The organism is Klebsiella sp. TF21-TM (genome assembly GCF_019753495.1).
In the GTDB taxonomy this organism is placed as follows: domain Bacteria; phylum Pseudomonadota; class Gammaproteobacteria; order Enterobacterales; family Enterobacteriaceae; genus Klebsiella; species Klebsiella quasipneumoniae.
Genome location: NZ_JAIJYL010000029.1, coordinates 1 through 56,508, shown reverse-complemented (window position 1 = coordinate 56,508; position 56,508 = coordinate 1). Strand labels below are relative to the sequence as shown.

Genomic DNA, 56,508 nt, shown 5'->3' with positions numbered 1-56,508 from the left:
TCACCCGGTGATCGCGGTTGCGGATGGCAATCGTCACCGACTTCATCAGGACGCCGCTTTTGGCGCGGGTAAAGTAGCATTTGGAAACGCTGCTATCGGCGCCCGTCATATCGTGCAGCATGCGCAGCGCAAGATCGGTAATCGGTGAACCGATTTGGCGGCCGGTATGTTCACCATTGGCGATACGGATGGCAGAGCATTTCAGATCCTGCAAAGAATGCAGCACGATTTCACAGTGCGAACCGATGAGCATCGCCAACCCGTCCACCACCGCTTCATAAGATTTAAGAATATCGAAATCGGTCTGGTCAAAGGGACGTTGATCCAGCAGGTCAAGCTCGCTGGTTTCGTTGGTTAAAAGCGACCTGGACATGAAAAAAAGCACTCCTTTTCAGGAGCCTGTCGTTATTGTCAGGGCAGGCTCATCATCATTATTAAGCTATCTAAAGTAATACAGCGCCTGAGGATCTTTCCAGTTTTAATTATATCTGCGCTCAATAAAAAAGCCGCCGCCTCTGACGAGACGGCGGCCTGAACCCGATTACTTCTTAGCGTCAGCTTTCGCGTCCGCGGCTTTCGCATCGCCAGCGGCTTCCGGCTGAGCATCTGCCTTCGGCGCCGGTTTGATATCCAGCAGCTCTACATCAAAGACCAGCGTAGAGTTGGCCGGGATGCCCGGGACGCCGGTTTTGCCGTAGGCCAGATCTGGCGGAATGACCAGCTTGATTTTGCCGCCTTTCTTGATGTTCTTCAGGCCTTCAGTCCAGCCCGGGATCACCCCGTCGAGACGGAAAGAGAGCGGCTCGCCGCGGGTATAAGAGTTATCAAACTCTTTGCCGTCGATCAGCGTACCTTTGTAGTTAACCACCACGGTGTCGCTGTCTTTCGGCGCATCGCCAGTGCCTTCTTTCTCGACTTTATACAGCAGGCCAGTTTTCGACGTTTTCACGCCCTTCTCTTTGGCAAAGCTGTCACGGAAAGCTTTACCTTTGGTTTCGTTCTCAGTGGCGTCTTTTTCCATTTTCTGCTGAGCCGCGGTCTTCACGCGCGTTTCAAAGGCCTGCAGAGTCTGTTCGATCTCCTGGTCGGACAGTTTGCTCTTATCGGCAAACGCGTCCTGTACGCCGGCGATCAGCTGGGCTTTATCCAGCTTAATGCCGAGTTTTTCTTGTTCTTTCAGGGAGTTTTCCATGTAACGCCCCAGGGACGCGCCCAGCGCATAGGCCGATTTCTGATCGTCATTTTTAAATGCCGATTTACTCTCAGCCGCCGGGGCTGCTTTCGCCGCGGTATCTGCAGCAAAGGTCAGCGGTGCATTCAGGGCGACGGCCATTGTGGTCGCCAGCAGCGTTACTTTAAACAGTGATTTCATCCATTTCTCCAGGGCCGGGGCCTCTCACCCCAGGGTTATCGTAAAAAGCAAAAAACGTACTATAGAACGTCGCCGTTAAAATCTACATACGGACGTTCCTGAATATCGCCTCTTTTAGGACTATTTTTGTATGAATAAGTTTCCTGTAGGACGCAGCGATGCTGCGCGCCGGGGGAAACTTAAGTAGAATCCGCCCGCAGGATCAGACTAAAGAGGTTACCCATGCACGATAGCACATTAGAAACGCGCCTTGCGGAGCTGGAAAGCCGGCTGGCGTTTCAGGAAATCACCATCGAAGACCTCAATAAAACCGTGACCGCCCACGAGATTGAGATGGCGAAGATGCGCGAGCATATGCGTCTGATGATCGAGAAGCTGAAGGCGACCCAACCCTCCCATATCGCCTCCCAGGCCGAAGAGACGCCACCGCCGCATTATTGAGGCGTAAAAAAAGCGGGTCTCCCCGCTTTTTTGTTGTCTTCGTGCCGAAGCGCGAAGATTAGTGGCAACCGCAGCCACCGTGGCCGCCGCAACCGCCTTTACCATGGTCGTGGCCATGATCGTGGTCGTGACCGTGACCGCCGCAGCAGCCATCGTGACCATGATCGTGGTCGTGATCATGACCATGCGCGCCGTGCACGTGACCGTGCTCCAGCTCTTCAGCGGTCGCTTCGCGGATGGCGACAACTTCCACATTGAACTTCAGGTTCTGACCTGCCAGCATGTGGTTGCCATCAACCACAACGTGGTCGTCTTCAACTTCAGTAATCTCTACTGGTACCGGACCCTGATCGGTTTCCGCCAGGAAGCGCATGCCAACCTGCAGTTCATCAACGCCCATGAAGACGTCTTTCGGTACACGCTGCACCAGGTTTTCGTCATACTGACCGTAAGCGTCGTTAGCGCCAACGGCTACGTCAAATTTGTCGCCCACTTCGTGGCCATCCAGCGCGTTTTCCAGGCCGGAAATCAGGGAGCCGTGACCGTGCAGGTAATCCAGCGGCGCGCTTACCGGAGACTCATCAACCAACACACCGTCTTCTGTACGTACCTGATAGGCCAGGCTGACCACCAGGTCTTTTGCTACTTTCATGATATCTCCTGAGATGGGAAGAATAGTGGCGCAGATTGTAGCGGAATTCTGCTGCCGTGTACCCTTTAGCTTAAAAAAAGCCGACGGATAACGCTAGTCGGGATGAAAAATGCCAATTACCTGCTCCTCTTTGCGTACATGCTCACGGGCCTCTTTATCCGCCTCACGCATCTGATGACCGCACTTAACGCATTCAACAACATCGACATTATTCTCACGCCACATCGCCAGTGAATCCTGCGCCTGGCACGCCGGACATTTCGCCCCGGCAATAAAACGTTTACGTACTGCCATATGATTTACCTTTATTCAAACTCGTCCCAGCCGTCCAGCTGCCGGCTCTCTTTCTGCATTTCGCGCTGAAAAATCTCTTCCAGTTCGCGCCGGGCTTCCCGCACGCGTGATATCTGTACCGTATCAGTATGCACCGGCATTAACTCACGCAGCATTCGCATATCGAGGCGTCGGAAGTGCAGCTGCGCGCGCTGGGCCTGGTGAGGATGCATCCCGAGGGTGATGAGCGCTTTACGCCCCAGCTCCAGCGCGCTGGAGAAAGTCTCACGGGAAAACTGCGTCACGCCGGCCTGCAGCAGCTCATGCGCCTCGACGCGCCCGCGAGCGCGCGCCAGGATGTGCAGATGTGGAAAGTGTTGTTGACACATCTCCACCAGCCGCATGGTGTCTTCCGGCTCATTACAGGTAATGACGATCGACTGCGCCTCCTCCGCCCCCGCCGAGCGCAGCAGTTCCAGCTGGGTGGCGTCGCCAAAATAGACTTTATAGCCATAGTTGCGCATCAGATTCACCGCGCTGATGTCTCGCTCCAGCACCGTAATACGCATCTTATTGGCCATCAGCAGGCGACCGATGACCTGGCCGAAACGGCCAAAGCCAACAATAATCACCTGCGGTTTATCGTCCTCTACCCACGGCGCCTCATCGGTATCCTCTGCTGGATTCAGGCGTCGCGACAGTATCTTATCGATCCCTTTCATCAGCAGCGGCGTGGTCATCATCGACAAGGTGACGGCCACCAGCAGCAGCGCCATCTGGTCGTGCTGGAACAACCGCTGAGAAGCGGGCAGCGAAAAGAGAACAAACGCGAACTCGCCGCCCTGGCTTAATACGCCCGCAAACTGCATACGCTCGGAACTCCGCAGGCCATAGAGACGGGCCAGCAGATAGAGCACCAGCATTTTTACCGCCACCAGCACCGCCACGCTCACCGCCACCCACAGCAGATGGGTGTACAGCACGCCAAGGTTCAGCGCCATACCGACGGAGATAAAGAACAACCCAAGCAGCAGCCCCTTGAACGGATCGATGGCGATTTCCAGTTCATGGCGATACTCACTTTCCGCCAGCAGCACGCCGGCGATAAAGGTACCTAGCGCCATCGACAGCCCCAGCGCCTCCATAAACAGGGCTGATCCAAGGACCAGCAGCAGCGTGGCGGCAGTGAACACTTCCCTGACCCCGGAGCTGGCGATAAAGCGGAACACCGGCCGCAGTAAATAGCGTCCGCCAATCAGCATCCCGGCAAACGCCAGGACCTTCATGCCGACCGTTAGCCAGTTCACATGCTCATCCGCGGAACCCGCCAGCAGAGGCACCAGCGCCAGCGCCGGGATCACCGCCAGATCCTGAAACAGCAGGACCGAAAAGCCTAACTGCCCTGATTCGCTGCGGCTCATTCCCTTCTCGCGCATCAGCTGCAGTGCCATCGCGGTAGAGGACATCGCCAGGCCGATCCCGCCGACCACCGCCGCCTGCCATGAAAATCCTGTCGTCATCAACAGACCGCCGAGGATCGCCGCGCTGAGCATCACCTGCGCCGCGCCAACGCCGAAGATGGAGCTTCGCAGCCGCCATAGCTTGGCGGGATTGAGCTCCAGGCCGATGATAAACATCAGAAACACCACGCCGAGTTCAGAGAAATGGAGAATTTCATCCACATCGCTGATAAACCCGAGCCCCCACGGACCAATGGCGATCCCGGCCAGCAGATAGCCCAGCACCGCGCCAATCCCCAGTCTTGAAGCCAGAGGGACGGCGATAACGGCCGCGAACAAAAACAGCACCCCCGCCAGCAGCAAATCAAATCCCGCCATGGACACCTCCGGCGGCAAGGGGGTTGGCCAGCCAGTCCCGATAGGCCAGGGCGCGGCTGCGCAGCTCCTCTGGCTGTTGCCGCCGGGCCCAGTAGACGATAATGGGGCTCATCCAGTGCATACGGCACATGCCGGCGGTCAGTTCAAAAGGACGTAAAATATCGTTCATCGGATAGCGATTCGCATCGCGACGGTAGGCGCTCTCAGGTTCGCCGGTGGTGATCACGCTGCGCCAGTACTTTCCCGCCAGTTCGTTCCCTCCGGCGCCGCTGGCGAAGCCGCGGCTTAAGACACGATCCAGCCACTCCTTGAGCAGCGCCGGACAGCTCCAGGTATATAAAGGATGCTGGAAAACGATCACCTCATGCTGGCGCAGCAGGTCCTGTTCGTGAGCAATATCGATAAAAAAATCCGGATAGTGCGCGTAGAGATCGTGCACGGTGACGTTTGGCAACTGTAAGGCCGGTTGTAATAAAACCCGGTTGGCCACGGAATCCTGAGATTCTGGGTGGGCATACAGCAGCAACACTTTCGCTGTCTGAGACATCATTCCCCTCCCGTAGGTCTTCTGGCGGCCTGCACAGCCCTGGCGTTTTGACACAGCCAGAATGACTTTGTGTATCGTCTTCGTTTTGGGCTACCATGGCGGCCCGGTGAAGCGATTCGCTTCCACACTACATTATTATCATAATGACAAATTAACATAGTCTGAACATACGGCGCCTTATGATTGTTTTCTCCTCGTTACAAATTCGTCGCGGCGTACGCGTCCTGCTGGACAACGCCACCGCTACCATCAACCCTGGCCAGAAGGTCGGTCTGGTGGGGAAAAACGGCTGCGGGAAATCGACGCTGCTATCGCTTTTGAAAAACGAGATAAGCGCTGACGGCGGCAGTATGACCTTTCCCGGCAACTGGCAGCTGGCCTGGGTGAATCAGGAAACCCCGGCTCTGCCGCAGCCGGCAATCGATTATGTCATTGACGGCGATCGCGAATATCGCCAGCTGGAAGCCGCGCTCCAGCAGGCTAACGAGCGCAACGACGGCCATGCCATCGCCACCGTCCACGGCAAGCTGGACGCCATCGACGCCTGGACCATCCGCTCCCGCGCCGCCAGCCTGCTGCACGGCCTGGGTTTCAGCAATGAACAGCTCGAGCGGCCGGTCAGCGATTTTTCCGGCGGCTGGCGTATGCGTCTTAACCTCGCGCAAGCGCTGATCTGCCGCTCCGATCTGCTGCTGCTCGATGAACCGACTAACCACCTCGACCTTGATGCGGTGATCTGGCTGGAGAAGTGGCTGAAGGGCTACACAGGGACGCTGATCCTGATCTCCCACGATCGCGATTTCCTCGATCCTATCGTCGACAAAATTATCCATATCGAACAGCAGACGATGTTTGAGTACACCGGCAACTACAGCTCGTTTGAAGTGCAGCGCGCCACCCGGCTCGCTCAGCAGCAGGCGATGTACGAAAGCCAGCAGCAGCGTGTCGCGCATCTGCAAAGCTATATCGATCGCTTCCGCGCCAAAGCCACCAAAGCCAAGCAGGCGCAGAGCCGTATTAAAATGCTGGAGCGGATGGAACTCATCGCCCCGGCGCACGTGGATAACCCGTTCCACTTCAGCTTCCGCCAGCCGGAGAGCCTGCCAAACCCGCTGCTGAAGATGGAGAAAGTCAGCGCCGGCTATGGCGAGCGTATTATCCTCGACTCCATTAAGCTCAATCTGGTGCCGGGGTCGCGTATCGGCCTGCTGGGCCGCAACGGCGCAGGGAAATCGACGCTGATTAAGCTGCTGGCTGGCGAACTCCAGCCCGTGAGCGGCGAGATCGGCCTCGCCAAAGGCATCAAGCTCGGCTACTTCGCCCAGCATCAGCTGGAGTTCCTGCGCGCCGATGAGTCGCCGCTGCAGCACCTGGCGCGCCTGGCGCCGCAGGAGCTGGAGCAGAAGCTGCGTGATTATCTTGGCGGCTTTGGTTTCCAGGGGGATAAGGTCAGCGAAGAGACCCGCCGCTTCTCCGGTGGAGAAAAGGCGCGTCTGGTGCTGGCCCTGATCGTCTGGCAGCGCCCTAACCTGCTGCTGCTCGACGAACCGACCAACCATCTCGACCTCGATATGCGTCAGGCCTTAACCGAAGCGCTGATCGACTTTGAAGGGGCGCTGGTGGTCGTATCGCACGATCGCCACCTGATCCGCTCCACCACCGACGATCTGTACCTTGTCCACGATGGCAAAGTCGAACCGTTCGACGGCGATCTGGAAGATTATCAGCAGTGGCTCAGCGACTCGCAAAAACAGGAGTCCCAGAGCGGCGACGCGCCAAAAGAGAGCGGCAACAGCGCGCAAGCGCGCAAAGACCAGAAGCGTCGGGAAGCGGAGCTGCGCAGCCAGACCCAACCGCTGCGCAAAGAGATCGCCCGTCTGGAAAAAGAGATGGACAAGCTCAACGCGCAGCTGGCCAGTGCGGAAGAGAAACTTGGCGACAGCGAACTCTACGACGCCTCGCGGAAAGCGGAACTGACTGAATGCCTGCAGCAGCAGGCCAGCGCGAAATCCGGGCTGGAAGAGTGCGAAATGGCCTGGCTGGAGGCCCAAGAGCAGCTGGAGCGCATGCTTCAGGAAGGCTAACGCCGCCTCATCATTCTGCCTGCGACGGCGCAGGCAGAATGGGTTTCTGCCATTCCCATGCTCAGGCCATCAATGACATCAATGGTTTGTTTTCGGTGTCACCGGGCGTCATTGGCCACAAGACCACATATTGGCTAACTCCCGCGCGCCCTGCGCGGTATAGTCATCATCACGTTTATTAATTATTCTGGTGCTATGGTTGAAATCATCCCCACAGACATGACGCCCCCCGAAAACGATTCGCGTGAGTTCCATCCCATGCGCGGCGTGGGCAATCGTCATCTGCAAACCATGCTGCCGCGGCTGATCCGCCGTAAATTGCGCTTTACCCCGCACTGGCAGCGCCTTGAGCTGCCGGACGGCGATTTTGTCGATCTCGCCTGGAGCGAAGACCCGCACCAGGCGCGCCACAAGCCGCGCCTCGTCGTCTTTCATGGTCTGGAAGGGAGTCTGCACAGCCCGTATGCCCATGGCCTGATCCACGCGGCGATGCAGCGCGGCTGGCTGGGCGTGGTCATGCACTTTCGCGGCTGCAGCGGCGAACCTAACCGCAATCACCGCATCTATCACTCCGGCGAAACGGAAGATGGCACCTGGTTTCTCCACTGGCTGCAGCGCGAGTTTGGCCCCGCGCCGACCGCCGCCGTCGGCTATTCGCTGGGCGGCAACATGCTGGGCTGCCTGCTGGCAGAAGAAGGCGACCGCTGCCCGCTGGATGCGGCGGTGATCGTTTCCGCGCCTTTCATGCTGGAAGCCTGCAGCTATCATATGGATAAGGGCTTCTCGCGAGTTTATCAGCGCTATCTGCTCAATCTGTTAAAAGCCAACGCCTCACGTAAGCTGAAAGCGTATCCTGGCTCGCTGCCCGTCGATTTACGCCAGCTCAAAGGGATGCGCCGCATCCGGGAATTTGACGATATGATCACCGCCAAAATCCATGGCTTCGCCGATGCGCTGGATTATTACCGGCAATGCAGCGCCATGCCGCGGCTCAGCGATATCACTAAGCCGACGCTCATCATCCATGCGAAAGACGACCCGTTTATGGACCACCACTCCATTCCCCCGCAGGAGCAACTGCCGGCGAACGTTGAGTATCAATTGACTGAACAAGGCGGCCACGTCGGCTTCGTCGGCGGCACCCTGCGTAAACCGGAGATGTGGCTGGAAAGACGCATTCCCGACTGGTTAAACCGCTGGCTGGAGGTTCCCGTATGATTATTCCCTGGCAGGATCTGGATCCCGAAACGCTGGATAACCTGATTGAAAGCTTTGTGTTACGCGAAGGCACCGATTATGGTGAACATGAACGTTCACTTGCCGATAAAGTCGCCGATGTAAAACAGCAGCTGAAACGCGGAGAGGCGGTCCTCGTGTGGTCGGAACTGCATGAGACGGTCAATATTATGCCGCGCGCCCTGTTTAACGGCTAAGGCGACGCCACTACATCGTTTAACCAGGGAGTTGTTATGTCTGCCAAACATCCGGTGATCGCCGTCACGGGCTCCAGCGGCGCGGGCACTACCACCACCAGCCTCGCCTTTCGCAAAATCTTCGCGCAGCTAAATCTGCACGCCGCGGAGGTGGAAGGCGACAGCTTTCATCGCTACACCCGCCCGGAAATGGACATGGCGATCCGCAAAGCGCGGGATCAGGGCAAACATATCAGCTACTTTGGCCCGGAGGCGAACGACTTCGGCCTGCTGGAGCAGACCTTTGTCGACTATGGCCGCCATGGCAAAGGCCAGTCGCGTAAATACCTGCACACCTATGACGAAGCCGTGCCGTGGAATCAGGTGCCGGGAACCTTCACCCCATGGCAGCCGCTGCCGGAGCCGACGGACGTGCTGTTCTATGAGGGGCTGCACGGCGGGGTTGTCACGCCGCAGCATGATGTCGCCAGCCATGTCGACCTGCTGGTCGGGGTCGTGCCTATCGTTAACCTGGAATGGATCCAGAAACTCATTCGAGACACCAGCGAACGCGGCCACTCCCGGGAGGCGGTGATGGACTCCGTCGTCCGATCGATGGAAGATTACATCAACTTCATCACCCCGCAGTTTTCCCGCACCCACATCAACTTCCAGCGCGTACCGACGGTGGACACCTCCAACCCGTTTGCCGCGAAAGCGATCCCCTCTCTGGACGAGAGCTTTGTGGTGATCCATTTCCGCAATCTGCAGAACATCGACTTCCCCTGGCTGCTGGCGATGCTACAGGGCTCGTTTATTTCGCACATGAACACCCTGGTGGTGCCGGGCGGTAAAATGGGGCTGGCGATGGAGCTTATTATGGCGCCGCTGGTCGAGCGTCTGATGGAAGGCCGAAAGATCGGCTAACAGAAAAAACCCCGGCCAGGCCGGGGTTGAGATCATTCACATCAGCAGGCGAAGACTACGCCTCGATCACTTCATAGGAGTGGGTGATCTTCACCGCTTTTTCCAGCATCAGCGCCACCGAGCAGTATTTCTCTGCCGACAGATCCACCGCGCGGGAGACTGCGGCATCTTTCAGCGCCTTACCGGTGACGATAAAGTGCAGATTAATATGCGTGAACAGGCGCGGCGCCTCTTCCCGACGCTCAGAGGTCAGCTTCACTTCGCAGTTGGTCACGTCGTGACGCCCTTTTTGCAAAATAGAGACCACATCGATCGCACTGCAACCGCCCGCCGCCATCAGCACCATCTCCATCGGGCTGGGCGCCTTATCTCCGGAGTTGCCATCCATCAGAATCTGGTGTCCTGACGCGGACTCCCCGATAAAGGTTAACCCTTCAACCCATTTCACACGCGCTTGCATAAAATTTAACTCCAGTATCGCAATATTCCTGTCAGATTACGCGCACATAACAATTCTCGCAACGGAAGGCGACCTGCGTCATGCTGAAGCGAGACACCAGGAGACATGCGGCGAAAGCTATGCTAAAACAGTCTGGATGCTACAGTAATACATTGATGTACTGCATGTATGCAGAGGAGTTCACATTACAGGCTGTCGAAAAATCATCAGCCAGCTTCCCAGGTATAGGGAAACAATACGATTGCATGCCCGGACGCCGTGTAGTGTCGGCGCCCGGAGATAGCTTATAACAGAGGATAACCGCGCATGGTGCTTGGCAAACCGCAAACAGACCCTACCCTTGAATGGTTCTTGTCTCATTGCCACATTCATAAGTACCCATCAAAGAGCACGCTGATCCACCAGGGTGAGAAAGCAGAAACGCTGTACTACATCGTTAAAGGCTCCGTGGCTGTACTCATCAAGGATGAAGAAGGTAAAGAGATGATCCTCTCCTACCTCAACCAGGGCGATTTCATCGGTGAATTAGGCCTGTTTGAAGAGGGTCAGGAGCGTAGCGCCTGGGTACGGGCGAAAACCGCATGTGAAGTGGCCGAGATCTCTTATAAGAAATTCCGTCAGCTGATCCAGGTGAACCCGGACATTCTGATGCGTCTCTCTTCGCAAATGGCTCGCCGTCTGCAGGTGACGTCTGAGAAAGTGGGCAACCTCGCCTTCCTCGACGTGACGGGCCGTATCGCCCAGACGCTGCTGAACCTGGCGAAGCAACCCGATGCCATGACCCACCCGGACGGTATGCAAATTAAAATTACCCGTCAGGAAATTGGTCAGATCGTCGGCTGCTCTCGTGAAACCGTTGGCCGTATTTTGAAAATGCTGGAAGATCAGAACCTGATTTCCGCCCACGGTAAAACTATCGTCGTCTACGGCACCCGTTAAGTTGCTAAGCGGCGTATTGCTCCTGCAGTACGCCGTTTTTGTTTTTCCCTCATGTGGCGCAGGCTGATTTACCACCCGGAAGTCAACTATGCACTGCGGCAAACGCTGGTGCTGTGTCTGCCTGTGGCCATCGGTCTTCTGCTCGGCCATCTCCAGCAGGGACTCCTGTTTTCCTTAGTTCCCGCCTGCTGCAACATCGCCGGTCTCGACACTCCGCATAAGCGCTTTTTTAAGCGTCTGATTATCGGCGGCTGTCTGTTTGCCGGATGCAGCCTGGTGGTGCAGCTGCTGCTCGCCCAGACCATACCTTTGCCGCTTATTCTCAGCGGCCTGGCGCTATTGCTCGGCGTCACCGCGGAAATCAGTTCGCTGCACGCGCGCCTGCTGCCCGCGTCGCTGATCGCCGCCATCTTTACCCTGAGCCTGGCGGGCAATATGCCCGTCTGGGAGCCGCTGCTGATCTACGCCTTCGGCACGCTATGGTACGGCGTGTTTAACTGGTTCTGGTTCTGGCTGTGGCGCGAACAGCCGCTGCGGGAGTCGCTCAGTCTGCTCTACCGGGAACTGGCCAATTATTGCGAAGCCAAATATAGCCTGTTGACCCAGCATACCGATCCCTCGACCGCCCTGCCGCCGCTGCTCATCCGCCAGCAGAAGGTGGTCGATTTAATCACCCAGTGCTATCAGCAGATGCATATGCTGGCCGCCAACCAACGTAACGACCACAAACGTCTTCTGCGGGCGTTCCAGATGGGGCTGGATCTACAGGAGCATATTTCGGTCAGCCTGCATCAGCCGGAAGAGGTGCAAAAGCTGGTTGAGCGCAGCCATGCCGAAGCGGTGATCCGCTGGAATGCGCAGACCGTCGCCGCCCGTCTGCGGGTGCTGGCGGATGACATGCTCTATCATCGTTTTCCGCAGCGTTTCCAGATGGATAAACAGATCGGCGCCCTGGAAAAAATCGCCCGCCAGCATCCGGATAACCCGGTCGGCCACTTCTGCGCCTGGCACTTCAGCCGCATCGCCCGGGTGCTGCATACCCAGCGCCCACTGTATGCCCGGGATCTGATGGCTGACAAAGAGCGTCGTTTACCGCTGTTTCCCGCGCTAAAGAACTATCTGTCGCTGAAGTCCCCCGCGCTGCGCAACGCCGCCCGCATCAGCGTGATGCTGAGCATCGCCAGCCTGATGGGCAACGCCCTGCATTTGCCGAAGCCCTACTGGATCCTGATGACCGTCCTCTTCGTGACACAGAACGGCTATGGCGCCACGCGGGTTCGTATTGTCCACCGGGCGGCGGGGACGCTCGCCGGCCTGATCATCGCCGGGCTGACCTTGCACTTTCACGTTCCGGAGAGCTATACCCTGAGCGGGATGCTGCTGATCACCCTGCTCAGCTATCTGATCATCCGCAAACACTATGGCTGGGCGATGGTGGGGTTTACGGTGACGGCGGTATATACCCTGCAGCTTCTGACGCTCAACGGCGAACAGTTTATTATCGCCCGGCTGATCGACACGCTGATCGGCTGCCTGATCGCCTTCGGCGGGATGGTCTGGCTGTGGCCGCAGTGGCAGAGCGGCCTGCTGAAAAAAAACGCCCACGATGCGCTGGAGGCCGACCAGCAGGCGATTCGCCTGATCCTCAGCCCCGACCCCAAAGCGCCCGCGCTGGCCTACCAGCGCATGCGCGTCAATCAGGCGCACAACGCGCTCTACAACTCCCTGAATCAGGCGATGCAGGAGCCCGGGTTTAATACCCACTACCTGGAAGATATGAAGCTATGGGTGACGCACAGCCAGTTTATCGTCGAACACATCAACGCCATGACCACTTTGGCCCGGGAGCATACGATGCTCACCCCGGATCTTGCCCAGCGCTATCTCGAATCCTGTGAGATTGCCCTGCAGCGCTGTCAGCAGCGGCTGGACAGCGATGGCCCCGGCAGCGCAGGGGATGTCAATATTATGGAGTCACCGGAAAGCGAGGTGCCGATCGGTCCGTTAAGCACCCTGGAGCAGCATCTGCAACGCATTCTGGGCCATCTGAACACCATGCACACCATTTCGTCAGTGGCATGGCGTCAGCGGCCGCATCACGGCATCTGGCTGCGGAAGATCAGCCGTTAATCACCTTTGCCACTGCCTGGGCAAAGCGCGCCATCCCCTCGGCAATATCCTGCTCTTCGATGATCAGCGAGGGAACAAAACGCATCACGTCCGGCCCGGCGTTAAGCACCATGACGCCGGCTTCCGCAGCGGCATAGAGAAAATCACGCGCGCGGCCCTTGTGCTGCGGCTTGAGTTCGGCACCAATCAGCAGGCCCATCCCGCGAATATCACTGAACAGATCAAACTCGGCATCCAGCTGCTGCAGGTGTTTGACGAACAGTTCGCGTTTGGCGTTCACGCCATCCAGCACCGCCGGGGTATTGATCAGATCGAAAGCGGCGTTGGCGACCGCGCAGGCCAGCGGGTTGCCGCCGTAGGTTGAGCCATGGGAACCCGCATGGAAGGCGCTGGCGATCTCGTGGGTGGTCAACATGGCGCTGACCGGGAAACCGCCGCCCAGCGCTTTGGCGCTGGTGAGAATATCCGGGGTTACGCCATAGTGCATATAGGCAAACAGCGAGCCGGTACGCCCCATTCCGCACTGCACTTCATCAAAGACTAACAGCGCCTGGTGTTGATCGCACAGTTCGCGCAGCCCCTGCAGGAACGCCGGCGTCGCTGCCGTCACGCCGCCTTCGCCCTGAATCGGCTCCACCACCACCGCGCAGGTGTGGTCATCCATCACCGCTTTTACCGCCTGCAGGTCGTTGAAGGGAACATGGACAATATCCGCCGGTTTCGGGCCGAAACCATCGGAGTACTTCGGCTGCCCGCCGACGGAGACGGTAAACAGGGAGCGACCATGAAAGGCATTATGGAAAGCGATGATTTTGGTTTTGTACGGGCTATGGCGGGTCACCGCATAGTGACGCGCCAGCTTAAAGGCCGTTTCATTGGCTTCGGTACCGGAGTTCATAAACACCACTCGCTCGGCGAAGGTGGCATCGACAAGTTTACGTCCCAGGCGCAGCGCTGGCTCATTGGTAAAGACGTTGCTGGTATGCCACAGCGTTTCGCCCTGCTCGTGGAGCGCCGCCACCAGCGCCGGGTGGCAATGGCCGAGCGCCGTCACCGCGATACCGCCGGCGAAATCAACATACTCTTTGCCCTGCTGATCCCAGACGCGGCTGCCTTTTCCCTTTACCGGGATGAATTCTGCCGGTGCATAAATTGGCAAAATAACTTCATCGAATGTGGCGCGGGTGATTGCCGGTTGTTCAGTTGCCATGTCTTGCCCATCCCTCTTCGTTATGCAGATGCGATTATGATAATCTAATCACAAAATATGCATAAAAAATCAATCAATGGCAACCGAAATCACCGCTTAATAAAGTTCGCCAGCAATTGATGGCCCTGTTCGCTGAGGATGCTTTCCGGATGGAACTGCACGCCCTCGAGATCCCAGTCGCGATGACGGATCCCCATAATCTCACCGCTGGCGCTGCGGGCGGTGACGATAAACTCAGGCGGCAGCGTCGGCGGGTCAATCACCAGCGAATGATAGCGGGTCACTGTCAAAGGATTATTCAGCCCCAGAAACACCCCTTCGCCGTTATGCTCGATAAGCGAGGTTTTTCCATGCATCACCTGCGCCGCCCGCACAATGGTCGCGCCAAACGCCTGGGCTATCGCCTGATGCCCGAGGCAGACGCCCAGCAGCGGCGTTTTCCCTGCATAGTGACGGATTACCGCGAGGGAAATCCCCGCTTCATCCGGCGTACAGGGACCAGGCGAAATCACTATCTTCTCCGGCGCCAGCGACGCTATCTCCTCCAGCGTCAACGCATCGTTGCGCCTGACCAGCACTTCCGCCCCCAGTTCGCAAAAGTACTGATACAGATTCCAGGTGAAAGAGTCATAGTTATCGATAAGCAGGATCATAGCGGCTCCGGAACAATCAAACCGGGCTATTCTACTCAGATTCCCGCGCTTCGCTTACCACTTTGCGAAAGATCGCCGCCAGCGGGTCCGGATCGCCCATCGCGCCCTGCTGACAGGCGGTGCTCCAGGCGGCAGGATCGACGTCACGCCAGTCAAGAAGGTAGCCGGCATGTATCGCCAGCTGTTCAAAGAAAATGCGCTGGGTCAGGCCATTGCCGAGACGAAAAGGGTGCAGCACATTAATTTCACCATAGAACCAGCTCAGGCGTTCGATAAAGGTATCCCGCGGCAGACCGCAGAGATAATCCTCCTGCTCCAGAGCCTGCATCAGGGCATTCCCCTCCTCTTCGATGCGGGCAAAGTGGCAGAACGGCGTATCGCCCAGGTAGAGGTTCACTTCACGCAGCCTACCCGCCCAGTCAAACAGATCCTGATACAGCTGATGATGAATAGCGCACAGATAGGGTAAGCCGCGCACCCGCGGGCCCAGCGGCAGGGTGGCCGCCCGCAGGGACGTCATCTCCAGGGCAGCCTGCTGCAGCGTTTTAGCCTGGCGGATGCCGAGGCGGTTGCGCAGGACGTTCAGCGCCGGATAGAGGTAAGGATCGCGTTCATCGCCAAATTTATCGCTCATACTCCCTCCGCAGCGTCGCGAGGCGAGCCTGCGCCTCCTCGGCAGTCAGCGTAACCAGCGGCACCGATACGCCTTCGAGGCGACGGCTGGCCTGAAAATTGCTATTACGTGTCTGTTCCCAGAGCCGGGATTTTTGCTTATCGGTGAGTGGACGCATCGTCGCCCCCCTTATCGTCCCCTGTGTGCCACAAGTATAAGCAGCAATTACAGGTTATGCCGGGAGGCAACCGGGCGCGGCGATAAACCACCGCGCCGCGGGAGGATTAGGGCAGCACTTTCGCAGAGAGGATAACAACCGGTTTAGTCGGCACATTCTGGTATGGGCCGACGTTATGAGTCTGGACCTGGGAGATCTTATCCGCAACGTCCATGCCTTTGACTACCTTGCCAAACACCGCATAGCCAAAGTCGCGCTGGCCATGGTCGAGGAAGGCGTTATCCGCCACGTTGATGAAGAACTGGCTGGTGGCGCTATCCTGATCGGCGGTACGCGCCATCGCGATGGTGCCGCGGGTGTTGCGCAGGCCGTTGTCTGCTTCATTCTTGATCGGCGGGTTAGGCTGTTTCTGCTGCATCTGCTCGTTAAAGCCGCCGCCCTGCACCATGAATCCCGGGATCACGCGGTGGAAAGTGGTGTTGTTGTAGAAGCCGCTGTTAACGTACTTCAGGAAGTTATCCACGGAAATCGGGGCTTTCTGGCTGTTTAACTCAAGCTCAATGTTACCTGCCGAGGTGGTCAGCAGCACATGCGGATCGCCCTTTGCCGCCATGGCCGGGGAGAAAGCTGAAATGGCGAAAACGGCAGCCATCGCCGCCAGTGTTGATTTGAGCATGGAAATTCCTTAACGGAGCAGAATAAAAGCGAGTGCCTTGATTCTAAAGAGCCTTTGCATCCTGGGCCAGCCTTTTACCAAATTTTACTTAGCTGTAATAATTGTAACCGCGCAAACGTTCTCCCTGGCGTCGAAAAAAGCGTGATGCAAGTCACATTAAAACATGCAAAAGATAACGTATTTCACAATAAACATTTAATTACATCACCTGAACGACTAAAATCTATCCGCCCGGCGCAGCGTCAACGCGCTTTACCTTTCTATTCACAGGCCAGTCATGACTAACAGCAACCGTATTAAGCTCACATGGATCAGCTTCTTCTCCTACGCCCTGACCGGCGCGTTGGTGATCGTCACCGGGATGGTGATGGGTAACATTGCGGATTATTTCCATCTGCCCGTTTCCAGTATGAGCAACACCTTTACCTTTCTGAACGCCGGTATTCTGATCTCCATTTTCCTCAATGCCTGGCTGATGGAGATCGTGCCGCTGAAAACTCAGCTGCGTTTTGGCTTTATTTTAATGGTGCTGGCGGTGGCCGGCCTGATGCTCAGCCACAGCCTGGCGCTGTTCTCCGCGTCGATGTTCGTTCTCGGCCTGGTCAGCGGGATCACCATGTCGATCGGAACCTTCCTGATCACCCATATGTATGAAGGCCGTCAGCGCGGGGCGCGTCTGCTGTTTACCGACTCCTTCTTTAGCATGGCGGGAATGATTTTTCCGATGGTCGCCGCGGTCCTGCTGGCGCGCAGCATCGAGTGGTACTGGGTCTACGCCTGTATCGGTCTGGTGTATGTCGCTATTTTCGTCCTGACATTCGGCTGTGACTTCCCGGTGCTCGGCAAAAAAGCGCAGAGCGAAAACAGCCAGCCGGTGGTGAAAGAGAAGTGGGGCATCGGCGTGCTGTTCCTCTCCGTCGCGGCGCTGTGCTACATCCTCGGTCAGCTGGGCTTTATCTCCTGGGTACCGGAATATGCCAAGAGCCTGGGCATGAGCCTCGGCGATGCCGGTAAACTGGTGAGCGATTTCTGGATGTCCTACATGATCGGCATGTGGTCATTCAGCTTTATCCTGCGCTTCTTCGACCTGCAGCGCATCTTAACCGTCCTCGCCGGCCTCGCGACGGTGCTGATGTACCTGTTTATCAATGGTTCGCCGGAGCATATGCCGTGGTTTATTCTGACCCTGGGCTTCTTCTCCAGCGCCATCTACACCTCGATCATTACGCTCGGTTCGCAGCAAACTAAAGTCGCTTCACCAAAGCTGGTGAACTTTATCCTCACCTGCGGCACCATCGGCACCATGCTGACTTTCGTGGTTACCGGCCCGATTGTGGCTGCCAGCGGTCCGCTGGCAGCGCTGCACACCGCTAACGGCCTCTACGCCGTGGTGTTCGTGATGTGCTTTATCCTCGGCTTCGTCTCACGTCACCGCCAGAACAACGCGCAGGCGGCGTCTCACTAAGCCTTCGGCCCCTTTGCGTCCGCAAGGGGGCTGTTCCTCATAAAAGAGAGCGCCTCGCCACCGCGGTCGGTCTGGATCCAGGTTTGCGCCAGCTGGGTAATCGCGATCACCCTTCCCTGGCGAATTGACCAGCGCACCGGCACCTGGCAGCGTACCGCCTCAAAGCCATTCTCCGCCGGGAGGATGATCAGGTTAGCCGGGTTGCCGCTGACGATGCCGTAATCGGTCAGGCCAAACGTGCGGGCGCTGTTGTCAGTGATAAGCTGCAGGCCGTCGTTAATCTGCTGGTAGCCCATCAGCTGGCAAACGTGCAGCCCCATATGCAGGACCTGCAGCATATTACCGGTCCCCAGCGGGTACCACGGGTCAAAGACATCATCATGACCAAAGCAAACGTTGATCCCCGCCGCCATTAGCTCCTTCACCCGGGTAATGCCCCGTCGCTTCGGGTAGTCGTCAAACCGGCCCTGCAGATGAATATTGACCAGCGGATTGGCGACAAAGTTGATGCCGGAGAGCTTTAGCAGGCGGAACAGGCGCGAGGTATAGGCGCCATTATAGGAGTGCATGGCGGTGGTATGGCTGGCCGTCACCCGCGGCCCTATCCCCGCCTTCAGCGCCAGCGCGGCAACGGTTTCAACAAAGCGCGACTGTTCATCGTCAATTTCATCGCAGTGAATATCCAGCGGGCGGTCATATTTCTGCGCCAGTCGAAAGGCGATATGCAGCGATTCCACCCCATATTCACGGGTGAACTCAAAGTGCGGGATCGCCCCGACGACATCCGCCCCCAGCTTCAGGGCCTCTTCCAGCAGCGCCTCGCCGTTGGGGTAAGAGAGGATCCCCTCCTGCGGAAAAGCGACAATCTGCAGCTCGACCCATGGCGCCACCTCCTTTTTGACCTCCAGCATCGCCTTCAGCGCCGTCAACGTTGGATCGGAGACATCGACATGGGTACGGACAAACTGCACGCCGTTGGCGATCTGCCACTTGAGGGTTTTCCACGCCCGGGCTTTAACGTCCTCATGGCTGAGCAGCGCTTTCCGCTCCGCCCAGCGCTCAATCCCCTCGAACAGGGTGCCGGACTGGTTCCAGTTCGGCTCACCGGCCGTCTGGGTGGTATCCAGATGGATATGCGGCTCAATAAAAGGCGGGATCGCCAGACCGCCGCGAGCGTTCAACACCTCGTAGCTTTCGTCCCGCGCCTCCCCCATCGGTGTGATCTCGCCAAAGCGGCCCTTATCTATCGCTATCTGCCACAGGCCGTCGCGGTCTGCCAGGCGTACGTTCTGAATCAACCAAAGCGGCGCTGCTGTCATATCACCCTCTCTATTCAATACGGCTTGTTTTCTACTCAACCCCAATCGCGACCCACCCAATTCTTGTACACAAAATCGGCAAAAAGGAAAAGCCAGCGTTTTCCACAACTTAGAAAATTACAGACAAATCAATTATATACCCATTAAGTGGTAGGTGAAGTTGTCATTGATTTGCATCAATAAGCCTGATGGCTGAATCGTTAAGGTAGGCGGTAATAGAAAAGAAATCGAGGCAAAAATGAGCAAAGTCAGAATCGCTATTATCGGTAACGGCATGGTTGGCCATCGCTTTATCGAAGAGCTTCTCGATAAGGCGCCTGCCGGACAGTTCGACATTACCGTGTTCTGTGAAGAACCGCGTATCGCCTACGACCGTGTCCACCTGTCGTCTTATTTCTCCCACCATACCGCAGAAGAGCTGTCGCTGGTCCGCGAAGGTTTCTATGAGAAACACGGCGTCAAGGTGCTGGTCGGCGAACGGGCCATCACCATCAACCGCCAGGAGAAAGTGATCCACTCCAGCGCCGGGCGCACGGTGTTCTACGACAAGCTGATTATGGCAACCGGCTCATACCCCTGGATCCCGCCGATTAAAGGCGCGGAAACTCAGGATTGCTTCGTCTATCGCACCATTGAAGATCTTAACGCCATTGAATCCTGCGCCCGTCGCAGCAAACGCGGCGCGGTGGTCGGCGGCGGCCTGCTCGGCCTGGAAGCCGCAGGCGCCCTGAAAAACCTCGGTGTCGAAACCCATGTTATCGAATTCGCGCCGATGCTGATGGCCGAGCAGCTCGACCAGATGGGCGGCGAGCAGCTGCGGCGCAAAATTGAAAGCATGGGCGTGAAAGTTCACACCAGCAAAAACACCAAAGAGATCGTTCAGCAGGGCACCGAGGCGCGCAAAACCATGCACTTCGCCGACGGTAGCGAGCTGCAGGTCGATTTCATCGTCTTCTCTACCGGGATCCGCCCGCGCGATAAACTGGCCACCCAGTGCGGACTGGCGGTTGCCCAGCGCGGCGGCATCATGGTCAACGATAGCTGCCAGACCTCCGACCCGGATATCTATGCCATCGGCGAATGCGCCAGCTGGAACAACCGCGTGTATGGCCTCGTCGCGCCGGGTTATAAAATGGCCCAGGTGGCCGTCGACCACCTTCTCGGCAGTGAAAACAGCTTCACCGGCGCCGACCTCAGCGCCAAGCTGAAGCTGCTGGGTGTAGACGTGGGCGGTATCGGCGATGCCCACGGCCGCACGCCGGGCGCCCGTAGCTACGTCTATCTCGACGAAAGCAAAGAAGTTTATAAGCGTCTGATCGTCAGCGCCGACAACAAAACCCTGCTCGGCGCGGTGCTGGTCGGCGACACCAGCGACTACGGCAACCTGCTGCAGCTGGTGCTGAACGCCATCGAGTTGCCAGAGAATCCGGATTCGCTGATCCTCCCGGCCCACGCCGGCAGCGGCAAGCCGTCGATCGGCGTCGATAAACTGCCGGACAGCGCGCAAATCTGCTCCTGCTTCGACGTCAGTAAAGGCGACCTGATCGCCGCCATCAACAAAGGCTGCCATACCGTCGCGGCGCTGAAAGCGGAAACCAAGGCCGGTACCGGCTGCGGCGGCTGTATCCCGTTGGTCACCCAGGTGCTCAACGCCGAGCTGGCGAAACAGGGTATCGAGGTCAACAACAACCTGTGCGAACATTTCGCTTACTCCCGCCAGGAGCTGTTCCACCTGATCCGCGTGGAAGGCATCAAAACCTTCGACGAACTGCTGGCCAAACACGGCCAGGGCTACGGCTGTGAAGTGTGTAAACCGACCGTCGGCTCCCTGCTGGCCTCCTGCTGGAATGAGTACATCCTCAAGCCTCAGCACACGCCGCTGCAGGACACCAACGACAACTTCCTCGCCAACATCCAGAAAGATGGCACCTACTCGGTCATTCCGCGCTCCGCGGGCGGCGAAATCACGCCGGAAGGGCTGGTCGCCGTGGGCCGTATCGCTCGTGAATTCAATCTGTACACCAAAATCACCGGTTCCCAGCGCATCGGCCTGTTTGGCGCTCAGAAAGACGACCTGCCGGAGATCTGGCGGCAGCTGATTGAAGCGGGCTTCGAAACCGGCCACGCCTACGCCAAAGCGCTGCGGATGGCGAAAACCTGCGTCGGCAGCACCTGGTGCCGCTATGGGGTCGGCGACAGCGTCGGCTTCGGCGTCGAACTGGAAAACCGCTACAAAGGTATCCGTACGCCACACAAAATGAAGTTCGGCGTCTCCGGCTGTACCCGCGAATGTGCGGAAGCCCAGGGCAAAGACGTCGGGATCATCGCCACCGAGAAAGGCTGGAACCTGTACGTGTGCGGTAACGGCGGGATGAAGCCGCGCCACGCCGATCTGCTGGCCGCGGACCTCGATCGCGAGACGCTGATTAAGTATCTCGACCGCTTTATGATGTTCTACATCCGCACCGCCGATAAGCTGACCCGCACCGCGCCGTGGCTGGACAACATGGAAGGCGGGATCGACTATCTGCGCAGCGTCATCATCGATGACAAGCTCGGTCTGAACGACCATCTGGAAGAGGAGCTGGCTCGCCTGCGCGCCGCCTTCGCCTGCGAGTGGACCGAGACCGTCAATAACCCGGCGGCGCAGACCCGCTTCAAACACTTTATCAACAGCGACCAGCGCGACCCGAACGTTCAGGTGGTGCCGGAACGTGACCAGCATCGCCCGGCCACGCCGTATGAGCGCATCCCGGTTACTCTGGTGGAGGAAAAAGCATGAGCCAGTGGGTAAACATCTGCAACATTGACGACATCCTGCCCGCCACCGGCGTCTGCGCCCTGCTCGGTCAGCAGCAGGTGGCGATCTTCCGTCCCTATCATGACGACAGGGTGTTCGCTATCAGCAACATTGATCCGTTCTTTAACGCCAGCGTACTGTCTCGCGGCATTATCGCCGAGCATGACGGCGCCCTGTGGGTTGCCAGCCCGCTGAAAAAACAACGTTTCCGCCTGAGCGACGGCCTGTGTATGGAAGATGCCAGCCATTCTATCGCCCGTTTCGACGCCCGGGTAAAAGACGGCCACGTTCAGCTTAAGGCGTGAGTCCCGCATCCTCCCCCCGGCCACGGGGGGAGATATAAGTAACACTTCTGACCGACAGCGCATGAGTGCGGGATATGTCGCATGTTTTGTATTACCTTTGCTGCTATTCTACGACCACTCATTTTCTACCCCTTATTTTTATGAGGTTATTCTGTGGATCACTTACCCATATTCTGCCAGTTGCGCCAGCGTGATTGTTTACTGGTTGGCGGCGGGGATGTCGCCGAACGCAAGGCCCGTCTGCTGCTGGATGCTGGCGCAAACGTCACGGTCAATGCGCTCGACTTTACCCCGCAGTTTCATGTGTGGGCCGATTCACAGATGCTAACCCTGGTGCAGGGGGAGTTTATCCCCTCGCTGCTGGACAACTGCTGGCTGGCCATCGCCGCTACCGATAATGAGACGGTGAACCAGCAGGTCAGCGACGCGGCCGAAGCGCGGCGTATCTTCTGTAACGTGGTGGATGCCCCGCGCCAGGCCAGCTTTATCATGCCGTCCATTATCGACCGCTCGCCGCTGATGGTCGCCGTCTCCTCGGGCGGGACATCCCCGGTGCTGGCGCGCCTGTTGCGCGAGAAGCTGGAGTCAGTCTTACCCCTGCATCTTGGCCAGCTGGCCCGCTACGCCGGCCATCTGCGCGCGCGCGTGAAGCAGCAGTTTGCCACCGTAGGCGAACGCCGCCGCTTCTGGGAGAAGCTGTTCGTTAACGACCGGCTGGCGCAGTCGCTGGCCAATGACGATCGGCAGGCGGTGGCGGATACCACCGAGCAGCTGCTGACCGAGCCGTTAGAGCATCGCGGCGAGGTCGTCCTGGTTGGCGCCGGCCCTGGTGACGCCGGGCTGCTCACGCTTAAAGGCCTGCAGCAAATCCAGCAGGCCGACGTGGTGGTCTATGACCGGCTGGTCTCCGACGACATTATGAATCTGGTGCGCCGCGATGCCGACCGGGTATTCGTCGGCAAGCGCTCAGGCTATCACTGCGTGCCGCAGGAGGAGATCAACCAGATCCTGCTGCGCGAAGCGCAAAAAGGAAGACGCGTGGTCCGGCTGAAAGGCGGCGATCCCTTTATCTTTGGCCGCGGCGGAGAGGAGCTGGAGACCCTCTGCGAGGCGGGGATCCCCTTCTCGGTTGTGCCCGGCATCACCGCCGCCTCCGGCTGCTCCGCCTACTCGGGGATCCCGTTGACCCATCGCGATTTCGCCCAGGGCGTCCGCCTGGTCACCGGCCATCTGAAAACCGGCGGCGAGCTGGACTGGGCGAACCTGGCGGTGGAGAAGCAGACCCTGGTGTTCTATATGGGTCTGAACCAGGCGCCGGCGATCCGCGAGAAGCTTATCGCCCACGGCATGGCGGAAGATATGCCTGCCGCCATCGTCGAGAACGGCACCGCCGTGACGCAAAAAGTGGTCAGCGGCACCTTAGGACAGCTGGATATTCTGGCGCAGCAGATGGCCAGCCCGGCGCTGATCATTGTCGGCCGCGTGGTCGGTCTGCGGGATAAACTGAACTGGTTCTCGAACCATTAACCTTCGCCTGACGGCGTGAACGACAGGCATAAAAAAGGGCGGGATATCCCCGCCCTTTTTAGCTGTTGCGTCGCTTACGGCTTGGCGACAAAGCCAATCGCTTCGTATACCGCTTTCAGGGTTTGAGAAGCGCGCGCACTGGCCTTTTCTGCGCCGTCCTTCATCACCTGATTGAGAAACGCTTCGTCGTTACGGAAACGGTGATAGCGCTCCTGCAGGTCAATCAGCATGCCCGATACCGCTTCGGCGACTTCGCCTTTCAGGTGGCCATACATTTTGCCTTCGAAATGCTGCTCCAGCTCAGGAATGGTTTTCCCGGTGACCGCGGAGAGGATATCCAGCAGGTTGGAGACGCCCGCTTTCTCTTTCAGGTCGTAGCGCACCACCGGCGGCTCGTCGGAGTCGGTGACCGCACGTTTGATCTTCTTGACCACCGATTTCGGGTCTTCCAGCAGGCCGATGACGTTGTTGCGGTTGTCGTCGGACTTGGACATCTTTTTCGTCGGCTCCAGCAGCGACATCACGCGCGCGCCGGATTTAGGGATAAACGGCTCAGGCACTTTAAAAATATCGCCGTAGATGGCGTTAAAACGCTGGGCGATATCGCGGCTCAGTTCAAGGTGCTGTTTCTGATCTTCGCCCACCGGAACCTGGTTGGTCTGGTACAGCAGAATGTCAGCGGCCATCAGTACCGGATAATCAAACAGACCGGCGTTGATGTTCTCCGCGTAGCGCGCGGACTTGTCTTTAAACTGGGTCATGCGGCTCAGTTCGCCGAAATAGGTGTAGCAGTTCAGCGCCCAGCCTAACTGGGCATGTTCCGGCACGTGAGACTGAACGAAAATAGTGCTTTTCTGCGGGTCGATGCCGCAGGCCAGATACAGCGCCAGGGTGTCCAGCGTCGCCTTACGCAGCTGCTGCGGATCCTGGCGCACGGTGATGGCGTGCTGGTCCACGATGCAATAGATGCAGTGGTAATCGTCCTGCATGTTTACCCACTGACGCAGCGCACCCATGTAGTTGCCAATGGTCAGTTCACCTGAGGGCTGTGCGCCACTAAAAACGATGGGCTTAGTCATGTTTCAATTCCTGAGTTTCACTGTGCGGTAACCCGAGAGCGGGTAAGAGTTCATTAAACTGGTCGAAGAGATAGTCCGGCTCGCTCAGCGCAAGCGGTTCGCCATAGTTATAGCCGTAGGTCAGGCCAACAGAGCAGCAGCCTGCCGCTTTGGCCGCCTGAATATCATTACGTGAATCGCCGACGAACAGCAGCGCCTCCGGCGTCAGGCCGAGCTTTTGCGCCACCAGCAGCAGCGGTTCCGGATGCGGCTTTTTGTTCTGTACGTCATCGCCGCCGATCACCACGGTAAAGTATTTCGCAATATCGAGCGCGTCCAGCAGCGGGGCGACGAACGGCGTCGGCTTATTGGTCACCAGCGCCAGCGGCAGGCCTTTGGCCTGCAGCGCGCCGAGCGTATCGGCCACTGCCGGAAACAGGAAACTGCCCTCTTCCGCCGCTTCGGCGTAATAGCGGTCAAACAGTTTACGCAAAATGCGCAGCTGTTCGTCTTGCGGAATATCATGATCGTCGACGGAAGGCTTGCCCATCGCCGCACGTAACGTTGCACGCTCCTGACGAGCCCAGGTCAGCGCCCGCTCCATCAGAACATCGGCGCCGTTGCCGATCCAGGTCACGACGCGTTCTTCTCCCGCCACCGGCAGCTCCAGGGCGTAGAGGGCGTTATCAACGGCGGCGGTCAGACCCGGCGCGCTGTCCACCAGCGTGCCGTCGAGATCAAACGCGATGCCGCGGATCGCCTGTAATTTATCCATGACTCACCTTCGCTAATTCATTACGCATGTGATCAATGACTTTCTTGTAGTCCGGCTGGCCGAAGATCGCCGAACCGGCAACGAACATATCCGCGCCCGCCGCGGCGATTTCGCCGATATTGCTCGCTTTCACTCCGCCATCCACTTCCAGGCGAATGTCGTAGCCGGACGCATCGATGCGCTGGCGCACTTCACGCAGTTTATCCAGCGTCTGCGGAATAAAGGACTGGCCGCCAAAGCCCGGGTTGACCGACATCAGCAGGATCACGTCCAGCTTATCCATCACGTAATCGAGATAGCTCAGCGGCGTCGCGGGGTTAAACACCAGGCCCGCTTTACAGCCGTGCTCTTTGATAAGCTGCAGGCTGCGGTCGACGTGTTCGGAGGCTTCCGGGTGGAAGGTGATGATGCTGGCGCCAGCTTCGGCAAAATCAGGAATGATGCGGTCGACCGGCTTCACCATCAGGTGGACGTCGATCGGCGCGGTAATACCGTAGTTACGCAGCGACTTCAGCACCATCGGGCCAATCGTCAGGTTCGGCACGTAGTGGTTGTCCATGACGTCGAAGTGCACGACATCCGCACCCGCCGCCAGCGCCTTCGCGGTATCCTCACCCAGACGGGCAAAATCAGCCGACAGAATCGAAGGGGCAATCAAATACTGCTTCATCCGCATCTCCTTGAAATTTATTTGGTCTTAGGCGGACGGTAGAGCGCTAAGAGCTCGTCCACCTTTTTACGCGTACCACCGTTGCTGCTGATGCTGCGCCGAACCTTCACAATATGCGTTTCTGCCGCGTTTTTATACCACTCCTGCGTCAACGGCGTGCGGTGGTTGGAAATCAGCACCGGGATCCGTTTCTTCATCAGCGATTCCGCCTTTTGCGCCAGCAGCACCTGTTGCTCCAGGTTGAAGCTGTTGGTGTGGTAGGCGGTAAAGTTCGCCGTCGCCGTCAACGGCGCATAGGGCGGATCGCAATACACCACCGTGCGGCTATCCGCACGCTGCATGCACTCCTCATAAGATTCGCAGTAAAACTCAGCGTTTTGCGCCTTGTCGGCAAAATGATAGAGCTCAGCCTCGGGGAAATAGGGCTTCTTATAGCGGCCAAACGGCACATTGAATTCGCCGCGCAAATTGTAGCGACACAGGCCGTTGTAGCCGTGACGGTTCAGATACAGGAACAGCACCGCGCGACGCAGCGGATCCTGGCTCTGGTTGAATTCATCACGGTACTGGTAGTAGCGCTCAGCGACGTTGTTTTCCGGGGTAAACATCTCGCGGGCGGCAGCGACATACTCGTCGGTGCGCAATTTGACGATGTTGTACAGGCCGATTAAATCACTGTTGATATCCGCAAGGATATAACGAGAAAAGTCGGTATTGAGAAATACCGACCCGGCGCCCACAAAGGGCTCGATTAAGCACTCACCTTCCGGCAAATGCTTTTTAATATCGTCAAGCAGGGGGTACTTCCCCCCTGCCCACTTTAGAAAAGCGCGATTCTTTTTCATGCTGCCTAACTAATTACACATTCTCCGGCTGTGGAGAAAGCTCCGACAGCATCCTGCGCTTAAGACTACCCCACGGCATTATTTCAGATCAGCCTGAACCTGATGCAGTGGTTTTGCCCATGGATTTTTCGCCTGCACGTCCGGCGGCAGCGAGGTGACCGCGCGTTTCGCTTCATCTTTCGATGAATAGATACCGCTCACCAGCACGTACCACGGTTGGCCGTTACGCGACGTTTCATAGACAACATATCTGTCCAGCTTCTCTTTCTTCGCCCAGTTATTCAGGTTTTCATAGTTAGAGGAGCTGCTGAGCTGCAGGGTATAGTTACCCGACGGCGCAGATTTCATCGAGCTGACGTCACCTGCCGTTTTACCGCTCTTCGCCGCCGGCGCTGCCGCGGCTGCCGTTGCGGCTGGCGCTGAGGTCGTCGCGGTCGTGGCTGGTTTGCTCTGCGCGGTGGCTGCCGGTTTACTTTCGCTGACGGTCGTTTTCGCCGGAGCGGTAGTGGCCGCGCTTTCAACATGCTTCGGCTGGACCGGTTTCGTTTCTACCGGCGCTTTCGCCACCGCCTGTGGTTTCGGCTGCGGCTTCGCTTCGATGACGGTGTGCTTACGCTCCGCCGGACGCGGCGTTGCCGCCGTCTGACGTTCGGTCGTCTGGCGCGGCGCCGCGGCGCCACTGGCGCCATTACGGATCGGCGCGACGGTTGCCGGTTCAGTTGGCAGCGTCGAGTTAGCTACGGCGCCGTCCAGCTGGCCCTGCTGCTGGGTCAGCGCGTTATTCAGATCGCCCTGAACTTCAACACGCTGCTGGCCCTGCGGCTCTGCCGCTGCCTGGCCCTGGGTCGGGTTCGCGGCAATAGGCGGTACCGTGACGTCCTGCTGTGTGGTGGTATTGGCGGCTGTCTGATCCTGGCCGGCAGCTGGCGTGCTGGCGGACTGGTCGTCAGACAGATTAATGCTCTTCTCGCCGGAAGCGGTCTGCTGGCTGGACGAAGATGGCGATTTCAGCGCGGAACCGATACCTACGATTAACAGCAACAGCACCAGAATCCCCACGCCCATCATGATGTACTGGCGGGAAGCGGGTTTCGCCGGCGCTTTTTTACGCTTACGCGGACGACGCTCTACAGGCTGCTCTTCGAGCATCTCCTCATCTTCCGCATCCAGTTCTTCTTCGAACTCTTCCTCTTCACGCTCACGACGGGCCTTGCCGGCGCGCGTCGGACGGCCTTCATCGGCATCAAGGTCGACATCGTCAAAATTGATCTGCGGATCGGCATCACGCTCGGAAGACTGACGGGAACGACCAGCACGACGATCGTTGCGATCGGCTTTCATATCGTCTTCTGGTTTGAAATCATCCATTTAACACCCCACTAAAAGGCTTATGCTCACGATTATTGCACATCACCCGAAATGATAACGCCGCGCGAACGCGGCCAGACCTTCTTATTGTTGCGCCTGCTGAGTATCAGCAATCGCGCCAAGAACCACATCATGCGGCACTCCGCCGCGCAGCTCGCTGCTTCCTATTGCGAGCGGGAGCACCAGCCGCATTTCGCCAGCCAGTACTTTCTTATCGCGCATCATATGGGGCAAATACGCCTGCGCACTCATTTCCTGCGGGCCGCGTACCGGTAAGCCTGCACGCTTGAGCAGATCGATAAGGCGCTGAGTATCCTGCGCGCGGAACTGCCCCAGCCGCTCGGACGTATGCGCCGCCATCACCATACCTGCCGCCACCGCTTCGCCGTGCAGCCAGTTACCGTAGCCCATTTCCGCCTCGATAGCATGGCCGAAGGTATGTCCAAGATTGAGTAAAGCACGTAACCCGGTTTCACGCTCGTCGGCAGCCACAACTTCCGCTTTCAGCTCACAGCAACGGCGAATGCAGTACGCCATGGCCTTTTCATCCAGCGCCAGCAGGGCATCAATGTTGTTTTCCAGCCAGCTGAAGAATGCGCCGTCGAGGATCACCCCATACTTGATGACCTCAGCCAGTCCGGAAGCGAGTTCGCGCTTCGGAAGCGTCTTCAGACAGTTAAGATCAACCACCACGGAAACCGGCTGCCAGAAGGCGCCAATCATGTTTTTGCCGAGAGGGTGGTTCACTGCGGTTTTGCCGCCGACCGACGAGTCGACCTGCGACAGCAAGGTGGTAGGGACCTGGATAAAACGCACGCCGCGCTGATAGCTTGCCGCGGCGAAACCGGTTAAATCACCGATAACACCGCCGCCGAGCGCCACCAGCGTGGTGTCGCGGCCATGGGGTTTTTGTAACAGCGCGGTAAATACGGTATCCATCACCGCCAGGCTTTTATACTGCTCGCCGTCGGGCAGGATCACGCTGTCAACGTTGACCCCTGCCTGCTCCAGCGCAGAGCGGACGGTATCCAGATAAAGCGGCGCCAGCGTTTCGTTGGTGACCAGCATAGCCTGGTCGCCCGACTTGAGTGGCAGGAAGGAAGCTGGATCGTTAAACAAACCAGCCGCGATGGTAATCGGGTAACTACGTTCCCCGAGGGTAACAGTAAGCCTCTCCATAACGCGACATCCACCTCAATGACTTTTACTCTGACGCACTTTTATTAAGCCAGAATCAGTTGCTTTCCAGCATATGAATAATCTGGTTCGCGACGACTTTCGCACTCTGATCGTCTGTGCGGATAGTCACATCGGCGATCTCTTCATACAGCGGGTTACGCTCGTCAGCCAGCGCTTCCAGTACTTCACGAGGCGGCGCATCGACTTGTAGCAAAGGACGCTTTTTATCGCGCTGCGTACGGGCCAACTGCTTCTCGATCGTTGTTTCCAGGTAGACCACCACGCCGCGGGCGGAGAGACGGTTACGCGTTTCACGGGATTTTACAGAGCCGCCGCCAGTCGCCAGCACAATCCCCTGTTTTTCCGTCAACTCATTGATAATTTTTTCTTCACGGTCGCGGAAGCCTTCTTCGCCTTCAACATCGAAGACCCAGCCCACATCAGCGCCAGTGCGTTTCTCAATCTCTTGATCAGAATCGTAAAATTCCATGTTGAGCTGTTGGGCTAACTGGCGCCCAATAGTGCTTTTGCCGGCACCCATAGGCCCAACCAGAAAGATATTGCGTTTCTCTGCCATTTTTTCGGTACTACTAAGACTATTCGTTAATGATAAACCCGCTTCGCAGACACCCAGCGCCGCAGGGCATGAACTGAAACCTCATATGCAATAGAGCGAGAGTCAGACTAAAAATTATCTCAATACTCCGGCTGGTTTGGCAACTGAATAAAATCGCCGGACAATAAAGGGAGGATTGATGTCGTACCCGACTCTCAAATCGGTACCCCTTGTATGCTAAATCCGTCCTCACGTCAAACACCTGAAACGTGTTTAGCATGAAAAACCTGCTTAACGTACTGCCAGAATCCGTGGCGTAATAAAGACAACCAGTTCACGGCGTTCATTATCTTTCCCGTCGCGGCGAAACAGACGCCCCAGCACCGGGATATCGCCAAGCAGCGGGACGCTGTCGCGGGCGGTTTTGTTTTTCTGCGAAAAGATGCCGCCCAATGCCAGGGTCTCGCCGCTGCGGACTTCCACCAGGGTCTCGATCTCCTGTTTATCAATGGCCAGCGCCTCGCCGTTATCCTGCTTCAGCACCTGGCCTGGCGTGTTCTCGCTTATTCGCAGCTTCAACCGCACTCTCCCCTGCTGCAGCACCGTCGGCGTCACCTCCATGCCCAGCACCGCCTCTTTAAACTCCACCGACGTGGCGCCGCTTTCACCGCTGGAGACCTGATAGGGGATCTCGCTCCCCTGCTTGATGCTGGCGGGCTGCATATGGGAGGCGAGCAAACGAGGACTGGCGATAATCTCGACCTGCTGCTTGCGCTCCAGCGCGGAAAGCTCCAGCTCAAGCAAGCGCCCGTTAATTTTGCCGATGTTAAAGCCTGCGCGGGTGCTGGCATCGTTGACCGACACATCGCTGCTTAGGGTGGTGATGTGCCCGGATCCCGGGGTGCTTTCAGCCTCCGCCAGCCGCCACTTCACCCCCAGTTCACGCAGGCTGGTTTCGCTCATCGACACGATATGGGCGGCCAGCTCCACCTGTCCGACCGGCAGATCCATCTCCTGCGCCCAGGCCTTCAGCGCCGGCAGATGCCGCGCATCATCGCGGATCAGCAGCCGATTGGTCCGCTTGTCCGCCATCAGGTTTCCCCGGGCGCTAAGCAACTTACCGCCGCTTTTAGCCAGCTCCTCGGCATCGGCATAGTGCAGCGTCACGCTCTCCGCCAGCAGCGGCAGGTTCTGCAGACGTTTCGCCTGTTCAGCTTCGCGCTGCGCCAGATTGGCTTTTTGCCAGGCCTGCGTATGCGCGTAGATGACCGTCCCCTGCTGTTGCAAAGAGAGGCCTGCGCTATCCGCCACTGCCCGCAGCGCCTGGGTCCAGGGGACCTTCTGCAGGCGCAGGGAGAGCGTGCCGCTGACGTCCGGTGCGACAACGAGGTTCTTATGGTTCATTTCGGCCAGGGCTTGCAGCACCTGGGCCACTGGCGCGTCGTCAACGACCAGCGAAACCGGCTTGTCATTTCGCGCGGCGACCACCGCCAGCGGTAGCAGCAGAAGCAGCAGGCTTATCCATCGCATCATCTTGTTTTCCTTCACGTTGCCAGCGCCACGCTGGCGGTTCACATCCCGGAGGAGTGACGATGTCCAGCTCGCCGGCCGTCAGCCGACTCACCCGCCAGCCCGTGGGCAATTGCTCATCCAGGCGTACCCGTCGCCACATGCCGCTTCCATCCTGCAAAAAACCCGTCCAGCCTGCGCCATCGCCGGCCGCGCCGCCATAGCGCCATTGCGACAGCTGCGCCGTGCGGCAAGGATCTTCAACCGGCAGGAAAGGATCGCGCCCGGCCGCCAGCAGCGACAGCGGCAACCACAGCAAAATCCAGCATTTACCGCCCATCTTCCGCCTCCAGCTGCAGCCGCATGCGCAGCGCCTGCCCCTCGCGCTCCAGCGAGAACGAACGCGGGTTCATCCCGCAGCGCGCCAGCCATGAGAACAGGGCGGGTACCGTCGGCCAGGGGAGAGACAGCGCCATCTCACCGCCGCTCCCCTGCGGATGCCAGGCGATTAGCTTCGCGCCGGCGAGCGGAATGGCGATGGGCGAGAACGGCTGCTTGTCGATGCGTTCCCCGGAACTTTCACCGGCGGGGATGCGCAGCGCCATGATCCGCCGCCACTGCGTTTGCAGAGCGCCATCGCGGGACAGCGCCGCCAGCGGCTGGGGGGCATCGCGCCAGAGCGCCACGCCGCCCCCCATCAGCCCCATCGCGAGCAGGATCAACAGCCCCGCCCGGGTGCGCCGGGTGTTAATCCGCATCGGTGCGCGCTCCCGACAGGGTAAAACTGAACTGCCAGCGCCCCTCGGCGTCGCGCTGCGTTCCGCCGGCTTTAGCCGGCGCGAATCCCGCGACGCTGGCCAGAGCAGCCTCCACCCGGGCCAGCGCCTGCAGGTTGAGGGCCAGGCCATCCAGCGTCAGGCGCGCCCCCTGGTACTCCAGCCGCGTCAGCCATGCCTGAGCGGGCAGGCCTGCCGCGAGCGCCATTAGTCGGGGTTGCCAGGCGGCGATCGTCGATCTGCGCTGGCGCTGCTCGCGCTGGCGTTGATGCTGCTGCCATGCCTCGCGCATCGCCTGTTCACGCTGTTTGAGCGAGGCGAGCAACGCAGCGTCGGCTGTCGTGTGGATCCTCGCCAGAGCGTCGCGCTGTAGACCCGCTGTTCGCCCCGCCTGCAGAGTCGTCCCCACCAGCAGCACGATACCGGTGGCTAACAACAGGGCGTAGCGCAGGCGCTGGCGGCGACGCAGGTCACGCCAGGGGAGAAGATTAACGACATGCGTCATGGCGCCCGCCTCCCAGCGCCAGCCCAAGGGCAATGGCGTAGCGATCGCCGTCGGCTGGCAGCGGAGGCTGCCGGCGGTGAACCACCTGCCAGACATCAAAACGACTGCCCTCGTCGCCCGCATCAGCGCACAGGCGCAAAGGAACCTGAAGTTGCCCCGCCAGCTGGCTTAAGGACCCTATCGCATCGCAGGCGTCACAGCCCCAGGCCTCCTGGGTCGCCCATAGCCAGTACTTTTCATCCCGCCACGCCAGGCCTTGCTCTGCTGCCGTCATCCAGGGGAAAAAGGCGCCGAGCGCGCTGGCATCCGGTACGATGGCCGCCACCCGCAGCCGCAGCCGCCCTGCCAGCTCCCGCAGAACATTGATATCCAGCCGCTGCGCCGCCGTCACCTGCCAGCCGTCATCCCGCGAGGTGGGCGCATAATCAATACATAGAGAGGAGGCGGGCATCGCCAGCTGCTGGGTCATGGCGCTGGCTATCCACGTCGCCTGTTCCCGCTCTCGCAGGGCGAACTGGGGATAAGGCAGGCGTTTTTGCAGCGTGCGAGCCGCGGGAAAGGCGATACTGATCTGATGCTGCACCGGTAGCTCCCGCCGCCAGGCGGCCAGCCGTAAGCCGAGGGCGCTAACGTCCGCCACCATCCCCTGCCGCACCAGACCTGGCGGCAGCGGAATGCGCCACCAGCGGCGCAGTGCCCAGTGTGAGCGCTCATGCAGTAGCGCGACAATGGCAATGCTATCCTGTTGGATATGCATTCCGATCCGCCAGTTTCTGAAAGCCATGCTTACGATCTCCTTATCCGGCAAAACTGTCCGGCTATATCAATGCACCTGGCTTGCCTTTATACTACCGCGCGTTTGTTTATAAACTGCCCAAATAAAACTAAATGGGAAAACACCGGTGAAGTTCGTAAAGTATCTATTGATCCTTGCAGTCTGTTGCGTACTGCTGGGAGCAGGCTCGATTTTTGGCCTCTACAAATACATAGAGCCGCAACTCCCCGACGTCGCAACCCTGAAGGATGTGCGTTTGCAGATCCCGATGCAGGTCTATAGCGCCGACGGTGAGCTTATTGCGCAGTACGGCGAAAAGCGCCGTATCCCTGTAACGTTGCAGCAAATTCCCCCCGAGCTGGTGAAAGCGTTTATCGCCACCGAAGACAGTCGTTTCTATGAGCATCACGGCGTCGATCCGGTGGGTATATTCCGCGCCGCCAGCGTGGCGATGTTTTCAGGCCACGCCTCGCAGGGCGCCAGCACCATCACCCAGCAGTTAGCGCGTAACTTCTTTCTCAGCCCCGAGAAGACGTTGATGCGTAAGATTAAAGAGGCCTTTCTGGCCATCCGCATCGAGCAGCTGCTGAACAAAGATGAAATCCTTGAGCTGTATCTGAACAAGATTTACCTCGGCTACCGCGCCTATGGCGTCGGCGCCGCGGCGCAGGTCTATTTTGGCAAACCTATCGACCAGCTGACCCTCAGCGAAATGGCGGTGATTGCCGGTCTGCCGAAAGCCCCGTCCACCTTTAACCCGCTCTATTCGATGGATCGCGCCACAGCCCGTCGCAACGTGGTGCTGTCGCGTATGCTGAGCGAGGGGTACATCACCCAGGCGCAATACGATGAAGCGCGCAGCGAACCCATCGACGCCAGCTACCACGCGCCGAAAATCGCCTTCTCAGCGCCTTATCTGAGCGAAATGGTGCGCCAGGAGATGGTGAATCGCTATGGCGAGCAGGCCTATGAAGATGGCTACCGGGTGTACACCACGATTACCCGCAAAAACCAGCAGGCGGCCCAGCAGGCGGTCCGCAATAACGTGCTGGATTACGATATGCGTCACGGCTACCGCGGCCCGGCCAGCGTGCTGTGGAAGGTCGGCGAAACGCCGTGGGAGGCGAAAAAGATCGTCGACGTCCTGAAGCGCCAGCCTGGCTTAGGCCCGCTTTCTCCTGCGGTGGTCACCTCCGCGAATGCCCAGGAGGCCATCGCGCTGTTGGTTAACGGCGACTCCGTTTCACTGACGATGGACGGCGTGCGCTGGGCTCGTCGCTTTATCTCCGATACGCAGCAGGGGGCGACTCCGCGTAAAGTCAACGACGTCGTGCAGGCCGGGCAGCAGATCTGGGTTCGCAAAGTGGGTGACAGCTGGTGGTTGTCGCAGGTCCCGGACGTCAACTCGGCGCTGGTCTCCATTAACCCGCAAAACGGCGCGATTATTGCCCTTGTCGGTGGGTTTGACTTTAACCAGAGCAAGTTTAACCGCGCCACCCAGGCGCTGCGCCAGGTCGGCTCCAACATCAAGCCGTTCCTCTACACCGCTGCGATGGATAAAGGCTTAACTCTGGCAAGCATGCTCAACGATGTGCCAATCTCGCGCTGGGACGCCGGGGCCGGCTCCGACTGGCGGCCGAAAAACTCGCCGCCGCAGTATGCCGGTCCGATTCGTTTACGCCAGGGCCTGGGGCAGTCGAAAAACGTGGTAATGGTGCGCGCCATGCGCGCCATGGGCGTTGACTATGCCGCCGAGTATCTGCAGCGCTTTGGTTTCCCGGCGCAAAACATTGTCCACACCGAATCGCTGGCGCTGGGCTCCGCCTCCTTTACGCCTCTGCAGGTCGCCCGCGGGTATTCGGTGATGGCCAACGGCGGCTTCCTGGTCAACCCGTTCTTTATCAGTAAGATTGAGAATGATCAGGGTGGGGTCCTCTTCGAGGAGCGCCCGAAAATCGCCTGCCCGCAGTGTGATTTACCGGTGATTTACGGCGATACGCCAAAATCCAATGTGCTGGAAAACAAAGATGTGGAAGATGTCGCCACCTCGACGGAACCGCAGAATGGCAACGTGCCGCCGCAGCCGCAGCTGGAGCAGGCCAATCAGTCACTGGTGGCGCAGAGCGGCGCCCAGGAATACGCGCCGCATGTGATCAATACCCCGCTGGCCTTCCTGATCAAGAGCGCGCTGAACAGCAACATCTTTGGCGAACCGGGCTGGATGGGAACCGGCTGGCGCGCCGGACGGGATCTGCAGCGGCATGATATCGGCGGCAAAACCGGAACCACCAACAGCTCGAAGGACGCCTGGTTCTCAGGCTACGGGCCGGGCGTGGTGACCTCGGTTTGGATCGGCTTTGACGATCATCGTCGCGATCTTGGCCGGACCACCGCATCAGGGGCGATTAAAGATCAGATCTCCGGCTACGAAGGCGGCGCCAAAAGCGCCCAGCCGGCCTGGGACAGCTTTATGAAGAGCGTGCTGGAAGGCGTTGCGGAAGAGCCGTTAACGCCGCCGCCGGGAATCGTCACGGTGAATATCGATCGCAGCACCGGTCAGCTGGCGAACGGGGGCAACAGCCGGGCGGAATACTTTATTGAGGGTACCCAGCCCACGCAGCAGGCGGTCCATGAGGTGGGCACCACCTTGACGGACGGCGGCGGTGAAACCCACGAGCTGTTCTGACAAAAAAAGCGCCTGCGGGCGCTTTTTTATTGCTGCTTAGCGTGAACGCTCGTTCAGAGTCTTCCCTGGGCCTGCAGCCATTCCCGCACTAAAAACAGCGCGCTGACGTTGCGGGCCTCGTTAAAATCTTCTTCATCCAGCAGCGACATCAGCTGCGTCAGCGGCCAGCGCACCTGCGGCAGCGGCTCGGGCTCATCGCCCGGCAGCGACTCCGGATAGAGATCTTCCGCCACCAGGATATTCATTTTGCTGGAGAAGTAAGAGGGAGCCATACTGAGCTTCTTCAGGAACGTCAGCTTATTGGCGCCGAAGCCAACCTCTTCTTTCAGCTCGCGATTGGCCGCTTCATCCACGGTTTCACCCGGATCAATCAGCCCTTTGGAGAAGCCCAGCTCGTAGGATTCCGTCCCGACGGCATACTCGCGAATCAAAATAATATGATCATCCACAATCGGCACAATCATTACCGCTTCGCGGGTGGAAGGCCGCATACGTTCATAAACGCGACGCACACCGTTGCTGAATTCCAGATCGACGCTTTCGACATTAAAGAGGCGCGAACGGGCGACAGTTTCAACATTGAGAATGGTGGGTTTTTGTAATGATTTGCTCATTGTCATCGGTCTATGCTGTGATTAAGCAGTCATTGTGCGATACGCAACACGCTTTCGGCAATCCAAATCGCCACTTATTTACAGAGTTGTAACCTTTTCCCTGCAAAGGTGAAAGTAATAAAGATAAAAAAGTCAATAGCTTGAATTCTGTTTGAGAATTTACCGATTTCTGCGCTTTAACGTTTTTGGTAAGCTTATACACTGCTGCATGACATATTCACTACCCTGCAAGCAGGTGCGCCGCTAACACTGCAGCTTGACGTTAGTCTTCACGTTCACCGACGATTTCGTAAGAAAAATATAACTATGATGGGATGGGCATGGGCACCTTTCTGATATTCCTTACAGCTCTGCTAATCTGCGTATTGCTCATTGGATGGTGGTATCGCACGCACGCCAGACGCCGCCGGCTCCCCCTACTGCACGCCTTTAGCGATGCCACCACTCGGCCGCTCCCTGCCGATGAGCGCCAGGCCATCGAAAAGTATCTTGCCGAACTGAGCCGCGCCCAGCAGGTGCCCGCGTCCGGCGCCACCAGCGCGCCCGTCGCTCTGGCGCTAAACGAACAGAGCGATACCGTCTATGGGTTGACGCGAGCCATCACCCGCTACGGGATCACCACCGACGCGCCGAATAAATGGCGCTATTTTCTCGATTCGGTGGAGGTACATCTGCCGCCGTTCTGGGAACAGCATATCAACGATGAAAACAGCGTTGAGCTGATCCCCACCGACAGCCTGCCGCTGGTTATCACCCTTAACGGTCATACCCTGAGCGACTATCGTCAGGAAGCGCAAAGCTACGCTCTGGAACGCGCCTCGGCCACCCAGGCCTCGATTCGCGGCGAAGAGAGCGAACAGGTAGAGCTGCGGCAGATCCGGCGGGAAAGCCCGGAAGAGCACGCCCTGAATCGCCCGGACGGTCTGCGGGAAGCGATCCTGATCGTCGCCTCTTTCCTGTTCTTTTATTTCAGCCTGATTGGGCCAGCCGTCTTTACCCCGTGGCTGGTAGCCGCCGGTTTGCTGCTGCTCGCCGCCGGCCTGTGGGGGATCTATGCCCCGCCGCGCCGCGCCGCGCTGCGCGAAATCCACTGCCTGCGCGGCGTCCCGAAGCGCTGGGGGCTGTTCGGCGAAAACGATCAGGAACATATCAATAATATCTCGCTGGGCATTATCGATCTCATCTATCCGCGCCACTGGCAGCCCTGGATCGCCCAGGACCTCGGACAGCAGACCGATATTGATATCTATCTCAACCGCCATGTGGCCCGTCAGGGACGCTACTTGTCGCTTCATGATGAAGTGAAAAATTTCCCGCTGCAGTACTGGCTGCGCAGCGCGATTATCGCCGCCGGCGCTCTTGTGGTGGTGATCATGCTATGGGCCAGCGTACCGCTGAATATGCCGTTTAAGTTCACCCTGTCGTGGCTGAAGGGGGCGCAGACGATTGAAGCCACGACCGTCAGCCAGCTGGAAAAGGCCCATGTGCGTATTGGCGATACGCTGCGCCTGACCGGTACCGGGATGTGCAACATCCGCACGCCGGGCAGTTGGACGGCCAAAGAGGATTCGCCGTTCCTGCCTTTCGATTGTTCGCAGATTGTGTGGAACGATGCCCCTCCTCTGCCGCTGCCGGAGTCTGACATTGTCAGCAAAGCGACCGCCCTGATGGAGTCCGTCCAGCGTCAGCTGCACCCGGAAACCGACGACGACTCCCGCGTCAGCCCGGCGCTGCGCTCCGCCATTCAAAAATCAGGCATGGTGCTGCTGGATGATTTCGGCGATATCGTTCAGAAAACCAACGATCTCTGTTCGGCTGCCGATGATTGCCTGCGCCTGAAGAACGCGCTGGTTAATCTCGGCAATACCCGTAACTGGGAGACGTTAACCAAGCGCGCGTCCGCCGGGAAACTGGATGGTGTGAACGTGCTCCTGCGACCAGTCAGCGCCGAGTCGCTGGAGAATCTGGTGACCACCTCAACCGCCCCCTTTGTAATGCGTGAAACCTCGCGAGCGGCGCAGGCGCTCAACAGCCCGGCCCCGGGCGGCTTCCTCATCGCCAGCGACGAGGGCAGCGTGCTGGTCAATCAGCCGTGGCCGGCGGTAAGCCTGTATGATTACCCGGCGCATGAGCAATGGGGCGAACTGCGGCGGCTGGCCGGTATGCTGATGCATACCCCCTTCCATGCCGAAGGGATCGTCACCAATCTGTTTACTGACGCCAACGGCACCCAGCATATCAACCTGCACCGCATTCCCGACCGCAGCGGCCTGTGGCGCTATCTGGGCATCACTCTTCTGCTGCTGTCGATGGTGGGATGCATGGCTCACCACGGCGTGCAGGCGCTGCGTCGTTATCAACGCCATCGCCAGCGTATGGAAGAAATTCAGAAATATTACGAAAGCTGCCTGAACCCGGTGCTGCTCCCCTCGTCTGACCCGCAAGATTAATTTCCCCGGCGGCAGGGTGTGATACCCTGTCGCCCATTTCCCGCTCGCTGGAGAGTCATCATGCATTTTGATATCGCCTGGCAGGAGGTCGATACCGTTCTGCTGGATATGGACGGCACGCTCCTGGATCTCGCTTTCGATAACTATTTCTGGCAAACGCTGGTGCCGGAAACCTGGGGGGCCGCCCGCGGCCTCAATCTGCAACAGGCGAAAGAGGCCATGCACCAGGAGTATCATGCCGTGCAGCATACGCTAAACTGGTACTGTCTGGATTACTGGAGCGAGCGCCTGGGTTTGGATATTTGTGCGATGACCAGCGAACAGGGTCCGCGCGCCACGCTGCGTGAGGATACCGTGCCGTTCCTTGATGCGCTCAAGGCCAGCGGTAAGCGACGTATTCTGTTAACCAATGCCCATCCCCACAATCTGGCGGTGAAACTCAAACACACCGGCCTGGATGCGCACCTTGATTTATTACTTTCCACCCACACATTTGGTTATCCGAAAGAGGATCAGCGTCTGTGGCGCGCCGTGGCGGAGGAAACCCGCCTTGAGGCGCATAAAACGCTGTTTGTCGACGACAGCGAGGCGATTCTGGATGCCGCGAGGGAGTTTGGCATTCGCTACTGCCTGGGCATTACCAATCCCGACTCCGGGCTGGCGGAAAAGCAGTATCTGCGCCATCCGGGGCTGAATGATTACCGACGACTGATCCCTTCGCTTACCCCGAAGGAGAGGCGATGAAAGAGAAGCCTGCCGAAACCGTCAGACTGGATAAATGGCTTTGGGCCGCCCGCTTTTACAAGACCCGCGCGCTGGCGCGGGAGATGATTGAAGGCGGCAAGGTGCATTACAACGGACAACGGAGCAAACCAGGGAAAATCGTCGAACTGGACGCCATGCTGACGCTGCGTCAGGGCAACGACGAGCGGACGGTGCGCATCGTCGGTATCACCGAGCAGCGCCGCCCGGCAAGCGAAGCCGTCACCCTGTATGAAGAGACGGCGGAGAGTATCGAGAAGCGTGAAAAAATGGCCCTGGCGCGCAAAATGAACGCCCTGACCATGCCGCACCCTGACAGACGTCCGGACAAGAAAGAGCGCCGCGACCTGATGAGATTTAAACACGGCGAGAGTGAGTAACTCGCGCCAGAAAGAGAGATGATTATGACTCAACACGATCAATTACATCGTTATCTGTTTGAAAACTATGCCGTGCGCGGCGAGCTGGTGACGGTGTCGGAAACCCTGGAACAGATTCTGGCGAATCACACTTATCCCCAGCCGGTGAAAACGGTGCTGGCGGAGCTGCTGGTCGCCACCAGTCTGCTGACTGCGACCCTGAAGTTTGCCGGCGACATTACCGTGCAGCTGCAGGGCGATGGGCCTTTACAGCTGGCGGTGATCAACGGCAATAACCAGCAGCAGCTGCGCGGCGTCGCGCGCGTGCAGGGCGAGATTGCGGACGATGCGGATCTGAAAGCGATGGTCGGCAACGGTTATCTGGTCATTACCATCTCCCCGGAAGAGGGTGAGCGCTATCAGGGCGTGGTCGGTCTGGAAGGCGATACGCTGGCCGCCTGCCTGGAAGATTACTTCCAGCGTTCAGAGCAGCTGCCGACGCGCCTTATCATCCGCACCGGCGAACATGAAGGCCAGCCGATGGCGGGCGGGATGCTGCTGCAGGTGATGCCGGCCCAGGATGCCCAGACTGCCGACTTTGAGCACCTGGCGACGCTCACCGAGACCATCAAGGCGGAAGAGCTGTTCACCCTGCCGGCGAACGATGTGCTGTGGCGTCTGTACCATGAAGAAGAAGTCACGGTCTACGATCCGCAAAGCGTGGAGTTCAAGTGCACCTGCTCCCGCGAACGCTGCGCCGGCGCGCTGAAGACGCTGCCGGACGAAGAGATAGATAGCATCCTTGCCGACGAAGGCGAGATTGATATGCACTGCGACTACTGCGGTAACCACTATATCTTCAACGCCATGGACATCGCCGAGATCCGTAACAACGCCTCTCCGGCCGACCCGCAGGTCCATTAATCCTCACTTCTTCTTCAGGCGCCGGGCGGCGATGTGGTTTGTCGCCCGGTGCCTGACTTTTATTTATTCACGAGTTGAATCGATTCTCGCTGAAAGAGTTACGTAATTTTATTCCAGGAAAGCGATTACATTCACATTTCAGCAGTTTTTTTAATTACTTTTTAACCATTGAGAAACATCTAACCCCACCATCCGGCCATTTCCTGAGATAATCCACTTCACTTCGTGACAGGAGTCACCGTTTTTTTCGTCATTCTGCGGAATGTCGAGATACGTAAATCTATGAGCCTGGTCGCGGTCAATACCCGGTAATAAACCCTACAATTTACAGCAGTACATCTTGGCTAAGGAGCAGTGACATGCGCGTTAATCATGGTTTAACCCCGCAGGATCTCAAGGCTTATGGTATCAATGACGTTCAGGATATCGTCCACAACCCCAGCTACGACATGTTGTTTCAGGAAGAGCTCGACCCCAACCTGGAAGGCTACGAACGTGGCGTATTAACCAGTCTGGGTGCTATCGCCGTCGACACGGGCATTTTTACCGGTCGTTCTCCGAAAGATAAGTACCTCGTGCGCGACGACACCACCCGCGATACCGTCTGGTGGTCCGATAAAGGCAAGGGTAAAAACGACAACAAGCCGCTTTCGCAGGAAACCTGGCAGCATCTGAAAGGGCTGGTGACACAGCAGCTGTCCGGTAAACGCCTGTTTATCGTCGACGCCTTCTGCGGCGCTAACGCCGATACCCGTCTCAGCGTACGTTTCATTACCGAAGTGGCCTGGCAGGCGCACTTCGTGAAGAACATGTTCATTCGCCCGAGCGACGAAGAGCTGGCGGAATTCGCGCCCGACTTCATCGTGATGAACGGCGCGAAGTGCACCAACCCGCAGTGGAAAGAGCAGGGCCTGAACTCGGAAAACTTCATCGCTTTCAACCTCACCGAGCGCATTCAGCTGATCGGCGGCACCTGGTACGGCGGCGAAATGAAGAAAGGGATGTTCTCGATCATGAACTACCTGCTGCCGCTGAAGGGCATCGCCTCCATGCACTGTTCTGCCAACGTCGGCGAGAAAGGCGATGTCGCCATTTTCTTCGGCCTCTCAGGCACCGGCAAAACCACCCTTTCCACCGATCCGAAACGCCGCCTGATTGGCGATGACGAACATGGCTGGGATGACGATGGGGTGTTTAACTTCGAAGGGGGCTGCTACGCCAAGACCATCAAGCTCTCTGAAGCGGCCGAGCCGGATATCTATCACGCCATCCGCCGCAACGCCCTGCTGGAAAACGTGGTGGTGCGCGCCGACGGCACAATCGATTTCGATGACGGTTCAAAAACCGAAAACACCCGGGTCTCCTACCCCATCGACCATATCGATAATATCGTCAAACCGGTCTCCAAAGCGGGTCACGCCACCAAAGTGATCTTCCTGACGGCCGATGCGTTCGGCGTACTGCCGCCGGTCTCCCGCCTGACCGCCGATCAGACGCAGTACCATTTCCTGTCCGGGTTTACCGCCAAACTGGCCGGCACCGAGCGCGGCGTGACCGAACCCACGCCAACCTTCTCCGCCTGCTTCGGCGCCGCCTTCCTGTCGCTGCACCCGACGCAGTACGCCGAAGTGCTGGTCAAACGTATGCAGGCGGCTGGCGCGCAGGCTTATCTGGTCAATACCGGCTGGAACGGCACCGGCAAGCGCATCTCGATTAAAGATACCCGCGCCATCATCGACGCCATCCTCAATGGCTCGCTGGACAACGCGGAGACCTTTACCTTGCCGATGTTTAATCTGCAGATCCCGACGGCGCTCCCAGGCGTGGATACCCAGATCCTCGATCCGCGCAGCACCTATGGTTCCCCGGAGCAGTGGCAGGAAAAAGCCGACCAGCTGGCGAAGCTGTTTATTGAGAACTTTGAGAAGTATACCGATACGCCAGCGGGCGCCGCGCTGGTGGCGGCAGGGCCGCAGCGCTAACGGACGCAGAGATGAAAAAGCCGGGCTTGCCCGGCTTTTTATTGCGCAACGTTTTGACCAGCCAACCGCGGGCGCGATCAGCTCTCTTTGGCCGGTTTCATCGGCGTCAGCACCCGGTGCACCGGCAGCCAGGCGCGGATCAGTAACCCGCCGCGTTCGCTGGAGCCAATCTCCAGCCGGCCGTTGTGATTGTCGATAATACGCTGAACAATCGCCAACCCCAGCCCGGTTCCGCTGGTGCTGCGGGCGCTGTCGCCGCGCACAAACGGCTGAAACAGGTGCTCCCGCTGCTCAGGTTTAATCCCCGGTCCGTCATCTTCAACCTGGAACCACGCCCGGCTCGCTTCGCTGCCGCTGCTGACCTTGATCCAGCCATTGCCATAGCGGGCCGCGTTGACCACCATATTCGCCAGCGCGCGCTTGATAGACAGAGGATGCATGCGTACCGGAATTTCGCCGGCCTGCAGGGCGGTGGCGATCTCCCGCTCATAGCCGCTCTCCGCAGCGATCACTTCCCCCAGCACCGCATTCAGATCCGCCAGCTCCAGCGGCATCTCCTGCCCGGTGCGCAGGTAGTCGATAAACTGCTCGATGATGGCATTGCACTCTTCGATATCTTTGTTGATCGACTCCGCGAGATAGCCGTCCTGCTCGCCCATCATCTCAGTGGCCAGACGAATGCGGGTCAGCGGAGTACGTAAATCATGGCTGACCCCGGCCATCAGCAGCGTACGGTCGTCGGCCAGCTGCTTCACGCCCGCGGCCATGTGGTTGAAGGCGCGGGTCACCGATCGCACCTCAGAGGCGCCGTACTCGCGCAGCGGCGGCGGGATAATGCCGCGCCCAACCTGCAGCGCCGCATGCTCCAGATCCACCAGCGGGCGGTTCTGAATTCGGATAAACAGCCAGGCGCCGCCTATCGCCAGCAGCATGATCGCCAGGGTATAGCGGAACAGCGGCGAGAAGTCGCCCTGATGGATCTCGGTCAGCGGCACCCGCACCCAGATATTGGGCGACAGCCAGGTCTTCAGCCACACCACGGGGGAGCTTTTATTGACCTCCACCCGCACCTCAGTGGGGCCGCCAAGCTGATGAGCCATCTGCTGGCTCAAGAATTCATAATGCTGCGCCCAGCGCAGGCCTGCGTCTTCCGCCGCTTCATTGGAATAGAGCGAAATCCCCAGCTCGCGATAAATTTCACGACGAAACGCCGGGGGCACCACCAGTTGGGTGCCATCCTCCAGCTGCAGCTTATCGGTCATCAGCATACGCACTTCGTAGGCCAATACTTTATTAAACTGCTGGAGGCTCGGCAGGATCGCGAAATTCAGTACCACCAGATAGGTCGTCACCAGGCTGACGAACAGCAAGGTGACGATCAGGAGCAGCGTGCGAGCAAAGGAGCTGCGCGGCGAAAAGCGCACGCGTTTCATGCCTTAGAACCGTCCGGGACGAAGACGTAGCCCAGACCCCAGACGGTCTGGATATAGCGCGGATGCGCCGGGTCCTCTTCCACCATGCGGCGCAGGCGGGAGATCTGTACGTCGATGGAACGCTCCATCGCCGAGTATTCGCGGCCGCGAGCGAGGTTCATTAACTTATCGCGCGACAGCGGCTCACGAGGATGGCTCACCAGCGCCTTCAGGACCGCGAACTCGCCGCTGGTCAACGGCATCGGCTCGTCTTCACGGAACATTTCGCGGGTGCCCAGGTTCAGTTTGAATTTACCAAAGGCGATAACCGCCTCTTCCTGCGACGGCGCGCCCGGCAGCTCGTTCGCCTGACGGCGAAGCACCGCGCGGATGCGGGCCAGCAGTTCGCGCGGGTTGAACGGCTTCGGAATATAGTCGTCAGCCCCAATCTCCAGGCCCACGATCCGATCGACCTCTTCGCCTTTCGCCGTCACCATAATGATCGGCATCGGGTTGCTCTGGCTGCGCAGACGGCGGCAAATCGAGAGACCATCTTCCCCGGGCAGCATCAGATCCAGCACCATCAGGTGGAAGGATTCGCGGGTTAACAGACGATCCATCTGTTCGGCGTTCGCCACGCTACGAACCTGGAAGCCCTGCTCGGTCAGATAACGTTCGAGCAGCGCACGCAGGCGCATGTCGTCATCCACAACCAGAATCTTATAATTCTCTTGCATTGTTTGTACTCCCAAAGGTTCACTGCAATAGTCAGTGCGTATTCTCAAAAAAGCCCGGCGCGCTCACCAGCTAAATCTGGTATACATTCCAGGCTAAATTGTTACAAAGCATATTTAACAGCAGGTTAAGTATACATTTAATCATAAGACACAGTATTTATCCTGTCGGTATTATTGCGCGCTACAAATTGTGCGCAACGACAGACTGTCAGAAGGTTGAACTCACGATGAAAACGCCGCTGATCACCCGCGAGGGATATGAAAAACTGAAGCAGGAGATGGACTACCTGTGGCGCCAGGAGCGCCCGGAAGTGACCAAAAAGGTGACCTGGGCCGCCAGCCTTGGCGACCGCAGCGAGAACGCGGATTACCAGTACAACAAAAAGCGCCTGCGCGAGATCGATCGCCGGGTCCGCTATCTGACCAAATGTCTGGAACAGTTAAAGATCGTCGATTACTCCCCGCAGCAGGAGGGCAAAGTCTTCTTCGGCGCCTGGGTAGAAATTGAAAACGATGAAGGCGATATCAAGCGCTTTCGCATCGTCGGTTACGATGAAATTTTTGGCCGCAAAGACTATATCTCCATCGACTCGCCGATGGCGCGCGCGCTGTTAAAAAAAGAGGTCGGCGATCTGGCCATCGTTAACACGCCGGCGGGGGAAGCCAGCTGGTATGTCAACGAGATCGAATACGTAAAATAGACAAGAACTTTCCGAGAGACGCCGGGCGCGGCTGGCATTTTCAGCCGCCAGTCCGTATAACTAGTCCCTGTTTTTTGACCCTAAAGATGAATTAAAAGCCATGATGAATGATTCGCTCTGCCGCATTATTGCGGGTGAACTTCAGGCCAGAGCCGAACAGGTAGAAGCTGCCGTTCGCCTGCTTGATGAAGGGAACACCGTGCCGTTTATTGCACGATATCGTAAAGAAGTCACCGGCGGTCTGGATGACACGCAGCTGCGTAATCTGGAAACCCGCCTCGGCTACCTGCGCGAACTCGAAGACCGTCGTCAGGCGATCCTCAAATCCATCGCTGAACAGGGCAAACTGACCGACGCGCTGGAAAAAGCCATCAATACCACGCTCAGCAAAACCGAACTGGAAGACCTCTACCTGCCGTACAAGCCGAAGCGCCGTACCCGCGGACAGATCGCCATCGAAGCCGGGCTGGAGCCGCTGGCTGACCTGCTGTGGAACGAACCGTCCCACGATCCGGAAACGGAAGCCGCAAAATATATTGACGCCGATAAAGGCGTGGCCGACAGCAAAGCGGCGCTGGATGGCGCGCGCTATATTCTGATGGAGCGTTTTGCCGAAGACGCCGCGCTGCTGGCGAAGGTCCGTGACTATCTGTGGAAAAACGCCCACCTGGTCTCCACCGTCGTCAGCGGCAAAGAAGAGGAAGGCGCCAAATTCCGCGACTACTTCGATCACCACGAACCGATCGCCGCCGTGCCGTCGCATCGTGCGCTGGCGATGTTCCGCGGCCGCAATGAAGGCGTCCTGCAGCTCTCTTTAAACGCCGACCCGCAGTTTGACGAGCCGCCGAAAGAGAGCCACGGCGAGCAGATTATTATCGACCACCTGGGCCTGCGCCTGAACAACGCCCCGGCGGACAGCTGGCGTAAAGGCGTCGTCAGCTGGACCTGGCGGATCAAAGTCCTGATGCACCTCGAAACCGAGCTGATGGGCACCGTGCGCGAGCGCGCCGAAGACGAAGCCATTAACGTCTTCGCCCGCAACCTGCACGACCTGCTGATGGCCGCGCCCGCCGGGCTGCGCGCCACCATGGGCCTTGACCCGGGCCTGCGCACCGGGGTGAAAGTGGCCGTAGTTGACGGTACCGGCAAACTGGTGGCGACGGACACCATTTACCCCCACACCGGCCAGGCCGCCAAAGCGGCCGTCGCCGTCGCCGCGCTGTGTGAGAAATACAACGTTGAGCTGGTGGCCATCGGCAACGGTACCGCCTCGCGTGAAACCGAGCGTTTCTTCCTCGACGTGCAGAAGCAGTTCCCGAAGGTCACCGCCCAGAAGGTGATCGTCAGCGAAGCCGGGGCTTCCGTTTACTCCGCCTCCGAGCTGGCGGCGCAGGAGTTCCCGGACCTCGACGTGTCGCTGCGCGGCGCGGTCTCCATCGCCCGCCGTCTGCAGGATCCTCTGGCCGAGCTGGTGAAAATCGACCCGAAATCCATCGGCGTCGGTCAGTATCAGCATGATGTCAGCCAGACCCAGCTGGCGCGTAAGCTGGACGCGGTGGTGGAAGACTGCGTGAACGCCGTCGGCGTTGACCTGAACACCGCCTCCGTGCCGCTGCTGACCCGCGTTGCCGGCCTGACCCGCATGATGGCGCAGAACATCGTCGCCTGGCGCGACGAGAACGGCCAGTTCCAGAACCGTCAGCAGCTGCTGAAGGTCAGCCGTCTGGGGCCGAAAGCCTTTGAACAGTGCGCCGGCTTCCTGCGTATCAACCACGGCGACAACCCGCTGGACGCCTCCACCGTTCACCCGGAAGCCTATCCGGTGGTCGAGCGCATTCTGGCGGCGACTCAGCAGGCGCTGAAAGATCTGATGGGCAACAGCAGCGAGCTACGGAACCTGAAAGCCGTCGATTTCACCGATGATAAATTTGGCGTGCCGACGGTTTCCGACATTATCAAAGAGCTGGAAAAACCGGGCCGCGACCCGCGTCCTGAGTTCAAAACCGCTCAGTTCGCCGACGGCGTGGAGACTATGAACGACCTGCTGCCGGGGATGATCCTCGAAGGCGCGGTGACCAACGTCACCAACTTCGGCGCGTTTGTTGATATCGGCGTTCACCAGGACGGCCTGGTGCATATCTCTTCCCTTTCGAACAAGTTCGTTGAAGACCCGCATACGGTGGTGAAAGCGGGCGACATCGTGAAGGTCAAGGTCATGGAAGTCGATCTGCCGCGTAAGCGTATCGCCCTGACCATGCGTCTCGACGAGCAGCCGGGCGACAGCAACGCCCGCCGCGGCGGCGGTCAGGATCGCCCGCAGGGCAATCGCCCGGCCGCGAAAGCCGCCAAACCCCGCGGTCGCGACGCGCAGCCTGCCGGCAACAGCGCGATGATGGATGCCCTCGCCGCGGCGATGGGTAAAAAACGCTAATCCCTCCCTGCCCCTTTTCAGGGGCAGTTTTCCTTTTCATTGTCACCGACCTATAGCCGCTTTTTCGCGCAAATGGCTCTCAGTTATTTCTGATAACCTGCATTTATTCCGCGCCGGGTAGATAGCGAAATTAATATTTTCATTTCGTTAACTTAAGAAACCTTAATTAAACATTAGAGCGACGAAATAATATTTCGCATATTTTCGATCACAGGCGGACTTTGCGGCATATCAATAAAAAGGTGAATTTCACTTTAAAAATGGCATAAAGCGCATCATATGTATTGATGATAAAAACCATTCTCATTATCATCGCTTGCAGAATGTTTTTTCTTTTTCGTTGGCTACGGTCCCCGGCGCAACTGCCTCCAGGCGTCCGGAAAATTCTTCTTCGGTTAGCGATAGACAAGTAGGCCCTATGCAATTCACACCTGATAGTGCGTGGAAAATTACCGGATTTTCCCGCGATATTAGCCCAGCATACCGTCAGAAATTGCTCTCCCTCGGCATGCTGCCCGGATCCTCTTTTCATGTGGTGCGCGTGGCGCCGCTCGGCGATCCTGTTCATATTGAAACCCGACGCGTCAGTCTGGTATTACGCAAAAAAGATCTCGCCTTAATCGAACTGGAAGCGGTTGCACAATAACGGCTGACCCGGCACAAGAGTTTGAAATATGAAAAAATTAACCGTTGGTTTAATTGGTAATCCTAATTCCGGCAAGACTACCCTGTTTAATCAGCTGACCGGCGCCCGCCAGCGCGTGGGCAACTGGGCCGGGGTCACCGTTGAGCGTAAAGAGGGCGTGTTCGCCACCACTGACCACCAGGTCACGCTGGTCGACCTCCCGGGAACCTACTCTCTGACCACCATCTCTTCGCAAACCTCGCTGGACGAGCAGATCGCCTGCCACTACATCCTCAGCGGCGACGCCGACATGCTGATTAACGTGGTCGACGCCTCCAACCTCGAGCGAAACCTCTATTTGACGCTGCAGCTGCTCGAGCTGGGGATCCCCTGCGTCGTGGCGCTGAACATGCTGGATATTGCCGAAAAGCAGCAGGTGCGTATCGATATCGATGCCCTCGCCGCACGCCTCGGCTGCCCGGTCATTCCGCTGGTTTCGACCCGCGGACGCGGGATCGAAGCGCTGAAGATTGCCCTCGACCGTCATCAGGCGAACAGCGATATCGAGCTGGTCCACTATCCACAGCCGCTGCTGCGCGAAGCCGACCTGCTGGCGCAGCAGATGTCAGCGCAGATCCCGGCCCGGCAGCGGCGCTGGCTCGGTCTGCAGATGCTGGAGGGCGACATCTACAGCCGGGCCTATGCCGGCGACGCCGCCGATAAACTGGATATCGCCCTGGCGAATCTCAGCGACGAGATCGACGACCCGGCTCTGCATATCGCTGACGCGCGCTATCAGACCATCGCCGCCATTTGCGACGCCGTCAGTAACACCCTGACCGCCGAGCCAAGCCGCTTCACCGCGGCGATGGACAAAGTGATCCTCAACCGCTTCCTCGGGTTGCCGATTTTTCTCTTTGTTATGTACCTGATGTTCCTGCTGGCCATCAACATCGGCGGCGCGCTGCAGCCGATTTTCGACGCCGGCTCGGTCGCGGTCTTTATTCACGGTATTCAATGGCTGGGTTACACCCTGCACTTCCCGGACTGGCTGACCGTCTTCCTCGCCCAGGGGATCGGCGGCGGTATCAACACCGTACTGCCGCTGGTGCCGCAGATCGGCATGATGTATCTGTTCCTCTCCTTCCTCGAGGACTCCGGCTACATGGCGCGCGCCGCCTTTGTCATGGACCGCCTGATGCAAGCTCTCGGCCTGCCGGGGAAATCCTTTGTCCCGTTGATTGTCGGTTTCGGCTGCAACGTGCCGTCGGTGATGGGCGCCCGCACCCTCGACGCCCCGCGCGAACGTCTGATGACCATTATGATGGCGCCGTTTATGTCCTGCGGCGCGCGGCTGGCGATCTTCGCCGTCTTCGCGGCCGCCTTCTTTGGTCAGAACGGCGCGCTGGCGGTCTTCTCGCTCTACGTGCTGGGCATTGTGATGGCCATTCTCACCGGCCTGATGCTGAAGCACACCATTATGCGCGGCGAAGCCTCGCCGTTCGTGATGGAGCTGCCGGTGTACCACGTCCCGCATATTAAGAGCCTGATTATCCAGACCTGGCAGCGCCTGAAAGGCTTTGTGCTGCGCGCCGGGAAGGTGATCGTCATTGTCAGCATCTTCCTCAGCGCGCTGAACAGCTTCTCGCTGAGCGGTAAGGTCGTCGACAACATCAACGACTCCGCGCTGGCCTCGGTGAGCCGGGTCATCACTCCGCTGTTTAAGCCGATCGGCGTGCATGAAGATAACTGGCAGGCCACCGTGGGTCTGTTTACCGGCGCAATGGCGAAGGAGGTGGTGGTCGGTACGCTGAACACCCTCTATACCGCCGAAGATATCCAGAACGAGGAGTTCAATCCGCAGACCTACAGCCTCGGCGAGGAACTGCTGGCCGCCGTCGACGAAACATGGCAGGGACTGAAAGACACCTTCAGCCTCAGCGTCCTGGCCAACCCCATCGAAGCCAGCAAAGGCGATGGCGAAATGGCCACCGGCGCGATGGGCGTGATGGGCAGTAAATTTGGCAGCGCCGCGGCGGCTTACAGCTATCTGATCTTCGTCCTTCTCTATATCCCCTGCATCTCGGTGATGGGGGCCATCGCCCGCGAATCGAGCCGCGGCTGGATGACCTTCTCCATTCTGTGGGGACTGAATATCGCCTATTCGCTCTCGACGCTCTACTACCAGACCGTCAGCTTTAGCGACCATCCGCGCTACAGCCTGGTGTGTATCCTGGCGGTGATATTGTTCAACGTGGTGCTCTTCGGTCTGCTGCGTCGGGCGCGCAGCCGGGTTGACGTCTCGCTGCTGGCCACCCGGAAAACGCCGGCCTCCTGCTGTTCCAGCCCGGCTGGCGATTGCCACTAAGGAGGATCTGTGGCGTCGTTAATGGAAGTCCGCGATATGCTGGCCCTGCAGGGCCGCATGGAGGCGAAACAGCTCAGCGCCCGCCTGCGGACGCCTCAGCCGCTGATTGACGCCATGCTCGAACGCATGGAAGCCATGGGTAAGGTGGTACGGATCAGCGAAACCAGCGAGGGCTGTCTCTCCGGCAGCTGTAAAAGCTGTCCTGAAGGGAAAGCGGCGTGCCAGCAGGAGTGGTGGGCGCTGCGATGAAGGGAGTAAGGCCTGCCAGCGCCACGGGATAAAACGAGTGCGACGGCAGGGAAAAACGGGCCAGCAGGCCCGTTTTTATGACTGGATTATTTATACACGTCAGCGTTAGCGTGAACGGTTTTTTCGTTTTTCTGCCCGGCAATCACCACAAAGTATTTTCCACCCAGCTCATCGGCTTTTTTCGACAGATCGCGTCGGGCGTCCATCGGCGAGGTCGTCCTTGAGGTCGTGATGCTGCCGACCTTGGTCAGATTCATCTTCGCCACGTCCTCTTTTTGGATCTCTTTCGCTGCGAATGCGCCAAAAGACAGACAGCCAATCACCAGAGATGCAACCATTCCTGTAACAAGTTTCATAGCCTCTACTCTCCATTAGGTTGTTATTTTAGGTCACGGTGGCGGAATGAAATAATCAACCACCGTAACAACCTAAGTATTGCTGTGAATGGCCCTTTTACCATGGCGCGGCAAAAAAAATTACCCCAGCCGTTTTTTCAACGCCAGCAGCGGCTCGCAGAAGGCCGCAGGATGGGAAACAAACGGCGCATGCGCTGCCTTGTCAAAGAGAATGGACTCACTATCCGGCCATAGCTTATCCAGCAGCGGGACAATCTTGCGCGGCACCAGCCCGTCCAGCCGACCGTACAGCCGCAGAAACGGCATCGGCAGTCCGACCAGCGCCTGACGCAGATCGACGGTTCTGAGGATCTCCAGACCGCCGTTCAGCGCCTCAGCGGAAGGCATCGGCAGCGAGAGCACCGTCTGCTTTAACGCCCGCGCATCCTGACGGGCGCTCTCCGTTCCCATGGTTTGCAGGGCGAGGAACCGCTCGACGGTACGCTGGAAATCCTCGCTCAGCTGCTGCTGAAACCCGGCCAGCACCTCCGGCTTGATGCCCGGCCAGTCCTCATGGGCCGCGAAACAGGGGGAAGAGGCGACCGTTACCAGCGCCTGCACCCGTTGCGGGCACCTTATCGCTATCTGGCTGGCCACCAGCCCGCCCAGGCTCCAGCCCAGCCACACCGCCTGAGGCGGAGCCTGCTCCAGCACCCGCTGCGCCATCGCCTCCAGCGACATCGCCCCAAACCCGCCGCTACGGCCATAGCCCGGCAGGTCCACCAGGTGAAGGATAAAATGCGAAGCCAGCTGCGGCGTGATGCAATCCCAGACCTGAGCGTTCAGCCCCCAACCGTGCAGCAGCACAAGATGACAATCACCTTCGCCGATTGTTTGCCACCAGATGTCGTTCATCCGTTACCGTTCTCTTTTTTACTGGACAGAAGGCCAAATATGCTAACAGCACACAGCTTATGCTGGCTATGCCAAATGCCGCTGGTGGTCGCCCGCTGGGGGATCTGCTCTCGCTGCAGCCGCGCCCTGCTCGCCTGCCCCCCGCTCTGCCCGCAATGCGGCCTGCCGTCGGCAATGTCCCGGCATCCCTGCGGCCGCTGCCTGCAAAAGCCGCCTCCCTGGCATCGGATGGTGGCGGTCAATGACTATCGTCCGCCGCTGAGCGATCTGGTGCGGCAGCTGAAGTTTCACCATCGTCCGGAACTGGGCCCCGCCCTGGCGCGCCTGCTGCTGCTGCGCCTTAAACAGCGTGACGATTTGCCGCCGGTAGACGCGCTGGTCGGCGTGCCGCTGGGGCATCGCCGCCGCTGGCGCCGGGGTTATAATCAGTGCGATGAGCTGTGCCGACCGTTAGCCCGCTGGCGTGGGTGCGTCTGGCGTCGCGACGGCCTGACGCGCCAGCGAGCGGGCGCCGTGCAGCATTCGCTTAATGCCCGCCTGCGCAGGCAGAACCTGAAAAATGCCTTTCAGCTTGAATTTGCCGTGCAGGGACTCCATATCGCTCTGGTGGATGATGTCGTCACGACCGGCAGCACCGTCGCCGAGATATCCCGCCTGCTTTTGCGAAACGGCGCCGCGACGGTTCAGGTATGGTGTGTATGCCGTACCTTGTAGACCCCCGCTGATGGGCGTATTATAACCCAGTAAAATAGTCAACTATTAGGCCAACGCTATGATCCGTATTTCCGATGCTGCACAAGCGCACTTTGCCAAACTGCTGGCAAATCAGGAAGAAGGGACGCAAATTCGCGTATTTGTGATTAATCCCGGCACCCCAAACGCTGAGTGCGGCGTATCCTACTGCCCACCGGATGCGGTGGAAGACACCGACACGGCGCTGAAATTTGAACAGCTGACCGCCTATGTCGATGAGCTCAGCGCGCCCTATCTGGAAGACGCTGAAATTGATTTCGTCACCGACCAGCTTGGCTCGCAGCTGACCCTGAAAGCGCCGAACGCCAAAATGCGCAAAGTCGCTGACGATGCCCCGCTGATGGAGCGCGTCGAGTACCTGCTGCAGTCGCAGATTAACCCGCAGCTGGCCGGGCACGGCGGCCGCGTGTCGCTGATGGAGATCACCGACGACGGTCTGGCTATCCTGCAGTTCGGCGGCGGATGCAACGGCTGCTCGATGGTCGACGTGACCCTGAAAGAAGGTATTGAAAAACAGCTGCTGAACGAGTTTCCGGAGCTGAAAGGGGTTCGCGATCTGACCGAGCACCAGCGCGGCGAGCACTCCTACTACTAAGCCTTCCCTCCGGCGGCAGCCTGTCGCCGGCTCTCCTTTCTCCTTTCTGTGTTACCGCGCAACATCTCCCGCTAAACGACCGGCAAAAACCGGGGAAAGAGTATGACTTAAGTCTCATATTTAACATTTTCCCCCGCCAGGTGATTCTCAACCCTCACATGTTACCCGTATCATCCCCTTCAGGCGCCACCGGCAAAAAAATAGCCAGCTATCCTTTCTCTGGGTAAGGATAATGCAAGCGTTTACGGTGCCAGACTATTTTGCTCCCTGACGGAGCGAATGTTGTAAAGGTTGAAACTTTGACGTTACCCATAACAAATTAAGGCCAGGTAAATCATGCCATTAATCATCGTTGCTATCGGGGTTGCCCTGTTATTGCTGTTAATGATCCGTTTCAAAATGAACGGCTTCATTGCGCTGGTTCTGGTGGCGCTCGCCGTCGGATTAATGCAGGGTATGCCGCTGGATAAAGTGATCGTCTCCATCAAGAACGGCGTCGGCGGTACCCTTGGCAGCCTCGCGCTGATCATGGGCTTCGGCGCTATGCTCGGTAAGCTGCTGGCAGACTGCGGCGGCGCTCAGCGTATCGCCACCACGCTTATCAATAAATTCGGTAAGAAGCATATTCAATGGGCCGTGGTCCTGACCGGCTTCACCGTCGGTTTCGCCCTGTTCTATGAGGTGGGCTTCGTGCTGATGCTGCCGCTGGTGTTTACCATCGCCGCCTCGGCCCGTATTCCGCTGCTGTACGTCGGCGTACCGATGGCCGCCGCGCTCTCCGTCACCCATGGCTTCCTGCCGCCGCACCCGGGTCCGACCGCGATCGCCACCATCTTCCACGCCGATATGGGTAAAACGCTGCTCTACGGCACCATTCTGGCTATCCCGACGGTTATTCTCGCCGGCCCGGTTTTCGCCCGTTTCCTGAAAGGCATTGATAAGCCGATCCCGGAAGGCCTGCATAACCCGAAAGTGTTCACTGAAGAAGAGATGCCTGGCTTTGGCGTCAGCGTCTGGACCTCGCTGGTTCCGGTGATCCTGATGGCGATGCGCGCCGTTGCCGAGATGATCCTGCCGAAGGGCCACGCCTTCCTGCCGATTGCCGAGTTCTTCGGCGACCCGGTCATGGCCACCCTGATTGCGGTACTGATCGCGCTGTTCACCTTCGGTTTGAACCGCGGCCGCTCCATGGAGCAGATCAACGATACCCTGACCTCTTCGATTAAAATCATCGCCATGATGCTGTTGATCATCGGCGGCGGCGGCGCCTTCAAACAGGTGCTGGTGGATAGCGGCATGGATAAATATATCGCTTCTATCATGCACGAATCGAATATGTCTCCGCTGTTTATGGCCTGGTCTATCGCCGCGGTGCTGCGTATCGCGCTGGGTTCGGCGACCGTAGCCGCCATCACCGCGGGCGGGATCGCCGCGCCGCTGATCGCCACCACCGGCGTCAGCCCGGAGCTAATGGTTATCGCGGTCGGCTCCGGCAGCGTTATCTTCTCCCACGTGAACGATCCGGGCTTCTGGCTGTTCAAAGAGTACTTTAACCTGACCATCGGCGAGACCATCAGGTCCTGGTCGGTGCTGGAAACCATTATCTCGGTCTGCGGCCTGGTAGGCTGTCTGCTGCTGGGGATGGTGGTGTAAGGTTACTCCCGCCATAGAAAAAGGTCTCTGCTTAAACACCAGCCGTCCCGGCATTTTTACTGCTCATGCCACTCAATTGTATGACTGAACTTACCGGTAGGTAGTGTATCGTGCCGGGGC

Annotated in this window: 55 protein-coding genes (1 of these 55 only partly in view); 25 read left to right on the top strand and 30 right to left on the bottom strand. The window is 58.5% G+C overall.

The window, feature by feature from the left end; genetic code table 11:
- Both K5R89_RS22300 and fkpA read right to left on the bottom strand, forming a co-directional pair.
- Window positions 1–373 carry the 5' portion of a transcriptional regulator gene (locus K5R89_RS22300; RefSeq protein ID WP_002920130.1) on the bottom strand. It extends 350 nt beyond the left edge of the window, so the window shows 373 of its 723 coding nt (coding positions 1–373); the start codon lies at window positions 371–373; its stop codon lies beyond the left edge, outside the window.
- A gap of 168 nt (window positions 374–541) precedes the next feature.
- Complete coding sequence (gene fkpA, locus K5R89_RS22295; RefSeq protein WP_004202215.1) at window positions 542–1,372, bottom strand: FKBP-type peptidyl-prolyl cis-trans isomerase; 831 nt, start codon at window positions 1,370–1,372, stop codon at window positions 542–544.
- A gap of 222 nt (window positions 1,373–1,594) precedes the next feature.
- On the opposite strand from fkpA, the gene K5R89_RS22290 reads away from it, so the two are divergent.
- The gene (locus tag K5R89_RS22290) at window positions 1,595–1,813 is read left to right on the top strand and encodes a protein SlyX (protein ID WP_002920136.1); all 219 of its coding nucleotides are present in this window, start codon (window positions 1,595–1,597) and stop codon (window positions 1,811–1,813) included.
- Window positions 1,814–1,871: 58 nt separating this feature from the next.
- Here K5R89_RS22290 and slyD read toward each other — a convergent pair whose 3' ends face one another.
- From slyD to kefG, 4 genes are all read right to left on the bottom strand, one after another.
- Complete coding sequence (gene slyD / locus K5R89_RS22285) at window positions 1,872–2,465, bottom strand: peptidylprolyl isomerase (protein WP_004202213.1); 594 nt, start codon at window positions 2,463–2,465, stop codon at window positions 1,872–1,874.
- A gap of 93 nt (window positions 2,466–2,558) precedes the next feature.
- Window positions 2,559–2,759, bottom strand: coding sequence for a YheV family putative zinc ribbon protein (locus K5R89_RS22280; protein WP_002920143.1), 201 nt, complete (start codon window positions 2,757–2,759; stop codon window positions 2,559–2,561).
- Window positions 2,760–2,770: 11 nt separating this feature from the next.
- On the bottom strand, window positions 2,771–4,576 hold the full coding sequence (kefB, locus tag K5R89_RS22275; RefSeq protein ID WP_004202210.1) for a glutathione-regulated potassium-efflux system protein KefB: 1,806 nt from the start codon (window positions 4,574–4,576) through the stop codon (window positions 2,771–2,773).
- Complete coding sequence (gene kefG / locus K5R89_RS22270; protein WP_004202208.1) at window positions 4,563–5,126, bottom strand: glutathione-regulated potassium-efflux system ancillary protein KefG; 564 nt, start codon at window positions 5,124–5,126, stop codon at window positions 4,563–4,565. Before kefG ends, kefB begins: the two co-directional genes overlap by 14 nt.
- Window positions 5,127–5,302: 176 nt before the next feature.
- Here kefG and K5R89_RS22265 point away from each other — a divergent pair, with 176 nt between their 5' ends.
- From K5R89_RS22265 to K5R89_RS22250, 4 genes are all read left to right on the top strand, one after another.
- Window positions 5,303–7,207, top strand: coding sequence for an ABC transporter ATP-binding protein (locus tag K5R89_RS22265; RefSeq protein WP_017899944.1), 1,905 nt, complete (start codon window positions 5,303–5,305; stop codon window positions 7,205–7,207).
- A 219-nt stretch (window positions 7,208–7,426) separates the two neighbouring features.
- Window positions 7,427–8,425, top strand: coding sequence for a hydrolase (locus K5R89_RS22260; protein WP_072096663.1), 999 nt, complete (start codon window positions 7,427–7,429; stop codon window positions 8,423–8,425).
- The gene (locus K5R89_RS22255; RefSeq protein ID WP_002920151.1) at window positions 8,422–8,640 is read left to right on the top strand and encodes a YheU family protein; all 219 of its coding nucleotides are present in this window, start codon (window positions 8,422–8,424) and stop codon (window positions 8,638–8,640) included. Before K5R89_RS22260 ends, K5R89_RS22255 begins: the two co-directional genes overlap by 4 nt.
- A gap of 36 nt (window positions 8,641–8,676) precedes the next feature.
- Complete coding sequence (locus tag K5R89_RS22250) at window positions 8,677–9,546, top strand: phosphoribulokinase (protein WP_004202201.1); 870 nt, start codon at window positions 8,677–8,679, stop codon at window positions 9,544–9,546.
- Between the two features lie 55 nt (window positions 9,547–9,601).
- Here K5R89_RS22250 and K5R89_RS22245 read toward each other — a convergent pair whose 3' ends face one another.
- Window positions 9,602–10,006 carry an OsmC family protein gene (locus tag K5R89_RS22245; protein ID WP_023291180.1) on the bottom strand — a complete coding sequence of 135 codons (405 nt, stop codon included), beginning with the start codon at window positions 10,004–10,006 and terminating at the stop codon, window positions 9,602–9,604.
- 306 nt (window positions 10,007–10,312) lie between these two features.
- Here K5R89_RS22245 and crp point away from each other — a divergent pair, with 306 nt between their 5' ends.
- Window positions 10,313–10,945, top strand: coding sequence for a cAMP-activated global transcriptional regulator CRP (crp, locus tag K5R89_RS22240; protein WP_000242758.1), 633 nt, complete (start codon window positions 10,313–10,315; stop codon window positions 10,943–10,945).
- Between the two features lie 51 nt (window positions 10,946–10,996).
- Complete coding sequence (locus K5R89_RS22235) at window positions 10,997–13,075, top strand: YccS/YhfK family putative transporter (protein WP_023291181.1); 2,079 nt, start codon at window positions 10,997–10,999, stop codon at window positions 13,073–13,075.
- On the opposite strand, the gene K5R89_RS22230 is transcribed toward K5R89_RS22235, so the two are convergent.
- From K5R89_RS22230 to ppiA, 5 genes are all read right to left on the bottom strand, one after another.
- Window positions 13,065–14,285: an aspartate aminotransferase family protein gene (locus K5R89_RS22230; RefSeq protein WP_032454216.1), complete on the bottom strand. Its 1,221-nt coding sequence runs from the start codon at window positions 14,283–14,285 to the stop codon at window positions 13,065–13,067. The genes K5R89_RS22235 and K5R89_RS22230 overlap by 11 nt on opposite strands.
- Window positions 14,286–14,374: 89 nt before the next feature.
- Complete coding sequence (pabA, locus tag K5R89_RS22225) at window positions 14,375–14,938, bottom strand: aminodeoxychorismate synthase component 2 (RefSeq protein ID WP_023291183.1); 564 nt, start codon at window positions 14,936–14,938, stop codon at window positions 14,375–14,377.
- Window positions 14,939–14,969: 31 nt separating this feature from the next.
- Window positions 14,970–15,572, bottom strand: coding sequence for a putative adenosine monophosphate-protein transferase Fic (locus K5R89_RS22220; protein ID WP_032454217.1), 603 nt, complete (start codon window positions 15,570–15,572; stop codon window positions 14,970–14,972).
- Window positions 15,562–15,729: a YhfG family protein gene (locus K5R89_RS22215; RefSeq protein WP_004202194.1), complete on the bottom strand. Its 168-nt coding sequence runs from the start codon at window positions 15,727–15,729 to the stop codon at window positions 15,562–15,564. Before K5R89_RS22215 ends, K5R89_RS22220 begins: the two co-directional genes overlap by 11 nt.
- 106 nt (window positions 15,730–15,835) lie before the next feature.
- Window positions 15,836–16,405 carry a peptidylprolyl isomerase A gene (gene ppiA / locus K5R89_RS22210; RefSeq protein ID WP_002920238.1) on the bottom strand — a complete coding sequence of 190 codons (570 nt, stop codon included), beginning with the start codon at window positions 16,403–16,405 and terminating at the stop codon, window positions 15,836–15,838.
- 277 nt (window positions 16,406–16,682) lie between these two features.
- Here ppiA and tsgA point away from each other — a divergent pair, with 277 nt between their 5' ends.
- Entirely contained in the window at window positions 16,683–17,870 is a 1,188-nt protein-coding gene (tsgA, locus tag K5R89_RS22205; RefSeq protein WP_004202192.1) for an MFS transporter TsgA, read from the top strand.
- Here the strand turns inward: tsgA and K5R89_RS22200 are convergent.
- Window positions 17,867–19,189, bottom strand: a complete 1,323-nt coding sequence (locus tag K5R89_RS22200) for a cytosine deaminase (RefSeq protein WP_032454219.1) — start codon at window positions 19,187–19,189, stop codon at window positions 17,867–17,869. The two genes, tsgA and K5R89_RS22200, sit on opposite strands and share 4 nt — an antisense overlap.
- Window positions 19,190–19,427: 238 nt before the next feature.
- Between K5R89_RS22200 and nirB the strand changes: the two genes are divergently transcribed.
- The 3 genes from nirB (at window position 19,428) to cysG (ending at window position 23,821) form a co-directional block, all read left to right on the top strand.
- Window positions 19,428–21,971 (top strand): nitrite reductase large subunit NirB, encoded by a 2,544-nt coding sequence (nirB, locus tag K5R89_RS22195; protein ID WP_065883118.1) that lies wholly within the window; start codon window positions 19,428–19,430, stop codon window positions 21,969–21,971.
- The gene (gene nirD / locus K5R89_RS22190) at window positions 21,968–22,294 is read left to right on the top strand and encodes a nitrite reductase small subunit NirD (RefSeq protein WP_023291187.1); all 327 of its coding nucleotides are present in this window, start codon (window positions 21,968–21,970) and stop codon (window positions 22,292–22,294) included. Before nirB ends, nirD begins: the two co-directional genes overlap by 4 nt.
- Before the next feature lie 153 nt (window positions 22,295–22,447).
- The gene (gene cysG, locus K5R89_RS22185; RefSeq protein WP_023291188.1) at window positions 22,448–23,821 is read left to right on the top strand and encodes a siroheme synthase CysG; all 1,374 of its coding nucleotides are present in this window, start codon (window positions 22,448–22,450) and stop codon (window positions 23,819–23,821) included.
- Between the two features lie 74 nt (window positions 23,822–23,895).
- Here cysG and trpS read toward each other — a convergent pair whose 3' ends face one another.
- The 12 genes from trpS to K5R89_RS22125 all read right to left on the bottom strand — a co-directional run bounded on the left by trpS (window position 23,896) and on the right by K5R89_RS22125 (window position 33,846).
- Entirely contained in the window at window positions 23,896–24,900 is a 1,005-nt protein-coding gene (gene trpS / locus K5R89_RS22180; RefSeq protein ID WP_002920253.1) for a tryptophan--tRNA ligase, read from the bottom strand.
- Window positions 24,893–25,654, bottom strand: a complete 762-nt coding sequence (gene gph, locus K5R89_RS22175; protein ID WP_023291189.1) for a phosphoglycolate phosphatase — start codon at window positions 25,652–25,654, stop codon at window positions 24,893–24,895. The genes trpS and gph overlap by 8 nt, the downstream gene beginning before the upstream one ends.
- Window positions 25,647–26,324 (bottom strand): ribulose-phosphate 3-epimerase, encoded by a 678-nt coding sequence (gene rpe, locus K5R89_RS22170; protein ID WP_023291190.1) that lies wholly within the window; start codon window positions 26,322–26,324, stop codon window positions 25,647–25,649. Before rpe ends, gph begins: the two co-directional genes overlap by 8 nt.
- A gap of 17 nt (window positions 26,325–26,341) precedes the next feature.
- On the bottom strand, window positions 26,342–27,169 hold the full coding sequence (gene dam, locus K5R89_RS22165; RefSeq protein WP_004202178.1) for an adenine-specific DNA-methyltransferase: 828 nt from the start codon (window positions 27,167–27,169) through the stop codon (window positions 26,342–26,344).
- A gap of 78 nt (window positions 27,170–27,247) precedes the next feature.
- Window positions 27,248–28,537 carry a cell division protein DamX gene (damX, locus tag K5R89_RS22160; protein WP_048298482.1) on the bottom strand — a complete coding sequence of 430 codons (1,290 nt, stop codon included), beginning with the start codon at window positions 28,535–28,537 and terminating at the stop codon, window positions 27,248–27,250.
- An 84-nt stretch (window positions 28,538–28,621) separates the two neighbouring features.
- The gene (gene aroB, locus K5R89_RS22155) at window positions 28,622–29,716 is read right to left on the bottom strand and encodes a 3-dehydroquinate synthase (RefSeq protein ID WP_044524957.1); all 1,095 of its coding nucleotides are present in this window, start codon (window positions 29,714–29,716) and stop codon (window positions 28,622–28,624) included.
- 55 nt (window positions 29,717–29,771) lie between these two features.
- Window positions 29,772–30,293 carry a shikimate kinase AroK gene (gene aroK / locus K5R89_RS22150; RefSeq protein ID WP_002920267.1) on the bottom strand — a complete coding sequence of 174 codons (522 nt, stop codon included), beginning with the start codon at window positions 30,291–30,293 and terminating at the stop codon, window positions 29,772–29,774.
- Window positions 30,294–30,563: 270 nt separating this feature from the next.
- Window positions 30,564–31,805: a DNA uptake porin HofQ gene (gene hofQ, locus K5R89_RS22145; RefSeq protein ID WP_032429004.1), complete on the bottom strand. Its 1,242-nt coding sequence runs from the start codon at window positions 31,803–31,805 to the stop codon at window positions 30,564–30,566.
- Window positions 31,741–32,121: a HofP DNA utilization family protein gene (locus tag K5R89_RS22140; RefSeq protein WP_023291194.1), complete on the bottom strand. Its 381-nt coding sequence runs from the start codon at window positions 32,119–32,121 to the stop codon at window positions 31,741–31,743. Before K5R89_RS22140 ends, hofQ begins: the two co-directional genes overlap by 65 nt.
- Window positions 32,111–32,539, bottom strand: coding sequence for a pilus assembly protein PilO (locus K5R89_RS22135; RefSeq protein WP_072413867.1), 429 nt, complete (start codon window positions 32,537–32,539; stop codon window positions 32,111–32,113). Before K5R89_RS22135 ends, K5R89_RS22140 begins: the two co-directional genes overlap by 11 nt.
- Window positions 32,529–33,062 carry a PilN domain-containing protein gene (locus tag K5R89_RS22130; protein ID WP_087826923.1) on the bottom strand — a complete coding sequence of 178 codons (534 nt, stop codon included), beginning with the start codon at window positions 33,060–33,062 and terminating at the stop codon, window positions 32,529–32,531. Before K5R89_RS22130 ends, K5R89_RS22135 begins: the two co-directional genes overlap by 11 nt.
- Window positions 33,046–33,846 carry a pilus assembly protein gene (locus K5R89_RS22125; protein WP_087826922.1) on the bottom strand — a complete coding sequence of 267 codons (801 nt, stop codon included), beginning with the start codon at window positions 33,844–33,846 and terminating at the stop codon, window positions 33,046–33,048. Before K5R89_RS22125 ends, K5R89_RS22130 begins: the two co-directional genes overlap by 17 nt.
- Window positions 33,847–33,964: 118 nt before the next feature.
- On the opposite strand from K5R89_RS22125, the gene mrcA reads away from it, so the two are divergent.
- Entirely contained in the window at window positions 33,965–36,523 is a 2,559-nt protein-coding gene (mrcA, locus tag K5R89_RS22120; protein ID WP_087826921.1) for a peptidoglycan glycosyltransferase/peptidoglycan DD-transpeptidase MrcA, read from the top strand.
- A gap of 53 nt (window positions 36,524–36,576) precedes the next feature.
- Here the strand turns inward: mrcA and nudE are convergent, their stop codons facing one another.
- A complete protein-coding gene (gene nudE, locus K5R89_RS22115) occupies window positions 36,577–37,137 on the bottom strand; it encodes an ADP compounds hydrolase NudE (RefSeq protein ID WP_032429005.1) in 561 nt (186 codons plus the stop codon).
- 320 nt (window positions 37,138–37,457) lie between these two features.
- Here nudE and K5R89_RS22110 point away from each other — a divergent pair, with 320 nt between their 5' ends.
- The 5 genes from K5R89_RS22110 (at window position 37,458) to pckA (ending at window position 43,614) form a co-directional block, all read left to right on the top strand.
- Window positions 37,458–39,587: an intracellular growth attenuator family protein gene (locus K5R89_RS22110; RefSeq protein ID WP_087826920.1), complete on the top strand. Its 2,130-nt coding sequence runs from the start codon at window positions 37,458–37,460 to the stop codon at window positions 39,585–39,587.
- Between the two features lie 60 nt (window positions 39,588–39,647).
- Window positions 39,648–40,331, top strand: a complete 684-nt coding sequence (gene yrfG / locus K5R89_RS22105) for a GMP/IMP nucleotidase (RefSeq protein ID WP_087826919.1) — start codon at window positions 39,648–39,650, stop codon at window positions 40,329–40,331.
- A complete protein-coding gene (gene hslR / locus K5R89_RS22100; protein WP_023291201.1) occupies window positions 40,328–40,729 on the top strand; it encodes a ribosome-associated heat shock protein Hsp15 in 402 nt (133 codons plus the stop codon). The genes yrfG and hslR overlap by 4 nt, the downstream gene beginning before the upstream one ends.
- A gap of 18 nt (window positions 40,730–40,747) precedes the next feature.
- The gene (gene hslO / locus K5R89_RS22095; protein WP_017899960.1) at window positions 40,748–41,632 is read left to right on the top strand and encodes an Hsp33 family molecular chaperone HslO; all 885 of its coding nucleotides are present in this window, start codon (window positions 40,748–40,750) and stop codon (window positions 41,630–41,632) included.
- Window positions 41,633–41,991: 359 nt separating this feature from the next.
- A complete protein-coding gene (gene pckA / locus K5R89_RS22090; protein WP_023291202.1) occupies window positions 41,992–43,614 on the top strand; it encodes a phosphoenolpyruvate carboxykinase (ATP) in 1,623 nt (540 codons plus the stop codon).
- A 77-nt stretch (window positions 43,615–43,691) separates the two neighbouring features.
- Here pckA and envZ read toward each other — a convergent pair whose 3' ends face one another.
- Both envZ and ompR read right to left on the bottom strand, forming a co-directional pair.
- The gene (envZ, locus tag K5R89_RS22085; protein ID WP_023291203.1) at window positions 43,692–45,047 is read right to left on the bottom strand and encodes a two-component system sensor histidine kinase EnvZ; all 1,356 of its coding nucleotides are present in this window, start codon (window positions 45,045–45,047) and stop codon (window positions 43,692–43,694) included.
- Window positions 45,044–45,763 (bottom strand): two-component system response regulator OmpR, encoded by a 720-nt coding sequence (gene ompR / locus K5R89_RS22080; protein ID WP_001157751.1) that lies wholly within the window; start codon window positions 45,761–45,763, stop codon window positions 45,044–45,046. Before ompR ends, envZ begins: the two co-directional genes overlap by 4 nt.
- Window positions 45,764–45,990: 227 nt before the next feature.
- Here ompR and greB point away from each other — a divergent pair, with 227 nt between their 5' ends.
- The 5 genes from greB to feoC all read left to right on the top strand — a co-directional run bounded on the left by greB (window position 45,991) and on the right by feoC (window position 52,137).
- Window positions 45,991–46,464, top strand: a complete 474-nt coding sequence (gene greB, locus K5R89_RS22075; RefSeq protein WP_002920503.1) for a transcription elongation factor GreB — start codon at window positions 45,991–45,993, stop codon at window positions 46,462–46,464.
- 100 nt (window positions 46,465–46,564) lie between these two features.
- Window positions 46,565–48,895, top strand: a complete 2,331-nt coding sequence (locus K5R89_RS22070) for a Tex family protein (protein WP_048335460.1) — start codon at window positions 46,565–46,567, stop codon at window positions 48,893–48,895.
- 418 nt (window positions 48,896–49,313) lie between these two features.
- A complete protein-coding gene (gene feoA / locus K5R89_RS22065) occupies window positions 49,314–49,541 on the top strand; it encodes a ferrous iron transporter A (protein WP_002920506.1) in 228 nt (75 codons plus the stop codon).
- 28 nt (window positions 49,542–49,569) lie between these two features.
- Entirely contained in the window at window positions 49,570–51,888 is a 2,319-nt protein-coding gene (feoB, locus tag K5R89_RS22060) for a Fe(2+) transporter permease subunit FeoB (RefSeq protein WP_086075522.1), read from the top strand.
- A 9-nt stretch (window positions 51,889–51,897) separates the two neighbouring features.
- Window positions 51,898–52,137 carry a [Fe-S]-dependent transcriptional repressor FeoC gene (gene feoC, locus K5R89_RS22055; RefSeq protein ID WP_004202151.1) on the top strand — a complete coding sequence of 80 codons (240 nt, stop codon included), beginning with the start codon at window positions 51,898–51,900 and terminating at the stop codon, window positions 52,135–52,137.
- An 86-nt stretch (window positions 52,138–52,223) separates the two neighbouring features.
- Here the strand turns inward: feoC and K5R89_RS22050 are convergent, their stop codons facing one another.
- Together K5R89_RS22050 and bioH are read right to left on the bottom strand one after the other, a co-directional pair.
- Window positions 52,224–52,493 (bottom strand): YdgH/BhsA/McbA-like domain containing protein, encoded by a 270-nt coding sequence (locus K5R89_RS22050; protein ID WP_004202149.1) that lies wholly within the window; start codon window positions 52,491–52,493, stop codon window positions 52,224–52,226.
- Window positions 52,494–52,613: 120 nt separating this feature from the next.
- Window positions 52,614–53,387 (bottom strand): pimeloyl-ACP methyl ester esterase BioH, encoded by a 774-nt coding sequence (bioH, locus tag K5R89_RS22045; RefSeq protein ID WP_087826918.1) that lies wholly within the window; start codon window positions 53,385–53,387, stop codon window positions 52,614–52,616.
- 39 nt (window positions 53,388–53,426) lie between these two features.
- On the opposite strand from bioH, the gene gntX reads away from it, so the two are divergent.
- The 3 genes from gntX (at window position 53,427) to gntT (ending at window position 56,388) form a co-directional block, all read left to right on the top strand.
- The gene (gene gntX, locus K5R89_RS22040) at window positions 53,427–54,101 is read left to right on the top strand and encodes a DNA utilization protein GntX (protein WP_050533994.1); all 675 of its coding nucleotides are present in this window, start codon (window positions 53,427–53,429) and stop codon (window positions 54,099–54,101) included.
- A 58-nt stretch (window positions 54,102–54,159) separates the two neighbouring features.
- Window positions 54,160–54,735, top strand: coding sequence for a Fe-S biogenesis protein NfuA (gene nfuA, locus K5R89_RS22035; RefSeq protein WP_004202143.1), 576 nt, complete (start codon window positions 54,160–54,162; stop codon window positions 54,733–54,735).
- 336 nt (window positions 54,736–55,071) lie between these two features.
- Window positions 55,072–56,388 carry a gluconate transporter gene (gene gntT / locus K5R89_RS22030; RefSeq protein WP_008806999.1) on the top strand — a complete coding sequence of 439 codons (1,317 nt, stop codon included), beginning with the start codon at window positions 55,072–55,074 and terminating at the stop codon, window positions 56,386–56,388.
- The last annotated feature ends 120 nt before the right edge of the window (window positions 56,389–56,508 follow it).

Bases quoted from the DNA above. Each gene is read 5' to 3' on its own strand.
- fkpA (WP_004202215.1), bottom strand. From the start codon at position 1,372: ATGAAATCACTGTTTAAAGTAACGCTGCTGGCGACCACAATGGCCGTC.
- K5R89_RS22290 (WP_002920136.1), top strand. From the start codon at position 1,595: ATGCACGATAGCACATTAGAAACGCGCCTTGCGGAGCTGGAAAGCCGG.
- slyD (WP_004202213.1), bottom strand. From the start codon at position 2,465: ATGAAAGTAGCAAAAGACCTGGTGGTCAGCCTGGCCTATCAGGTACGT.
- K5R89_RS22280 (WP_002920143.1), bottom strand. From the start codon at position 2,759: ATGGCAGTACGTAAACGTTTTATTGCCGGGGCGAAATGTCCGGCGTGC.
- kefB (WP_004202210.1), bottom strand. From the start codon at position 4,576: ATGGCGGGATTTGATTTGCTGCTGGCGGGGGTGCTGTTTTTGTTCGCG.
- kefG (WP_004202208.1), bottom strand. From the start codon at position 5,126: ATGATGTCTCAGACAGCGAAAGTGTTGCTGCTGTATGCCCACCCAGAA.
- K5R89_RS22265 (WP_017899944.1), top strand. From the start codon at position 5,303: ATGATTGTTTTCTCCTCGTTACAAATTCGTCGCGGCGTACGCGTCCTG.
- K5R89_RS22260 (WP_072096663.1), top strand. From the start codon at position 7,427: ATGACGCCCCCCGAAAACGATTCGCGTGAGTTCCATCCCATGCGCGGC.
- K5R89_RS22255 (WP_002920151.1), top strand. From the start codon at position 8,422: ATGATTATTCCCTGGCAGGATCTGGATCCCGAAACGCTGGATAACCTG.
- K5R89_RS22250 (WP_004202201.1), top strand. From the start codon at position 8,677: ATGTCTGCCAAACATCCGGTGATCGCCGTCACGGGCTCCAGCGGCGCG.
- K5R89_RS22245 (WP_023291180.1), bottom strand. From the start codon at position 10,006: ATGCAAGCGCGTGTGAAATGGGTTGAAGGGTTAACCTTTATCGGGGAG.
- crp (WP_000242758.1), top strand. From the start codon at position 10,313: ATGGTGCTTGGCAAACCGCAAACAGACCCTACCCTTGAATGGTTCTTG.
- K5R89_RS22235 (WP_023291181.1), top strand. From the start codon at position 10,997: ATGTGGCGCAGGCTGATTTACCACCCGGAAGTCAACTATGCACTGCGG.
- K5R89_RS22230 (WP_032454216.1), bottom strand. From the start codon at position 14,285: ATGGCAACTGAACAACCGGCAATCACCCGCGCCACATTCGATGAAGTT.
- pabA (WP_023291183.1), bottom strand. From the start codon at position 14,938: ATGATCCTGCTTATCGATAACTATGACTCTTTCACCTGGAATCTGTAT.
- K5R89_RS22220 (WP_032454217.1), bottom strand. From the start codon at position 15,572: ATGAGCGATAAATTTGGCGATGAACGCGATCCTTACCTCTATCCGGCG.
- K5R89_RS22215 (WP_004202194.1), bottom strand. From the start codon at position 15,729: ATGCGTCCACTCACCGATAAGCAAAAATCCCGGCTCTGGGAACAGACA.
- ppiA (WP_002920238.1), bottom strand. From the start codon at position 16,405: ATGCTCAAATCAACACTGGCGGCGATGGCTGCCGTTTTCGCCATTTCA.
- tsgA (WP_004202192.1), top strand. From the start codon at position 16,683: ATGACTAACAGCAACCGTATTAAGCTCACATGGATCAGCTTCTTCTCC.
- K5R89_RS22200 (WP_032454219.1), bottom strand. From the start codon at position 19,189: ATGACAGCAGCGCCGCTTTGGTTGATTCAGAACGTACGCCTGGCAGAC.
- nirB (WP_065883118.1), top strand. From the start codon at position 19,428: ATGAGCAAAGTCAGAATCGCTATTATCGGTAACGGCATGGTTGGCCAT.
- nirD (WP_023291187.1), top strand. From the start codon at position 21,968: ATGAGCCAGTGGGTAAACATCTGCAACATTGACGACATCCTGCCCGCC.
- trpS (WP_002920253.1), bottom strand. From the start codon at position 24,900: ATGACTAAGCCCATCGTTTTTAGTGGCGCACAGCCCTCAGGTGAACTG.
- gph (WP_023291189.1), bottom strand. From the start codon at position 25,654: ATGGATAAATTACAGGCGATCCGCGGCATCGCGTTTGATCTCGACGGC.
- rpe (WP_023291190.1), bottom strand. From the start codon at position 26,324: ATGAAGCAGTATTTGATTGCCCCTTCGATTCTGTCGGCTGATTTTGCC.
- dam (WP_004202178.1), bottom strand. From the start codon at position 27,169: ATGAAAAAGAATCGCGCTTTTCTAAAGTGGGCAGGGGGGAAGTACCCC.
- damX (WP_048298482.1), bottom strand. From the start codon at position 28,537: ATGGATGATTTCAAACCAGAAGACGATATGAAAGCCGATCGCAACGAT.
- aroB (WP_044524957.1), bottom strand. From the start codon at position 29,716: ATGGAGAGGCTTACTGTTACCCTCGGGGAACGTAGTTACCCGATTACC.
- aroK (WP_002920267.1), bottom strand. From the start codon at position 30,293: ATGGCAGAGAAACGCAATATCTTTCTGGTTGGGCCTATGGGTGCCGGC.
- hofQ (WP_032429004.1), bottom strand. From the start codon at position 31,805: ATGATGCGATGGATAAGCCTGCTGCTTCTGCTGCTACCGCTGGCGGTG.
- K5R89_RS22140 (WP_023291194.1), bottom strand. From the start codon at position 32,121: ATGGGCGGTAAATGCTGGATTTTGCTGTGGTTGCCGCTGTCGCTGCTG.
- K5R89_RS22135 (WP_072413867.1), bottom strand. From the start codon at position 32,539: ATGCGGATTAACACCCGGCGCACCCGGGCGGGGCTGTTGATCCTGCTC.
- K5R89_RS22130 (WP_087826923.1), bottom strand. From the start codon at position 33,062: ATGACGCATGTCGTTAATCTTCTCCCCTGGCGTGACCTGCGTCGCCGC.
- K5R89_RS22125 (WP_087826922.1), bottom strand. From the start codon at position 33,846: ATGGCTTTCAGAAACTGGCGGATCGGAATGCATATCCAACAGGATAGC.
- nudE (WP_032429005.1), bottom strand. From the start codon at position 37,137: ATGAGCAAATCATTACAAAAACCCACCATTCTCAATGTTGAAACTGTC.
- K5R89_RS22110 (WP_087826920.1), top strand. From the start codon at position 37,458: ATGGGCACCTTTCTGATATTCCTTACAGCTCTGCTAATCTGCGTATTG.
- yrfG (WP_087826919.1), top strand. From the start codon at position 39,648: ATGCATTTTGATATCGCCTGGCAGGAGGTCGATACCGTTCTGCTGGAT.
- hslR (WP_023291201.1), top strand. From the start codon at position 40,328: ATGAAAGAGAAGCCTGCCGAAACCGTCAGACTGGATAAATGGCTTTGG.
- hslO (WP_017899960.1), top strand. From the start codon at position 40,748: ATGATTATGACTCAACACGATCAATTACATCGTTATCTGTTTGAAAAC.
- pckA (WP_023291202.1), top strand. From the start codon at position 41,992: ATGCGCGTTAATCATGGTTTAACCCCGCAGGATCTCAAGGCTTATGGT.
- envZ (WP_023291203.1), bottom strand. From the start codon at position 45,047: ATGAAACGCGTGCGCTTTTCGCCGCGCAGCTCCTTTGCTCGCACGCTG.
- ompR (WP_001157751.1), bottom strand. From the start codon at position 45,763: ATGCAAGAGAATTATAAGATTCTGGTTGTGGATGACGACATGCGCCTG.
- greB (WP_002920503.1), top strand. From the start codon at position 45,991: ATGAAAACGCCGCTGATCACCCGCGAGGGATATGAAAAACTGAAGCAG.
- K5R89_RS22070 (WP_048335460.1), top strand. From the start codon at position 46,565: ATGATGAATGATTCGCTCTGCCGCATTATTGCGGGTGAACTTCAGGCC.
- feoA (WP_002920506.1), top strand. From the start codon at position 49,314: ATGCAATTCACACCTGATAGTGCGTGGAAAATTACCGGATTTTCCCGC.
- feoB (WP_086075522.1), top strand. From the start codon at position 49,570: ATGAAAAAATTAACCGTTGGTTTAATTGGTAATCCTAATTCCGGCAAG.
- K5R89_RS22050 (WP_004202149.1), bottom strand. From the start codon at position 52,493: ATGAAACTTGTTACAGGAATGGTTGCATCTCTGGTGATTGGCTGTCTG.
- bioH (WP_087826918.1), bottom strand. From the start codon at position 53,387: ATGAACGACATCTGGTGGCAAACAATCGGCGAAGGTGATTGTCATCTT.
- gntX (WP_050533994.1), top strand. From the start codon at position 53,427: ATGCTAACAGCACACAGCTTATGCTGGCTATGCCAAATGCCGCTGGTG.
- nfuA (WP_004202143.1), top strand. From the start codon at position 54,160: ATGATCCGTATTTCCGATGCTGCACAAGCGCACTTTGCCAAACTGCTG.
- gntT (WP_008806999.1), top strand. From the start codon at position 55,072: ATGCCATTAATCATCGTTGCTATCGGGGTTGCCCTGTTATTGCTGTTA.